Annotated in this window: 34 protein-coding genes; 15 read left to right on the top strand and 19 right to left on the bottom strand. The window is 72.1% G+C overall.

The features are described 5' to 3' along the window. Window positions 1–121: 121 nt before the first annotated feature. Window positions 122–3,928: a GH92 family glycosyl hydrolase gene (locus tag ACP4J0_RS33650; protein WP_426602502.1), complete on the bottom strand. Its 3,807-nt coding sequence runs from the start codon at window positions 3,926–3,928 to the stop codon at window positions 122–124. 553 nt (window positions 3,929–4,481) lie between these two features. Between ACP4J0_RS33650 and ngcE the strand changes: the two genes are divergently transcribed. From ngcE to ACP4J0_RS33695, 9 genes are all read left to right on the top strand, one after another. Next, complete coding sequence (gene ngcE / locus ACP4J0_RS33655; protein ID WP_426602504.1) at window positions 4,482–5,930, top strand: N-acetylglucosamine/diacetylchitobiose ABC transporter substrate-binding protein; 1,449 nt, start codon at window positions 4,482–4,484, stop codon at window positions 5,928–5,930. Window positions 5,931–6,015: 85 nt separating this feature from the next. Further along, window positions 6,016–6,942 carry a carbohydrate ABC transporter permease gene (locus tag ACP4J0_RS33660; RefSeq protein ID WP_426602506.1) on the top strand — a complete coding sequence of 309 codons (927 nt, stop codon included), beginning with the start codon at window positions 6,016–6,018 and terminating at the stop codon, window positions 6,940–6,942. 4 nt (window positions 6,943–6,946) lie between these two features. Next, window positions 6,947–7,870 carry a carbohydrate ABC transporter permease gene (locus ACP4J0_RS33665; RefSeq protein WP_426602508.1) on the top strand — a complete coding sequence of 308 codons (924 nt, stop codon included), beginning with the start codon at window positions 6,947–6,949 and terminating at the stop codon, window positions 7,868–7,870. 194 nt (window positions 7,871–8,064) lie between these two features. Further along, entirely contained in the window at window positions 8,065–9,276 is a 1,212-nt protein-coding gene (locus ACP4J0_RS33670; RefSeq protein ID WP_426602510.1) for an ROK family transcriptional regulator, read from the top strand. A 133-nt stretch (window positions 9,277–9,409) separates the two neighbouring features. Beyond that, the gene (locus ACP4J0_RS33675; RefSeq protein WP_426602564.1) at window positions 9,410–10,513 is read left to right on the top strand and encodes a sugar ABC transporter substrate-binding protein; all 1,104 of its coding nucleotides are present in this window, start codon (window positions 9,410–9,412) and stop codon (window positions 10,511–10,513) included. Window positions 10,514–10,673: 160 nt separating this feature from the next. Further along, entirely contained in the window at window positions 10,674–11,465 is a 792-nt protein-coding gene (locus ACP4J0_RS33680; protein ID WP_164412101.1) for an ATP-binding cassette domain-containing protein, read from the top strand. After that, window positions 11,462–12,754: a sugar ABC transporter permease gene (locus tag ACP4J0_RS33685; protein ID WP_426602513.1), complete on the top strand. Its 1,293-nt coding sequence runs from the start codon at window positions 11,462–11,464 to the stop codon at window positions 12,752–12,754. Before ACP4J0_RS33680 ends, ACP4J0_RS33685 begins: the two co-directional genes overlap by 4 nt. 600 nt (window positions 12,755–13,354) lie before the next feature. Continuing rightward, entirely contained in the window at window positions 13,355–15,277 is a 1,923-nt protein-coding gene (gene dxs, locus ACP4J0_RS33690; RefSeq protein ID WP_426602515.1) for a 1-deoxy-D-xylulose-5-phosphate synthase, read from the top strand. Between the two features lie 150 nt (window positions 15,278–15,427). After that, window positions 15,428–16,951, top strand: a complete 1,524-nt coding sequence (locus ACP4J0_RS33695) for an amino acid permease (protein ID WP_426602517.1) — start codon at window positions 15,428–15,430, stop codon at window positions 16,949–16,951. 81 nt (window positions 16,952–17,032) lie between these two features. Here ACP4J0_RS33695 and ACP4J0_RS33700 read toward each other — a convergent pair whose 3' ends face one another. Beyond that, complete coding sequence (locus ACP4J0_RS33700; RefSeq protein WP_426602519.1) at window positions 17,033–17,410, bottom strand: NTP pyrophosphohydrolase; 378 nt, start codon at window positions 17,408–17,410, stop codon at window positions 17,033–17,035. Window positions 17,411–17,477: 67 nt separating this feature from the next. On the opposite strand from ACP4J0_RS33700, the gene ACP4J0_RS33705 reads away from it, so the two are divergent. Further along, the gene (locus ACP4J0_RS33705) at window positions 17,478–18,494 is read left to right on the top strand and encodes a hypothetical protein (protein ID WP_426602521.1); all 1,017 of its coding nucleotides are present in this window, start codon (window positions 17,478–17,480) and stop codon (window positions 18,492–18,494) included. Window positions 18,495–18,923: 429 nt separating this feature from the next. On the opposite strand, the gene ACP4J0_RS33710 is transcribed toward ACP4J0_RS33705, so the two are convergent. The 5 genes from ACP4J0_RS33710 to ACP4J0_RS33730 all read right to left on the bottom strand — a co-directional run bounded on the left by ACP4J0_RS33710 (window position 18,924) and on the right by ACP4J0_RS33730 (window position 25,696). Next, window positions 18,924–21,056 carry a 3-hydroxyacyl-CoA dehydrogenase NAD-binding domain-containing protein gene (locus tag ACP4J0_RS33710; protein WP_426602523.1) on the bottom strand — a complete coding sequence of 711 codons (2,133 nt, stop codon included), beginning with the start codon at window positions 21,054–21,056 and terminating at the stop codon, window positions 18,924–18,926. Beyond that, window positions 21,053–22,270, bottom strand: a complete 1,218-nt coding sequence (locus ACP4J0_RS33715; RefSeq protein WP_426602525.1) for a thiolase family protein — start codon at window positions 22,268–22,270, stop codon at window positions 21,053–21,055. The genes ACP4J0_RS33710 and ACP4J0_RS33715 overlap by 4 nt, the downstream gene beginning before the upstream one ends. A 183-nt stretch (window positions 22,271–22,453) precedes the next feature. After that, a complete protein-coding gene (locus ACP4J0_RS33720) occupies window positions 22,454–23,740 on the bottom strand; it encodes an HRDC domain-containing protein (RefSeq protein ID WP_426602527.1) in 1,287 nt (428 codons plus the stop codon). A 201-nt stretch (window positions 23,741–23,941) separates the two neighbouring features. Next, window positions 23,942–24,604, bottom strand: a complete 663-nt coding sequence (locus tag ACP4J0_RS33725) for a response regulator transcription factor (protein ID WP_003972894.1) — start codon at window positions 24,602–24,604, stop codon at window positions 23,942–23,944. Between the two features lie 414 nt (window positions 24,605–25,018). Next, window positions 25,019–25,696, bottom strand: a complete 678-nt coding sequence (locus tag ACP4J0_RS33730) for a DUF3000 domain-containing protein (RefSeq protein WP_426602529.1) — start codon at window positions 25,694–25,696, stop codon at window positions 25,019–25,021. A gap of 173 nt (window positions 25,697–25,869) precedes the next feature. Between ACP4J0_RS33730 and hemE the strand changes: the two genes are divergently transcribed. Continuing rightward, window positions 25,870–26,937 carry a uroporphyrinogen decarboxylase gene (gene hemE / locus ACP4J0_RS33735; RefSeq protein WP_426602531.1) on the top strand — a complete coding sequence of 356 codons (1,068 nt, stop codon included), beginning with the start codon at window positions 25,870–25,872 and terminating at the stop codon, window positions 26,935–26,937. Between the two features lie 105 nt (window positions 26,938–27,042). Here hemE and ACP4J0_RS33740 read toward each other — a convergent pair whose 3' ends face one another. Together ACP4J0_RS33740 and ACP4J0_RS33745 are read right to left on the bottom strand one after the other, a co-directional pair. Continuing rightward, window positions 27,043–28,458: an FAD-dependent oxidoreductase gene (locus ACP4J0_RS33740; RefSeq protein ID WP_426602533.1), complete on the bottom strand. Its 1,416-nt coding sequence runs from the start codon at window positions 28,456–28,458 to the stop codon at window positions 27,043–27,045. Window positions 28,459–28,485: 27 nt separating this feature from the next. Then, window positions 28,486–29,520, bottom strand: a complete 1,035-nt coding sequence (locus tag ACP4J0_RS33745; RefSeq protein WP_426602535.1) for a DUF4349 domain-containing protein — start codon at window positions 29,518–29,520, stop codon at window positions 28,486–28,488. Between the two features lie 216 nt (window positions 29,521–29,736). Between ACP4J0_RS33745 and hemG the strand changes: the two genes are divergently transcribed. Together hemG and hemQ are read left to right on the top strand one after the other, a co-directional pair. Beyond that, window positions 29,737–31,215, top strand: a complete 1,479-nt coding sequence (gene hemG, locus ACP4J0_RS33750) for a protoporphyrinogen oxidase (RefSeq protein WP_426602537.1) — start codon at window positions 29,737–29,739, stop codon at window positions 31,213–31,215. Window positions 31,216–31,219: 4 nt separating this feature from the next. After that, the gene (hemQ, locus tag ACP4J0_RS33755; RefSeq protein WP_426602539.1) at window positions 31,220–31,951 is read left to right on the top strand and encodes a hydrogen peroxide-dependent heme synthase; all 732 of its coding nucleotides are present in this window, start codon (window positions 31,220–31,222) and stop codon (window positions 31,949–31,951) included. On the opposite strand, the gene ACP4J0_RS33760 is transcribed toward hemQ, so the two are convergent. From ACP4J0_RS33760 to ACP4J0_RS33780, 5 genes are all read right to left on the bottom strand, one after another. After that, entirely contained in the window at window positions 31,952–33,583 is a 1,632-nt protein-coding gene (locus ACP4J0_RS33760; protein ID WP_426602541.1) for an alpha/beta hydrolase, read from the bottom strand. Window positions 33,584–33,703: 120 nt separating this feature from the next. Further along, window positions 33,704–34,498 (bottom strand): TIGR04222 domain-containing membrane protein, encoded by a 795-nt coding sequence (locus ACP4J0_RS33765; protein WP_426602543.1) that lies wholly within the window; start codon window positions 34,496–34,498, stop codon window positions 33,704–33,706. A 117-nt stretch (window positions 34,499–34,615) separates the two neighbouring features. Next, window positions 34,616–35,938 (bottom strand): DUF692 domain-containing protein, encoded by a 1,323-nt coding sequence (locus ACP4J0_RS33770; protein ID WP_426602545.1) that lies wholly within the window; start codon window positions 35,936–35,938, stop codon window positions 34,616–34,618. A 327-nt stretch (window positions 35,939–36,265) separates the two neighbouring features. Continuing rightward, complete coding sequence (locus ACP4J0_RS33775) at window positions 36,266–36,430, bottom strand: hypothetical protein (RefSeq protein ID WP_426602546.1); 165 nt, start codon at window positions 36,428–36,430, stop codon at window positions 36,266–36,268. A 171-nt stretch (window positions 36,431–36,601) separates the two neighbouring features. Further along, a complete protein-coding gene (locus ACP4J0_RS33780) occupies window positions 36,602–37,321 on the bottom strand; it encodes a peptidyl-tRNA hydrolase (protein ID WP_426602548.1) in 720 nt (239 codons plus the stop codon). Window positions 37,322–37,365: 44 nt separating this feature from the next. Between ACP4J0_RS33780 and ACP4J0_RS33785 the strand changes: the two genes are divergently transcribed. Together ACP4J0_RS33785 and ACP4J0_RS33790 are read left to right on the top strand one after the other, a co-directional pair. Next, on the top strand, window positions 37,366–38,217 hold the full coding sequence (locus ACP4J0_RS33785; protein WP_426602550.1) for an ABC transporter ATP-binding protein: 852 nt from the start codon (window positions 37,366–37,368) through the stop codon (window positions 38,215–38,217). After that, complete coding sequence (locus tag ACP4J0_RS33790) at window positions 38,214–38,885, top strand: ABC transporter (protein ID WP_426602552.1); 672 nt, start codon at window positions 38,214–38,216, stop codon at window positions 38,883–38,885. The genes ACP4J0_RS33785 and ACP4J0_RS33790 overlap by 4 nt, the downstream gene beginning before the upstream one ends. Window positions 38,886–38,912: 27 nt before the next feature. Here ACP4J0_RS33790 and ACP4J0_RS33795 read toward each other — a convergent pair whose 3' ends face one another. The 5 genes from ACP4J0_RS33795 to ACP4J0_RS33815 form a co-directional block, all read right to left on the bottom strand. Beyond that, on the bottom strand, window positions 38,913–39,110 hold the full coding sequence (locus tag ACP4J0_RS33795) for a hypothetical protein (protein ID WP_426602554.1): 198 nt from the start codon (window positions 39,108–39,110) through the stop codon (window positions 38,913–38,915). 18 nt (window positions 39,111–39,128) lie between these two features. Beyond that, window positions 39,129–40,007, bottom strand: coding sequence for a polysaccharide deacetylase family protein (locus ACP4J0_RS33800; RefSeq protein ID WP_426602556.1), 879 nt, complete (start codon window positions 40,005–40,007; stop codon window positions 39,129–39,131). 96 nt (window positions 40,008–40,103) lie between these two features. Next, window positions 40,104–41,639: an FAD-dependent oxidoreductase gene (locus ACP4J0_RS33805; protein ID WP_426602558.1), complete on the bottom strand. Its 1,536-nt coding sequence runs from the start codon at window positions 41,637–41,639 to the stop codon at window positions 40,104–40,106. Window positions 41,640–41,713: 74 nt separating this feature from the next. Next, entirely contained in the window at window positions 41,714–43,105 is a 1,392-nt protein-coding gene (locus ACP4J0_RS33810; protein ID WP_426602560.1) for a PhoX family protein, read from the bottom strand. Window positions 43,106–43,265: 160 nt separating this feature from the next. After that, window positions 43,266–44,042 carry a slipin family protein gene (locus ACP4J0_RS33815; protein ID WP_426602562.1) on the bottom strand — a complete coding sequence of 259 codons (777 nt, stop codon included), beginning with the start codon at window positions 44,040–44,042 and terminating at the stop codon, window positions 43,266–43,268. Window positions 44,043–44,267: the final 225 nt, after the last annotated feature.

Raw genomic sequence — 44,267 nt, forward strand, 5'->3', positions numbered from 1 at the left:
GGGGGGGGGGGGGGGGGGGGGGGGGGGGGGGGGGGGGGGGGGGGGGGGGGGGGGGGGGGGGGGGGGGGGGGGGGGCGCCCCCCCCCCCCCCCCCCCCCCCCCACTCCCGTGTCTCATCCGCTCACGCCAGCAGTTCCACCTCCGCCAGCGTGTGCTCGCCGTCCAGGACCAGCCGGTACTTCGCGTACGTGCCCGGTGACGTCACCGAGAACGCCCGGGTCTGCCGGTCCCAGGCGAAGGACTCGCCGGAGCGCTGGTCCAGCGTCTTCCAGGTCGTGCCGTCGGCCGATCCCTGGAGCTTCCAGCCGGTCGGGGCCTTCGCCCGGTCCGCCGACGACGTCAGCGTGTACTGGAGGGCCTCGGCGCCCTTCTCCGGCACCGGCAGGTCCACCGACGTCACGGCCGTGTCCGTCGCCGACGTGTCGTCGAACAGGGCGCCCTCGGCCTCGATCGCGTCCGCACGCGGGGCCGGCACCTTGTCGTCCTTCGTGATCGACACCGGCGCCGCGTTCTTGCCGGTGCCCCACTTCGACGGCCGCGGGCCCATGTCGAACTCCAGGACACCGCCCTTCGCGATCAGCGAGTGGGGGAGCGAAGTCGAGTTCCAGCGCTTGCCGTTGACCTTCAGGCCCTGCACGTAGACGTTCTCCGTGCTGTTCTTCGGCGCCTTGACGACCAGCTTGCGGCCGTTCTCCAGCTCGACGGTCGCCTTGGTGAACAACGGGGACCCGATGGCGTACTCGCCGCTGCCCATCACCAGCGGGTAGAAGCCGAGCGCGGAGAAGAGGAACCAGGCCGACTGCTCGCCGTTGTCCTCGTCACCGTGGTAGCCCTGGCCGATGTCGCTGCCGGTGTACAGGCGGGAGAGCACCTCCCGGACGTTCTTCTGCGTCTTGTGGGGCTGCCCGGCCGCGTCGTACATGTACAGGGCGTGGTGGGCGACCTGGTTGGAGTGCCCGTACATGCCCATGCGGACGTCGCGCGCCTCGGTCATCTCGTGGATGACACCGCCGTAGGAGCCCTTGAACTCCGGGGAGGCCGTCTCGGGGGTGGACAGGTACTCGTCGAGCTTGTCGCCGAGGCCGTCCCGGCCGCCGTACAGGTTGGCGAGGCCCCGGCTGTCCTGCGGGGCGGTGAAGGCGTAGCCCCAGCCGTTGGTCTCGGTGTAGTCGTGGCCCCACACGCGCGGGTCGTACTTCTCGGAGTCCACGCGCCAGTCGCCCGCGAGGTCCTTGCCCTGGAAGAAGCCGGCCTTCGCGTCGAACATGTTGACGTAGTCCTGGGCGCGGTCGAGGAAGTACGCCGACTCCTCCTCGTACCGCTTCTCGCCGGTCTCCTCGTAGAGCTTCTCGCCCATCTTCGCGATGCCGTAGTCGTTGAGGTAGCCCTCCAGCGCCCACGACATGCCCTCGTGCGTCGCGGTGCTGGTGTAGCCGAGGAACGGCGAGGTGTCCATGCCCTTGCGGCCCACGCCCGAGGACGGGGGCACGACGGTGGCGTTCTTCACGGCCGCGTCGTACGCCGCCTTCGCGTCGAAGTCGACGCCCTTGACGTACGCGTCGGCGAACGCCACGTCCGAGGAGGTGCCGGTCATCAGGTCCGCGTAGCCGGGGGAGGACCAGCGGGAGGTCCAGCCGCCGTCCTTGTAGTGCTGCACGAAGCCGTCGACCAGCTCACCGGCCTTGGACGGGGTCAGGAAGGAGTACGCGGGCCAGGTGGTCCGGTAGGTGTCCCAGAAGCCGTTGTTGACGTACACCTTGCCGTCGACGATCTTGGCGCCGGTATGCGTCGGGGTGTCCTCCTGGACCGCCTTCGAGAACGGGGAGGCGTACTTGTACTCTCCGTCGACCTTCTCGTGGCCCGCGTTCGGGTACAGGTACAGCCGGTAGAGGCTGGAGTACAGCGTGGTCAGCTGGTCCTGCGTGGCGCCCTCGACCTTCACCTTGCCGAGGATGCGGTCCCACTGCCTCTGGGCGTCGCGCTTGACCTTGTCGAAGGAGGTGCGCTCCGGGATCTCCTGGCGCAGGTTGTCCTTCGCCTGGTCGACGCTGATCAGCGAGGTCGCGATGCGCAGCGTCACGGTGCGGTCCCGGCCCGCGTCGAAGCGCAGGTGGCCCTTGACGCCGCTGGAGTCGCCGCCGGTGACCTCGCTGTCGAACTCGCCGTGGACGAAGAGCCGGGTGGCGCCCGCGGACCCGCCGGACTTGACGTCCGAGTAGCCGGAGAAGGTGCCGTTCTCCTTGTCCAGGGTCAGGCCGCCCTTGTCCTCGACGTTGTCGAAGATCACGCTCGCGTCGTCACCGGGGTAGGTGAAGCGCATCATCGCCGCGTGGTCGGTCGGCGCCATCTCGGCCTTCAGGCCGTTCTCGAACCGCACCCCGTAGTAGTACGGCCGGGCCGTCTCGTTCTCGTGACGGAAGGCCAGCTCGCGCTCCTCCCGGCCGGTGTCCGGGGTGCCGGAGGCGGCGGACGGCATCACCTGGAAGGTCTGCCGGTCGCCCATCCACGGGCTCGGCTCGTGGCTCGCGCCGAACGCCTGAAGGGTGGGCAGGTTGTCCTCGTTGTTTCCGCGCGCGTAGTCGTACAGCCAGTTCAGCACGCCCGCGTTGGTCACCGGCGTCCAGAAGTTGAAGCCGTGCGGCACGGCGGTCGCGGGGAAGTTGTTGCCGCGGGAGAAGCTGCCGCTGGAGTTGGTGCCGCGGGTGGTCAGCGCGTAGTCGGAGAGGTGCGCCTTGGGCCGCTCGGGCTTGACGCGCTCGATGACCACGTCGTCCAGCCAGCCGCGGAACTTCGCCGGGCCCTTCGGGGAGTCGTACGCCACCAGGACGCGGTCGACGGTCTTGCCGGCCGCGACCGACCCGATCCCCGACTTCACGCTGTTCCACTGGTTGACGTACAGCACCTTGGCGTCGCCCTGGCCGCGCGGGCTGAGCGGGAAGCCGTGCTGGTCCGTCGCACCGAGGTCGCTCAGGTAGCTGCCGTCGGTGAAGGCGAGGTCGACCGCGACGTTCGTGGCGTCGTAGTCGAGGTCGCCGTCCGCCATCGACGGGAAGATCTTGTAGGAGAGCTCCGTGCGGCGTTCGACCTTCACATTGACGTCGAAGACCTTGTTGTACGAGTACGCCCGGCCGTCCGCGGTGTGCCGGCCGGCGTACTTGAGGGCCCGCTTGCCGGTGAAGCCGGCGCCCGCCTTCGCCGTCGGCGAGCCGCTCGGGCCGCGGTCGACGAGGGAGAGCATGTCCTCGGGAACGGGCGTGTCGGTGGCGGCGGTGGCCAATTGTACGTCGGCGAGCTGGAGCGCGTCGCCCGCCCCGTTGTTCCTGGTGATCTCCAGCCGGAAGTGCTGGAACTCGGCGGCCTCGGCGAGCTCGTACGTCTTCGTCTGGAAGCGCTGGCCGAAGGACTCCCCGGAGCGGGTGTCCAGCGTCCGCCAGGTCTCGCCGTCCGCCGATCCCTTCAGCGTCCAGTCCACGGGGTCGCGTTCGGCGTGGTCGTTGGCCGAGGTGAGCGCGTACTTGGCGATCCTCGCCGGTTCGTCCAGGTCGAACTCGACCCAGCCGGTCGGCGCGAAGGTCAGCCACTTGGTGCCCGGTTCACCGTCGACGAGGTTCTCCTTCACCTCGCCGCCGCCCGTGTTCTCGGCGCTGGCCCGCACACCGGTGACGTCCTCGGTGACGTTGCCCGGTATGCCGGTGCTGTAGCCGCCGTCCAGGCCCGCGGACCGCTTGTTGCCGTCCGGGTCGGTGTCCACCGTGCTGAGCCAGTCCGGAACCGGGTCGTCCGACTCGAACGAGGACGCGAACTCCCGGTCGGCCTTGGCGGGCGCGGTGGGCAGCGCGACCGCCGCCCCCTGTGAACCCACCGCCAAAGCGAAGGCGGTCGTCACCACGACCGCCGGACCCCATCTGTGCCGAACCCTGTACTGCATGCTCTGGCCACCCTCCCTGCGCTGGGGACAACGTTGTCAACTCAACTGGGCAAGGACCAGTAGGGGTCAAGTGGCATGTGATGTCAAGGGTGTTGGATGTGGCGTTCGGGGCTTATGCCGCGGATTCTTCCGGCAAGTGGCGCACAGGCCACTCATATTTCCGGGAGGTCTCAACTCGGAAAAGACGTACCGCCAACCTTGCATTCGATCTTGCTCCACCGGCGGAAAGTGGACTATACCTGTCGGCCATCGGGGGATCCGGGGGGAACAGGCGAAAGGAACCGCCAGAGCGCCCGAACAGCGGTGTTCGACAGCAGTGCCCGCATGGAGGACCCGCACGCAGGACCCGCGCGGCGGTACGCGTACGGCACGCGGCACCCGCACGGCAGTACGCGCACGCAGCACCCGCACGGCACAAGCGCACGGCAACAGGCACACGGCAGTACCCGCACGGCAGTACCCGCACTTCCTGCACGACCCAGCGTGACCCGATCGCGGTGCCGGGGAGGATCCGGTTCACCGCCTGAGTCCTGGAGAAGGCGAGGACTTGAGCATGGGATCCACTTCCGCCGAGTACGACGGCAAGGGCGTCGGCCGCCGCGATCTGATCAAGCGGTCCGCCGCGCTCGGCCTGATCTCCGTACCGACCATGAGCTTCCTCTCCGCCTGCGCGAGCGGCGGCGGGGACGACCAGGAGAAGGCGGAGGCGGGCGAGAAGTCCGCCGAGAACCCGCTCGCGGTCAACGAGAGCGCCCAGATGGAATTCGTCCTCTTCGACGGAGGCTTCGGCAAGGAGTACGCCGAGGACGCCGTGAAGCTGTACGAGAAGGCCTTCCCGAAGGCCACGGTGAAGTTCGCCGCCACCCAGAAGATCCAGTCCACCCTGCAGCCGCGCTTCAACGGCGGCAATCCGCCCGACCTCGTCGACAACTCCGGTGCCGAGCAGATGGACATGGGCGTCCTGGTCGGCAAGAAGCAGCTCGCCGACCTCACCCCGCTGCTGGACGCCCCGTCCTACGACGACCCGAACAAGAAGGTCCGCGACACGCTGCGGCCCGGCATCGTGGAGATGGGCCAGTTCGACGGGGACCCGATCTGGATCCTGTACTACGCCTACACGGTGTACGGCAACTGGTACTCGCAGAAGGCCCTGGACTCCCTCGACGCGGAGTACCCCAAGACCTGGGACGAGATGCTCGCGGTCTGCGAGAAGGCCAAGCAGAAGGGCATGGCCGGCTGGACGTACGCGGGCAAGCACCCGTACTACATCCCCTTCGCGATGTCCCCGATGATCGCCAAGGTCGGCGGCGTCGAGGTGCTGAACGCCATCGACAACCTGGAGCCGAACGCCTGGAAGCACCCGGCGGTCAAGACGGTCTTCGAGGCATGGTACGAGCTCTACAGGAAGGGCTACATCCTCAAGGGGACCCCGGGCCTGGACCACATCCAGTCGCAGACCGCCTGGGCCAAGGGCGACGCCCTGTTCCTCCCGAACGGCTCCTGGGTGGAGAACGAGTCGGCCAACGTCATCCCCGCCGACTTCCAGCTCAGCGTCTCCGCCCCGCCCGGCATCGACGGCTCCGACAAGATGCCGTTCGGCACCATCTGGGCCTCCGGCGGCGAGCCCTTCATCGTCCCGGCCAAGGCGGCCAACGGCGCCGGCGGCATGGAGCAGCTGCGCATCATGCTCAGCGAGGCCTCGTCGAAGAACTTCACCAGCAAGGTGAAGTCGCTGAGCGCCTACAACGGCGGCACCGACGGCATCGAGCTCACCCCGGGCCTCAAGTCCGGTGTCGCGGCGCTGGAACTGGCCGGCGACAACGTGGTGAACCCGCGCATGCAGGACTGGTACGTGCAGCTCCAGAAGGAGAAGATCGGCGTCGGCTGCCTGGGCGAGATGATGGCCGGCCGGCTCACCCCGGCCGAGACCATCAAGAAGATCCAGGGCTACGCCGACGACGCCGCCAAGGACTCGTCGATCAAGCACTACAAGCACCAGTGAGGACGTGTCACCAGGGCCTGTCCGGCGCCGGTGTGCCGGACGGGCCCTGGCGGCGCCACCCGCGCGCAGATCGGGGTCGGTAGCAATGCAGCACGGCAAGTACCGGTTCATCGTGGGGTTCCTGGCGGTTCCCCTGGGGCTGTACGCGCTCTTCGTCATCTGGCCGTTCGTCCAGTCCATCTACTACTCGTTCACGAACTGGACCGGCCTCAGTCCCGAGTTCTCGATGGTCGGCTTCGACAACTACTCGCGGATGCTCGACGACGACATCTTCTGGAAGTCGCTGCGGCACAGCGTGATGTTCGCGCTGCTGGTGCCGCTGGTGACACTCGGACTGGCGCTCTTCTTCGCCTTCATGATCAACGTGGGCGGGCGCCGCCGCCGCGGCGGGCCCGCGATCACCGGTGTCCGCGGCTCCGGCTTCTACAAGATCGTCTACTTCTTCCCGCAGGTGCTCTCCATCGCGATCGTCGCCCTGCTGTTCGCGTTCGCGTACAACCCGGACAGTGGAGCGATCAACTCCCTGCTGCGGGGCATCGGCCTGGACTCCGTCCAGCCGCTGTGGCTCGGCGACCCGAACCTCGCGCTGTGGTGCGTGATGGCGGTGCTCGTCTGGTCGACGGTCGGCTTCTTCGTGGTCCTCTTCTCCGCGGGCATGGCCTCCATCCCGGCGGAGTTGTACGAGGCCGCGCTGCTGGACGGGGCGAACCGCGCCGCCACCTTCTTCAAGGTCACCCTGCCGCTGCTGTGGGACACCGTGCAGTCCGGCTGGGTCTACATGGGCATCCTCGCGCTGGGCGCCGAGTCGTTCGCGGTCGTACAGATCATGACGACCGGTCCCGGCGGTCCCGACTACTCGACCACCGTCATGGTCCTGTACGTGTACCAGAAGGCGTTCCGTGACGGTCAGGCCGCCTACGCCACCACCATCGGCGTCGCCCTGCTCCTCGTCACGCTGGCCTTCGCCGCCGTCGTGATGCGGCTGGGCCGGCGCGAGCGGCTGGAGTACTGATCACATGAAGACGACCGAGACCCCCGCCCCCGTACCGGCCGAGTCCGGCGCGCCCGTCCGCAAGACCGACGCACCGCCCGGCGGGCCCCGGAAGGGGAAGAAGGAGGGCACCACCCTCAACGTCTTCTCCCACGGCGTCCTCGTCATCTGGGCGATCATGGTCGGTATGCCGCTGGTGTGGGCGGTGATGACCTCCTTCAAGGACGACGCCTCGATCTTCGGCTCGCCCTGGTCGCTCCCGGACAAGCTGAACTTCGACAACTGGTCGCGGGCCTGGTCCCAGGCGCACATGAGCGACTACTTCCTCAACACCGTCCTGGTGGTGGGCGGTTCGCTCGTCGGCACCCTGGTGCTGGGGTCCATGGCGGCCTACGTGCTGGCCCGGTTCGACTTCCCGGGCAACCGGTTCATCTACTACTTGTTCATCGCCGGCATGAGCTTTCCGATCATGCTCGCGCTGGTCCCGTTGTTCTACGTGGTGGACAACATGGGGATGCTGAACACCCTCCACGGGCTGATCCTGGTCTACATCGCCTATTCGCTGCCGTTCACGGTGTTCTTCCTGACCGGGTTCTTCCGCACCCTGCCCACCTCGGTGGCGGAGGCGGCGTTCGTGGACGGGGCCTCGCACACCCGGACGTTCTTCCAGGTCATGCTGCCGATGGCCAAGCCCGGCCTGATCAGTGTGGGGATCTTCAACTTCCTGGGGCAGTGGAACCAGTACATGCTGCCGACCGTGCTGAACACGGACCCGGACAAGCACGTACTCACCCAGGGCCTGGTGCAGCTGGCGGTCAGCCAGGGCTACAAGGGCGACTGGTCGGGCCTGTTCGCGGGCCTGGTGATGGCGATGCTGCCGGTGCTGGCGGCGTACATCATCTTCCAGCGACAGGTGGTCCAGGGGCTCACCGCGGGCGCCCTGAAGTAACGCCCCCGTCACCGTGCGCGTGCCGCTCAGGGAATCCCGGGGCGGCACGCGCACGTGTGTGCGGATATGCGTGCCGGGCACCCGGATGCGGTTCAACCTCTTGACGGGAGGTGACCCGAACGGCTCAGCTTAGGGTTCACTAGTTGGACATGGACGGGGCCTCATTGAAGCGGCCCCGCGCGCAGGAGGTCGTCGTGGAGACTCCGGGGTCGCAGTCGTCGCTGCACCGAGCCAACCTTGAACGGGTCGTACGAGCGGTACGGCTCGCCGGGTCGCTCACGCAGGCGGAGATCGCGAGGACGACAGGCCTGTCCGCGGCGACGGTCTCGAACATCGTCCGGGAACTGAAGGACAGCGGAACCGTCGAGGTCACCCCCACGTCGGCGGGCGGCCGACGAGCCCGCAGCGTCTCGCTGAGCGGGGACGCAGGCATCGTCATCGGCGTGGACTTCGGGCACACGCACCTGCGCGTCGCGGTCGGCAACCTCGCCCACCAGGTACTCGCCGAGGAGTCCGAGCCGCTGGACGTCGACGCCTCCGCCGCGCAGGGCTTCGACCGGGCGGAGCAGCTGGTCAGCCGGCTGATCGACGCGACCGGCGTCGACCGCTCCAAGATCGCCGGAGTGGGCCTCGGCGTGCCCGGCCCGATCGACGTCGAGTCCGGGACGCTGGGCTCGACCGCCATCCTGCCCGGGTGGGGCGGCACCAAGCCCGCCGAGGAGCTGCGGGGGCGGCTCGGCGTGCCGGTGCACGTGGACAACGACGCCAACCTCGGCGCCCTCGGCGAGCTGGTCTGGGGCAGCGGCCGGGGGGTGCGGGACCTGGCGTACATCAAGGTGGCCAGCGGCGTCGGCGCGGGCCTGGTGATCAACGGCAAGATCTATCGCGGACCCGGCGGCACGGCCGGCGAGATCGGGCACATCACGCTCGACGAGGCCGGTCCCGTCTGCCGCTGCGGAAACCGGGGCTGCCTGGAGACCTTCGCGGCCGCACGCTACGTGCTCCCGCTCCTCCAGCCCGGCCACGGCGCCGATCTGACGATGGAGGGCGTCGTGCGGCTGGCGAGGGACGGTGACCCGGGCTGCCGTCGGGTGATCGCCGACGTCGGGCGCCACATCGGCAGCGGCGTCGCCAACCTCTGCAACCTGCTCAACCCGAGCCGCGTCGTCCTCGGCGGCGATCTGGCGGAGGCCGGTGAGCTGGTGCTCGGCCCGATCCGGGAGTCCGTCGGCCGTTACGCGATCCCCAGTGCGGCGCGTCAACTCTCCGTGCTGCCCGGGGCACTTGGGGGACGCGCGGAGGTGCTCGGGGCACTCGCCCTCGCCCTCAGCGAGATGGGTGATTCGACGCTTTTGGACGGAAGCGCGACCGGGGCCCTGTCGGCGGTCAGCCCTGCCTTCACTTAGAGCACGGATGGCACCGTTGTCATCTCGTTAAGGATTTACTTCTTGACGTCGCACGTGCGGCCGAGTTGACTTCCAGCCACCTCGGCCGCAACGACGCGGCCTCGTCAGGGAGGTTTCTGAAGTGAACACGCGTATGCGTCGTGCCGCCGTCGCCGTTGCCGCCACCGCCATGGCCTTCTCGCTCGCCGCCTGCGGCAGTGCCGCGGAGTCCGACGAGAACAAGGACTCGTCCGACTCGTCCGCCAAGAAGGGCGACGACATCAAGGTCGGTCTGCTCCTGCCGGAGAACCAGAACGCGCGGTACGAGAAGTTCGACAAGCCCTTGATCGAGAAGAAGGTCAAGGAGCTCACGAACAACAAGGGCGAGGTCGTCTACGCCAACGCCAAGCAGGACGCCACGGTGCAGTCCCAGCAGGTCGACACGATGATCACCAACAAGGTCGACGTGCTCATCGTGGACGCCGTGGACTCCAAGGCCATCGCCGGCTCGATCAAGAAGGCCAAGGACCAGGGCATCCCGGTCGTCGCCTACGACCGCCTGGCCGAGGGCCCGATCGACGCCTACACCTCGTTCGACAACCACACCGTCGGCAAGGCGCAGGGCGAGGCCCTGCTGGAGGCGCTGGGCGACAAGGCCAAGGACGGCCAGATCGTCATGATGAACGGGGCCTCCACCGACCCGAACGCCGCCCAGTTCAAGGAGGGCGCCCACTCCGTCCTCGACGGCAAGGTGAACATCGGCCGCGAGTACGACACCAAGGAGTGGAAGCCGGAGAACGCCAACTCCAACATGCAGGCGGCCATCTCGGCCCTCGGCAAGGACAAGATCATCGGTGTCTACTCCGCCAACGACGGCATGGCGAGCGGTGTCATCACGGCGCTGAAGCGTGCCGGCATCGCGAACATCCCGGTCACCGGCCAGGACGCCGAACTCGCGGGTGTGCAGCGCATCATCACCGGTGAGCAGTACATGAGCGTCTACAAGTCCTACCCGCAGGAGGCCACGGTCGCGGGCGAGATGGCCGTCGCCCTCGCCAAGGGCGAGTCGCTCGACTCCATCGCCAAGGAGAAGGTCGACAGCGCCACGACCAAGGGCATCCCCACGGTCCTCATCCCGGTCGTCTCGCTGACCAAGGACAACATCAAGGACACCGTCGTCAAGGAGGGTTTCTACACCCTCGACGAGATCTGCGCCGGCAGCTACAAGGCCGCCTGCGACAAGATCGGTCTCAAGTAAGCAGCCCCGCCTCCCGTACCGCGTGAGCGCGTACGGGACCGGCTGCACGCAGCTTCCTCCGGCGCCCCGCACTCATCAGCCCCGCAAGCTAGGCGGGGCGCCGGACGGAACACCCCCCAAACTTCTGCACAACCTCCCGCCGGGTCAGGCGGCGAAGGAGATGGTTCACGTGTCCGCTACGCCCGTGCTGGCGTTGCGCGGGGTCTCCAAGCGATTCGGTGCCGTCCAGGCGCTCACCGACGTAGAGCTTGAGGTCCACGCCGGTGAAGTGGTCGCCCTGGTGGGCGACAACGGCGCCGGAAAGTCCACGCTGGTCAAGACGATCGCCGGCGTGCACCCCATCGATGAAGGCGCCATCGAGTGGGACGGCAAGGCCGTCTCGATCAACAAGCCGCACGACGCCCAGAACCTGGGCATCGCGACCGTCTACCAGGACCTCGCGCTGTGCGACAACATCGACGTGGTCGGCAACCTCTACCTGGGCCGGGAGATCCGCAGGCGCGGCGTCCTGGACGAGGTGGAGATGGAGCGCCGCTCACGCGAGCTGCTGGACACCCTGTCCATCCGCATCCCCAGCGTCCGCATCCCGATCGCCTCGCTCTCCGGCGGTCAGCGCCAGGTCGTGGCGATCGCCCGGTCCATGCTCGGCGAGCCCAAGCTGGTCATCCTCGACGAGCCCACCGCCGCCCTCGGTGTCGAGCAGACCGCCCAGGTCCTCGACCTCGTGGAGCGGCTGCGCGAGCGCGGCCACGCGGTCATCCTCATCAGCCACAACATGGCCGATGTGAAGGCGGTCGCCGACAAGGTCGCCGTCCTGCGCCTCGGGCGCAACAACGGCGTCTTCGAGGTCAAGTCGACCTCGCAGGAAGAGATCATCTCCGCCATCACGGGCGCCACGGAGAACGCCGTGACCCGTCGTGCGGCGCGCACCAATGGGGAGATCAAGAAGTGAGCATCGACAAGACCTCCACCGCCGCCGCGGACAGCGCGGCGGAGAACTCCGACGCGGCCCCCGCCGCCGTCGCCGCGGTCGACCCGCGACTGCTGGTGCGCGAGCAGGGCCTCGCGGGCTACCTCGGCGAGTTCAAGCGGAAGATGAAGGCCGGTGACCTCGGGTCCATACCGGTCGTCGTCGGTCTGCTGCTCATCTGGGCCATCTTCACCAGCCTGAACTCCAACTTCCTCACCGCCGGCAACTTCTCCGACATGTCCGTCGCCATGGTCGGCACGGGCATGATCGCCGTCGGTATCGTCTTCGTCCTGCTGCTCGGCGAGATCGACCTGTCGGTCGGCTCGGTCAGCGGTGTCGCGGGTGCCACCTTCGCGGTGCTGAACATCACGCACGGGATGAACGAGGTGCTGGCCCTGGTGCTGGCCATCCTCACCGGTACCGTGGCCGGCACCATCCACGGCTTCGTCTTCGCCCGCATCGGCGTCCCCGCCTTCGCCGTGACGCTGGCCGGCCTGCTGTTCTGGCAGGGCTTCATGCTGCAGATCCTCGGCAGCAACGGCACCATCAACCTGAACAGCGACGGCATCGTCGTCAAGCTGACCAGCTACTACTTCAGCGACGTGGCCGCCGCCTACGGTCTGGCGATCGTCGTGACCGCGGGGTACTTCCTCTCCGCCTTCTTCGACAGCCGCCGCCGCGAGGCCGCGGGCGTGCCGTCCCGGCCGCTGAACGAGATCATCGTGCGCACGGTGCTGCTGGCCGTCCTGGTCTTCGCCGCGGCGATCGTCTTCAACCAGTACAAGGGCCTGCCGCTGGCCGTGGTGATCTTCCTCGCGTTCCTACTGCTCACGGACTTCGTGCTGCGCCGTACGTCCTACGGCCGCATGGTCTTCGCCCTGGGCGGCAGCGTCGAGGCGTCCCGCCGCGCCGGTATCAACGTGGAACTGGTCCGGATCTCGGTCTTCGCGATCGCCGGCACCTTCGCCGCGATGGGCGGCCTGTTCGTCGCGTCGCGGATCGCCTCCGCCAACCAGGGTGCCGGAGCCGGCGACTTCCTGATGAACGTCATCGCCGCGGCCGTGATCGGCGGCACGTCCCTCTTCGGCGGCCGCGGCCGCACCTGGGACGCGCTGCTGGGCGTGATGGTCATCGTCTCGATCCAGTACGGCCTCGCCCTGCAGGGCGTCGCCTCGCCGGTCCAGTACATGATCACCGGTGGCGTACTGCTGGCGACGGTCGTCATCGACGCGGTCACCCGCAAGACGCAGAAGACGGCCGGCCGCGCGTAAGGCTGCCGGGCGGCTCAGGGGCGCGGGAACGCGCCGACCCCGCCGGGAAGCACCACCCGCGTCCTCCGGTAAGTGCGGGGGAGGGCGTGCCGGGCCCCTCGTCCGCGGCTCGACCCGCCAAGGCCGGCCCTGACGGACACCGCGCACGTCGCGGCCGCACCGCCGCCCGCCCGAGCTGAGCCCTCGGGCGGGCGCTGTGCTGTCCGCACGCGGCCGGCCGGCGGCCCGGTCCCGCCGTCCACCCGCACGGGACGGACGGTGCCGGCGGCCGCGGACGTCGTCCTCCGTGCGGGGCCGGTGGCCCGCCGTCGCGGGGGCGGGCGTACCGTCCGGTCCGCGGGGGACGCCGACCGTCTGGGCGGGCGTGTTCGTACGGGGGCTCCTCGCGGACGGGACGACGCCCGTGCGGCAGAATCCCGGGAATCCCGGGAACGGCGGCCGGCGGGGCCGGTTTCCGCACGCGGGCGGGAAGCCGTAGAACGGACCGCCGGTGGGTAAGGCCGAACGCGTGACGTACGACGCACCGCCCGGACACGTTCCGCCACAGCGGAACATTAGACTCGACAAGCCCGGCAACAGCTCTACTGCAAGGAGGCACGGGTGCCGCTGCTGACCCGCATCACGGGACCGCGCGATCTGGACCGGCTCAGCCTGGACGAGCTGGGCCGGCTGGCAGAGGAGATCCGCACCTTCCTCGTCGACGCCGTCTCCAAGACCGGCGGCCACCTCGGCCCCAACCTCGGCGTGGTGGAACTGACCCTCGCCCTGCACCGCGTCTTCGACTCGCCGAAGGACAAGGTGCTTTGGGACACCGGCCACCAGTCCTACGTGCACAAGCTGCTCACCGGCCGTCAGGACTTCTCGAAGCTGAAGATGAAGGGCGGCCTGTCCGGCTACCCCTCGCAGGCGGAGTCCGAGCACGACGTCATCGAGAACAGCCACGCCTCCACCGTCCTCGGCTGGGCCGACGGCATCGCCAAGGCCAACCAGGTCCTCGACCGCGACGACCACGTCGTCGCCGTCATCGGCGACGGCGCCCTCACCGGCGGCATGGCCTGGGAGGCGCTGAACAACATCGCCGCCGCCAAGGACCGCCCCCTCGTCATCGTCGTCAACGACAACGAGCGCTCCTACGCCCCCACCATCGGCGGCCTCGCCAACCACCTGGCCACCCTGCGCACCACCGACGGCTACGAGCGCTTCCTGGCCCGCACCAAGGACCTCCTGGAGCGCACCCCGGTCGTCGGCCGCCCGCTCTACGACACCCTGCACGGCGCCAAGAAGGGCCTCAAGGACTTCATCGCCCCGCAGGGCATGTTCGAGGACCTCGGCCTGAAGTACGTCGGCCCGATCGACGGCCACGACCTCGAGGCCCTGGAGTCCGCCCTCACCCGCGCCAAGCGCTTCGGCGGCCCGGTCATCGTGCACTGCCTCACCGAGAAGGGCCGCGGCTACCAGCCCGCCCTGGCGGACGAGGCGGACCGCTTCCACGCCGTCGGCAAGATCCACCCCGACACCGGCCTGCCCATCTCCACCTCCGGCGCCGACTGGACCTCCGTCTTCGGCGACGAGATGCTCGAGCTCGGCAAGGAGCGCGAGGACGTCGTCGCCATCACCGCCGCGATGCTCCAGCCGGTCGGCCTCGACAAGTTCGCCAAGGCCTTCCCGGACCGCGTCTACGACGTCGGCATCGCCGAGCAGCACGGCGCGGTCTCCGCGGCCGGCCTCGCCCACGGCGGCGTCCACCCGGTCTTCGCCGTGTACGCCACCTTCCTCAACCGCGCCTTCGACCAGGTCCTCATGGACGTGGCCCTGCACAAGTGCGGCGTGACGTTCGTGCTGGACCGCGCCGGTGTCACCGGCACCGACGGCGCCTCCCACAACGGCATGTGGGACATGTCGATCCTCCAGGTCGTCCCCGGCCTGCGCCTGGCCGCCCCGCGCGACGCCGACCAGGTCCGCGCCCAGCTGCGCGAGGCCGTCGCGGTGGACGACGCGCCGACCGTGGTCCGCTTCTCCAAGGGCGCCGTCGGGCCCGCCGTACCGGCCGTCGGCCGCGTCGGCGGCATGGACGTGCTGCGCGCCCCCGGCACCGACGACCCGGACGTCCTGCTGGTCTCCGTGGGCGCCCTCGCGCCGATGTGCCTGGAGGTGGCGGACCTGCTGAACAAGCAGGGCATCTCCACCACCGTGGTCGACCCGCGCTGGGTCAAGCCCGTCGACGAGGCCATGGCCCCGCTCGCCGAGCGGCACCGCGTCGTCGTCACCGTCGAGGACAACTCGCGGGTCGGCGGTGTCGGCTCCGCCGTCGCCCAGGCGCTGCGCGACGCGGGCGTCGACGTACCGCTGCGCGACTTCGGCATCCCGCCGCGCTTCCTCGACCACGCCTCCCGCGCCGAGGTCCTGGCCGAGATCGGGCTCACCGCACCGGACATCGCCCGCCAGGTCACCGGCCTGGTCGCCAAGCTCGACGGACGGTACGAGCGCTCCGAGGCGGACTCGGTGGAGGCCGCGCGCGACTGACGCCGCGCGACCGTTGTTGCGCCGATGGGCCGGTCTCTCCACTCGTTGCAGTGGCGGAACCGGCCCATCCGCGTGAATCCGCTCACGCTGGGGCATACGCACTACGCCCCCTCTCGATCATGTCGAGGACGACAAGCGTCGGAGGTACCCGTGAGCAGAAGTCTCTTCAGGACCAAGAAGATCGAGCAGTCCATCCGGGACACCGAGGAACCGGAGCACGCGCTCAAGAAGTCCCTGTCCGCGCTGGACCTGACCGTCTTCGGCGTCGGTGTCATCATCGGCACCGGCATCTTCGTGCTGACCGGCACGGTCGCCAAGAACAACGCCGGCCCCTCCGTGGCCCTCGCCTTCGTCGTCGCCGGCGTCGTCTGCGCGCTCGCCGCGCTCTGCTACGCGGAGTTCGCCTCCACGGTCCCGGTGGCCGGTTCCGCGTACACCTTCTCCTACGCCTCGCTCGGCGAGCTGCCCGCCTGGATCATCGGCTGGGACCTGGTCCTGGAGTTCGCGCTCGGCACGGCGGTGGTGGCCGTCGGCTGGTCGGGCTACATCCGTTCACTGCTGGACAACGCGGGCTGGCAGATGCCCGCGGCGCTCGGCGGCCGGGACGGCGCCGAGGGGTTCGGCTTCGACATCCTCGCCGCCGTCCTGGTGCTGGTGCTCACCGGTATCCTCGTCCTCGGCATGAAGCTGTCGGCGCGCGTCACCTCGATCGTCGTCGCCATCAAGGTGACCGTCGTCCTCATCGTGATCATCGCGGGTGCCTTCTTCGTCAAGGGTTCCAACTACGAGCCCTTCATCCCGAAGTCGCAGCCGGTCGAGGCGGGCGGGGGCCTGCACTCACCACTGATCCAGCTGATGTTCGGGTGGGCGCCGGCCAACTTCGGCGTGATGGGCATCTTCACCGCGGCCTCGGTCGTCTTCTTCGCCTTCATCGGCTTCGACATCGTCGCCACGGCCGCCGAGGAGACCAAGAACCCGCAGCGCGACATGCCCCGCGGCATCCTCGGCTCCCTCTTCATCTGCACCGCGCTCTACGTCGCCGTCTCGATCGTCGTCACCGGCATGCAGCACTACAGCGAGCTGTCCATCGACGCCCCGCTCGCCGACGCCTTCAAGTCCACCGGGCACCCCTTCTTCGCCGGCGTGATCAGCTTCGGCGCCGCCGTCGGCCTGACCACGGTGTGCATGATCCTGCTGCTCGGCCAGACCCGGGTGTTCTTCGCGATGAGCCGCGACGGACTGCTGCCGCGCTTCTTCTCCCGCGTCCACCCGAAGTTCCGCACGCCGTACCGGCCGACGATCCTGCTCGGCGTCCTCATCGCGATCGTCGCCGGCTTCACCAGCCTGAGCGAACTCGCCGAGCTGGTGAACATCGGCACGCTGTTCGCCTTCGTCATCGTCGCGCTCAGCGTGATCATCCTGCGCCGCACCCGCCCCGACCTGCCCCGTGCCTTCCGCACTCCGCTGGTGCCGCTGCTGCCGATCGTGTCGGTGGCCGCCTCGCTGTGGCTGATGCTGAACCTGCCCGCCGAGACATGGGTGCGGTTCGGCGTGTGGATGGCGATCGGCGTCGTCGTGTACTTCCTCTACGGCCGCAGCCACAGCCGCCTGGGCCTCGGCGAGGAGGCGCCGGCCGGAAGGCCGGCGAAGCCGTCCGGAGGAGACACCCCCTGATCGTCGTCGCTCCGGCCCCGCGTGCCCCGTTCTCGCGGGGAGTCGCGGTGCCGGGCGGCGTGCGCAGGGGCGGGGTCGCCGTCACCCGGGCCGGACGGTCCGCGGCCCCGCCACCTCGGCGCCCAGCTCCGTCACACGGCGGCGGAGCTCGCGGTCGGCCGTGACGACCAGGACAGGACGGCCACCGGCGGCCCGGGCGGTCAGCTCGACCATGTGATCGTCCCCACTGCCGGGCGCCGACTCCACCCGTACGCCGGGAACCGAGTCCACCCCCCGGGCCGCGCCCTCGACGACCAGGACGATCTCCACCCGGCCGGTCCGCCCCGGTACCCCGTCCGCCGCCAGCCGGTCCCGCAACCGCTCCGCGGCCCCGCGCCGGTCCCGCCACCATCCGTCGGGCACGGACCCGACGACGTTCGCGGCGTCGACGATCACGAGCAGGGGTGCGTTGTCGTCCATGGAGGCAGGGTCGCATTGACCCGACCCGCCTCGGGTGAGGCCACGAGCCGCAGATTAAGGTGATCCGGTGAACGGCGAGTGGCTCATACGCGGCCGGGATGGTCGGCTCAGCGTCTATCAGGTGTCCCACGACGCGGTCCTGTGCCGCGCGGAGCGCGTACCGGGCGGCCCTTGGGACGCCCCGCGCAGGGTGGGCGGCGACCAGCGGCTGCACCCCGTCCTGGGCGTCGGACAAGGCACCGACGGGTACGTGCATCTGGTCTCCTGGCGGCCCACGGCGACCGGCGAGGCGGATGTGGTGCACTCCACCCACTTCCGGCCCCTGCTGGCCCCCCTGGACTGGGACTCCGTCGGCCGCCCGGGTGGCAAGGGCGACCGCACCGGAACCCCCGTCGTCTCGGTCGACGACCAGGGACGCGCGCACATCTTCGTCCGCAACGGCGACGGAGGGCTCGGCCTGCGCCCGCAGAAGCAGAAGGGCGGCTGGGGCCCGTGGCGTGACCTCAGGGGTGAGGACCTCCACGACGGCCTCGCGACCGCGGTGGACGGGGCCGGCCGCGTCGCCGCGTACGCGACCGCCCCCGGCCGGCTCGTGCACTGGCGTCAGGAGGCAGCCGGCGCCCGGTTCCAGGACCTGGAGTCGGTGGCGGCCGAGGCCCGCCCGGGCACCCTGCGTGCCCTGGCCACCTCCGCCGAGAACACCACCCTGTTCTTCACCGACGCGTCCGGCCACCTGTCCGCCTGGCGCCCCGGCGCCGAGCCGGTCCCCCTGCTCCCCGCGGCGGGGCCCGGACCGGTCGCGGCCGTCCGCTGCGAACTCGGCGGCCACGACCGCACGCTGCTGGCCCAGTGCTCCTCCTCCGGCCGGGTCGCCTTCGCGGCCTACCCCAGCGAGCAGGAGTCGGCGGGCGTCCGGTGGACCGAGTCCGGGCCGCAACTGCCCGCGGACGCCGAGGTCTCCCTCGCCCTGGACGCCGACGACCGGGTGGTCGCGGCGGTCCTGTCGCCCTCGACGGGACAGCTGCTGCTGGCCCGCCACGAGGACGAGCCGGAGCCGGCGTTCACGGCGTGGCAGGAGGTCTGACGGGAGGCACCCGGAACGCCCGGGGGTGCCTCAGCCCGCGGCGACGGACCGTGGCGGGCCGATGGACGGGTGCGGACGACGGACCGGTGCGGGCGGTGGACCGGTGCGGGCGGTGGACGGAGCCCGTCCTGCTGACGCTGCGCGTGAGCGGTGTCCCCGAGGACGCCTGGCCGCGCACGCCTGGCCGCACACGTCTGGCCGCACACGCCGATGTCGACCCGTGAACCCTGTTCCCGCGCCGCGACCACCACCCGGCGTTGCCTGCCCGGTGACCCTGCCCGGTGGCCCGGACCGGTGGCCCGGACCGGTGGCCCGGACCGGTGGCCCGGACCGGTGACCCGGACCGGTGGTACGCCTCCGCCCCCGCCGCTCCGGAGAGCGACGGGGGCGGACAGGTGCGGGGGACCGGGACGACGGCCCCCGGGGCGGTTACGCCGGGACCGAAGCCACTCCGGGCTCCAGGAACCGCTTCCCGTTCACCCGCTCGGCGACGCCCTCACGGTCCAGGTACGGCGTGATGCCGCCCAGGTGGAAAGGCCAGCCGGCGCCGGTGATCAGGCAGAGGTCGATGTCCTGGGCCTCGGCGACGACGCCCTCGTCGAGCATCAGGCCGATCTCCTGGGCCACCGCGTCCAGGACGCGGTCGCGGACCTGCTCCTCGGTCAGGACGGTGTCGCCCTGCTTCAGCAGCGCGGCGACCTCCGGGTCCAGCTCGGGCCTGCCGCTGTCGTAGACGTAGAAGCCGCGCTTGCCCGCCTCGACGACCGCCTTGAGGTTCGGGGAGACGGTGAAGCGCTCGGGGAAGGCCCGGTTGAGGGTCTCCGAGACGTGCAGGCCGATCGCCGGACCGACCAGCTCCAGCAGGACCAGCGGGGACATCGGCAGGCCGAGCGGCTCCACCGCCTTCTCCGCGACCTCGACCGGGGTGCCCTCGTCGATGACGTTCTGGATCTCGCCCATGAAGCGGGTCAGGATGCGGTTCACGACGAACGCCGGGGCGTCCTTCACGAGGACCGCGGTCTTCTTCAGCTTCTTGGCGACGCCGAACGCCGTGGCCAGCGAGGCCTCGTCGGTCTGCTCGCCGCGGACGATCTCCAGGAGCGGGAGGATCGCGACCGGGTTGAAGAAGTGGAAGCCGACGACCCGCTCGGGGTGCTTCAGCTTCGACGCCATCTCCGACACGGAGAGCGAGGAGGTGTTGGTGGCGAGGATCGCGTGCGCGGGCGCCACCGCCTCGACCTCCGCGAACACCTTCTGCTTGACGCCCATCTCCTCGAACACCGCTTCGATGATGAAGTCGGCGTCCGCGAAGCCCTCGGCCTTGTCCAGGACGCCGGAGACCAGGCCCTTCAGCCGGTTCGCCTTGTCCTGGTTGATCCGGCCCTTGCCCAGCAGCTTGTCGATCTCGGCGTGGACGTAGCCCACACCCTTGTCGACGCGTTCCTGGTCGATGTCGGTCAGCACGACCGGCACCTCCAGGCGGCGCAGGAAGAGCAGGGCCAGCTGCGAGGCCATCAGGCCGGCGCCGACGACGCCCACCTTGGTGACCGGGCGGGCCAGCGCCTTGTCGGGCGCACCGGCCGGACGCTTGCCGCGCTTCTGCACCAGGTTGAAGGCGTAGATGCCGGAACGCAGTTCGCCGCCCATGATCAGGTCGGCGAGGGCCTGGTCCTCGGCGTCGTAGCCCTGCTGGAGGTCGCCGTTCTTGGCGGCGGCGATGATGTCCAGGGCGCGGTAGGCGGCCGGGGCGGCGCCGTGCACCTTGCCGTCGGCGATGAAGCGGCCCTTGGCGACGGCCTGGTCCCAGGCCTCGCCGCGGTCGATGGCCGGACGCTCGACGACGATCTCGCCCTTGAGGACGGACGCGGTCCAGGTCAGCGACTGCTCCAGGAAGTCCGCGCCCTCGAAGATCGCGTCCGCGATGCCGAGCTCGTGGACCTGCGCGCCCTTGAGCTGCTTGTTCTGGTTCAGGCTGTTCTCGATGATCACCGAGACGGCCTTGTCGGCGCCGATCAGGTTCGGCAGCAGCGTGCAGCCGCCCCAGCCGGGGACCAGGCCGAGGAAGACCTCGGGGAGCGAGAACGCCGGGAGGGCGGCCGAGACCGTCCGGTAGGAGCAGTGCAGGCCGATCTCGACGCCGCCGCCCATGGCCGCGCCGTTGTAGTAGGCGAAGGTCGGCACGGCCAGCTTCGACAGCCGCTTGAAGACGTCGTGGCCGCCCTTGCCGATGGCCAGCGCGTCCTCGTGCCGCTTCAGCAGCTCGACGCCCTTGAGGTCGGCGCCGACCGCGAAGATGAACGGCTTGCCGGTGACGCCGACGCCGACGATGTCGCCGTCCGCGGCCTCCTTCTCGACCTGGTCGATCGCGGCGTCGATGTTCGCCAGCGACTGCGGGCCGAGTGTGGTCGGCTTGGTGTGGTCGTGGCCGTTGTCCAGGGTGATGAGCGCGAAGCGCCCGGCGCCCAGGGGGAGGTCGAAGTGGCGCACGTGGGCGCTCGTGACGACCTCGCCGGGGAACAGCTCGGCCGCACCCTTCAGAAGCTCTGCGGTGGTGGTGCTCACTTGTCCCCCTCGAAGTGCGGGTTCTCCCAGACGACCGTCGCGCCCATGCCGAAGCCGACGCACATGGTGGTCAGGCCGTAGCGGACGTGCGGCTGCTCCTCGAACTGGCGGGCCAGCTGCGTCATCAGGCGGACGCCGGACGAGGCGAGCGGGTGGCCGAAGGCGATGGCGCCGCCGTACTGGTTGACGCGCGCGTCGTCGTCGGCGATGCCGTAGTGCTCCAGGAAGGCGAGGACCTGGACGGCGAAGGCCTCGTTGATCTCGAACAGGCCGATGTCGTCGATGGACAGGCCGGCCTGGGCCAGGGCCTTCTCAGTCGCCGGGATCGGGCCGTAGCCCATGACCTCCGGCTCGACACCCGCGAAGGAGTACGAGACGAGGCGCATCTTGACCGGCAGGCCGTTCTCGCGGGCGAAGTCCTCGCTCGCGATGAGGGAGGCGGTCGCGCCGTCGTTCAGACCGGCCGCGTTGCCCGCGGTGACCCGGCCGTGCACGCGGAACGGCGTCTTCAGGCCCGCCAAGTTCTCCAGCGTGGTGCCCGGACGCATCGGCTCGTCGGCGGTGACCAGGCCCCAGCCCGTCTCACCGGCCTCCTCGTTCGTGCGGCGCACGGAGACCGGCACCAGGTCGGCCTGGATCTTGCCGTCGGCGTACGCCTTGGCGGCCTTCTCCTGCGAGCGCACGGCGTACTCGTCGGCGCGCTGCTTGGTGATGCTCGGGTAGCGGTCGTGCAGGTTCTCCGCGGTCATGCCCATGAACAGGGCGGACTCGTCGACCAGCTTCTCGCTGACGAACCGCGGGTTCGGGTCCACGCCCTCGCCCATCGGGTGGCGGCCCATGTGCTCGACACCGCCCGCGATGGCGACGTCGTACGCGCCGAAGGCGACGGAGCCGGCCACCGAGGTGACGGCGGTCAGGGCGCCCGCGCACATGCGGTCGATCGAGTAGCCCGGGACCGAGGTGGGCAGGCCCGCGAGGATGCCGGCGGTGCGGCCGATGGTCAGGCCCTGGTCACCGATCTGCGTGGTCGCGGCGACGGCGACCTCGTCGATCTTCTTGGGGTCGAGGCCGGGGTTGCGGCGCAGCAGCTCCCGGATCGCCTTCACGACCAGGTCGTCGGCGCGGGTCTCGTGGTAGATGCCCTTCGGGCCCGCCTTGCCGAACGGGGTGCGGACGCCGTCTACGAAGACGACGTCCCTGACGGTACGAGGCACGATGGCTCTCCTCCAGGGTGCGGGGTGGCACTGCTGCGGCGCGCATGCACTGAGCGCGCGCTCAGCCCCATGCTACTTGTGGGTAACGTAGCTGCCCAGTCCCCCCGCCTGGAGCGGCGAACGTCACACCGCCGGGTCGCCGCCCCATCTCCGGATCTTGGCCGGAACTCGCCGCTCCGCCTCCTACGACACGCCCTTCGCCAGCGCCGTGACCAGCGCCGGTGTCACCTGTTCCACCTGCCAGGGCCGGGCCCCGTGCCCGGCGAGGGCCGCGCCCACCGACTCCGCGTCGACGGCAGCGGGCGGCTCCCAGCAGACCCTGCGCACCGTGTCCGGACTGATCAGATTCTCCTGCGGCATGTTCAGCCGCTCGGCCAGCGCCGTCACCGCCGCCCGCGCGGCGGACAGCCGGGCCGCGGCGGCCGGGTCCTTGTCGGCCCAGGCCCGCGGGGGCGGGGGACCGGTCACCGGCTGACCGGGCTGCGGCAACTGCGACTCGGACAGACTCCTGGCCCGGTCCACCGCCACCTGCCACTGCTCCACCTGCCGGCGGTTGACCCGCCCGAACCCGTTCAGCGCGGCCAGCGCGTGCGCGTTGACCGGCAGTGCGAGCGCCGCCTCGACGATGGCCGCGTCCCCGAGCACCTTGCCCGGGGAGACGTCCCGGCGCTGCGCGATGCGGTCCCGGGTCTGCCACAGCTCCCGCACGACGGCGAGCTGACGGCGCCGGCGCACCTTGTGCATGCCGGACGTACGGCGCCACGGGTCCTTGCGGGGCTCGGGCGGCGGGGCCGACGCGATCGCGTCGAACTCCTGCCGGGCCCACTCCAGCTTGCCCTGCCGGTCGAGCTCCTTCTCCAGCGCGTCGCGCAGGTCGACGAGGAGCTCGACGTCGAGCGCGGCGTAGCGCAGCCACGGTTCGGGCAGCGGGCGCGTCGACCAGTCGACGGCCGAGTGGCCCTTCTCCAGGACGAAGCCCAGGACGTTCTCCACCATCGCGCCGAGGCCGACCCTCGGGAACCCGGCGAGCCGCCCGGCCAGCTCGGTGTCGAAGAGGCGGGTGGGCACCATCCCTATTTCCCGCAGGCAGGGCAGGTCCTGGGTGGCCGCGTGCAGCACCCACTCCACACCTGAGATCGCCGCGCCCAGACCGGACAGGTCGGGACAGGCCACCGGGTCGATCAGCGCGCTCCCGGCGCCCTCGCGGCGCAGCTGCACCAGGTACGCGCGCTGGCCGTAGCGGTAGCCGGAGGCGCGCTCGGCGTCGACGGCGACGGGGCCGCGGCCGGCGGCGAAGGCGGCGGTCACCTCGGCGAGGGCGTCCGCGTCGGCGATCACCTGCGGAATGCCCTCGCGTGGTTCGAGCAAGGGGGTCGGCGCCTGACTCGCAGAAGATCCGGCGTCGTCCGGAGGAGCGCCTCCGGTGGTTCGCAGGGAACGGTCTGCTGCGGTTTCGTGGGCGTCGGTCACCTGTCAAGGGTATCGGTGGATCGACGGCGCCCGCCGACGGAACGTTCCGTCGGCGGGCGCCGGGGGGTCGTAAACCAGTCAGGTCGGTGAAAGACCCGCTGCGAGGGGAGTACGGGGGAGGGCTTCGGAGGGCGTGGGAGAGGAGTGGGGGGAGGCCGGAGTCGAGCGGTCGGGTTCGGGAGGCGGCGGGTTCGGGAGCGGTCAGTGGATGATGCCCGTGCGCAGGGCCACGGCGACCATTCCGGCGCGGTCGCCCGTACCGAGCTTGCGGGCGATGCGGGCCAGGTGGCTCTTGACGGTCAGGGCGGACAGGCCCATCGAGACGCCGATCGCCTTGTTCGACTGGCCCTCCGCGACCAGTCGCAGTACCTCCACCTCGCGGCCGGAGAGCTCGCGGTAGCCGCCCGGGTGGCTCGGGGCACCCGGGGGGCGGCGGTGCAGGCGTGCGGCGGCGGCGCCGATGGGGGCGGCGCCCGGCCGGGTGGGGAGCCCGACGTTGGTGCGGGTGCCGGTGACGACGTAGCCTTTCACGCCGCCGGCGAGGGCGTTGCGTACGGCGCCGATGTCGTCGGCGGCGGACAGGGCGAGGCCGTTGGGCCAGCCCGCGGCGCGGGTCTCGGACAGCAGGGTCAGGCCGGAGCCGTCGGGGAGATGGACGTCTGCGACACAGATGTCGCGGGGGTTGCCGATGCGGGGACGAGCCTCCGCGACGGACGAGGCCTCGATGACATCGCGTACACCGAGCGCCCACAGGTGGCGGGTGACGGTGGAACGGACGCGCGGGTCGGCCACGACCACCATGGCGGTCGGCTTGTTCGGGCGGTAGGCGACCAGGCTTGCAGGCTGCTCGAGGAGAACGGACACCAGGCCTCCTGGGGGGCGGGACGGGGCCGGCTCGTGGGGGTGAAGCCGGGACGAACCGTGCTTTCAAGGTCACAGTCGTCTTCGGCACCGAACCCGTTCGCCTTTAGAGAATGATCACGATCTGGTGAGTAACAATCCGAGCAATTCGGACACGCGGTCGATCATTCGAAGATCGAACGGTTCCGCACTTTGTCGATACGGGTCCGAAAGTGGCCGTGTCGACAAAGTGACGGAACGTTTCCCGGGCCGGACGAGGACCCGGAGGGCGGAGAGCGGAGAGCGGAGGGCGGAGAAGGGAGAGAGGAGAGCGGAGAGCGGAGAAGGGAGAGAGCGAGGGAGAAAGGTGGGGCGCGGGGGAACGGAGAACGGTGGAGAACGGCCGAACGGAGAAAGCAGGCGGGGACCGGGAATCGCTCAGCGTGACTGCGGGCCGCGTCGCTGCGGCAGCGTCACGATCGACGCGTCGCCCGGCGCGGCCGGCGGAAGACCCGCGACCTGGGCCAGCAGATCGCACCACGAGGCGAGGTGCGTCGCGGTATCCGGGACACCGCCCAGCCCCTCGCGCGGAGTCCAGGACGCCCGGATCTCGATCTGCGAGGCGGACGGGCGCGCCGAGAGCCCCCCGAAGTAGTGGGAGCTCGCGCGCGTGACCGTGCCGCTGGGCTCCCCGTACGCCAGCCCGCGCGCCTGCAGGGCGCCGGTGAGCCAGGACCAGCACACGTCCGGCAGCAGCGGATCGGCGGCCATCTCCGGCTCCAGTTCGGCGCGGACCAGCGTCACCAGCCGGAAGGTGCCCCGCCAGGCGTCGTGCCCGGCCGGGTCGTGCAGCAGCACGAGGCGCCCGTCCGCCAGGTCGTCGTCGCCGTCGACGACCGCGGCCTCCAGCGCGTACGCGTACGGGGCGAGCCGCTGCGGTGCGCGGGTCGCCTCCACCTCGATCTGCGGCCGCAGCCGCGCGGCCCTGAGTGCCTCGACGGCGGCCGTGAAGGCCGGCGGTGCCGTGTTCCCCGTATGCCGGCCCTCCTCCTCGGTGCCCTTCGGTTCGTCCATTCCGCCAGCGCCGTCCGACAGTCGTCCCTGAGCCGCAGCCATGCGGGGAAGATTAAGGGGAACCGCGCCCCGGCGCAGGGAGGGACACCCGCGTGCGGGCGCGATGTCCGGATCACGTGGTGTCGGGCGGCCGCGCGCGGGCGCCCCCACGCCGTCCGCGCGCGGCCACACCCCGTGGTCGGGCGCTGTCGGGGCGACATGCGAGACTTGCCGGTGTGAGTGCCAACCAGAGCCCCGCGGGCAAGCAGCCGACCGCCACGTACGACTCCGCGTTCCTCAAGGCGTGCAGGCGCGAGCCGGTGCCGCACACCCCCGTGTGGTTCATGCGGCAGGCCGGGCGCTCACTGCCGGAGTACCTCAAGGTGCGCGAGGGCATCCCGATGCTCGAGTCCTGCATGCGGCCGGAACTGGTCGCCGAGATCACCCTTCAGCCGGTGCGCCGGCACGGCGTGGACGCGGCGATCTACTTCAGCGACATCGTGGTCCCGCTCAAGGCCATCGGCATCGACCTCGACATCAAGCCGGGCGTCGGCCCGGTGATCGAGAACCCCATCCGCACCCGCGCGGACCTGGCACGCCTGCGCGACCTGACCCCCGAGGACGTCTCCTACGTCACCGAGGCGTACGGCCTGCTCACCCGCGAGCTCGGCGCCACCCCGCTGATCGGCTTCGCGGGCGCGCCGTTCACCCTCGCGAGCTACCTCGTGGAGGGCGGCCCGTCCCGCAACCACGAGCACACCAAGGCCCTCATGTACGGCGACCCGCAGCTGTGGGCCGACCTCCTGGACCGGCTCGCCGACATCACGGCCGCCTTCCTCAAGGTGCAGATCGAGGCGGGCGCGAGCGCGGTCCAGCTCTTCGACTCCTGGGTGGGCGCCCTCTCGCCCGCGGACTACCGCCGCTCGGTGATGCCCGCCTCGAGCAAGGTCTTCGAGGCCGTCGCCGGGTACGGCGTGCCGCGCATCCACTTCGGCGTCGGCACCGGTGAGCTCCTCGGCCTCCTGGGCGAGGCCGGCGCGGACGTCGTCGGCGTCGACTGGCGCGTCCCGATGGACGAGGCCGCCCGCCGTGTCGGCCCCGGCAAGGCGCTCCAGGGCAACCTGGACCCCGCCGTCCTCTTCGCCACCCCGCAGGCGGTCGAGGCCAAGACCCGCGAGGTCCTCGACGCGGCGGCGGGCCTGGAGGGCCACGTCTTCAACCTCGGCCACGGCGTCCTGCCCGCCACCGACCCGGACGCGCTGACCCGCCTCGTGGAGTACGTGCACACGCAGACCGCACGCTGAGGCGTCTTCGACCGGACCGACGGGACGGCGTGGCCTGCCTCCTCATGCCTGCCGCTTCAGGCCTGAAGCCCCTCAGGCCCGAAGCCCCTCAGGCCTGAAGCCCCCTCAGGCCTGCCGCCCCACCGCCTTCGCCGCCTTGCGGGCGGCCACCAGCACGGGGTCCCACACCGGTGAGAAGGGCGGCGCGTACCCCAGGTCGAGGGCCGTCATCTGCTCCACCGTCATCCCGGCCGTGAGGGCCACCGCGGCGATGTCGACCCGCTTGCCCGCGCCCTCGCGGCCGACGATCTGGACGCCGAGCAGCCGGCCGGTGCGCTGCTCGGCGAGCATCTTCACCGTCATGGGGGAGGCGCCCGGGTAGTAGCCGGCACGGCTGGTGGACTCGATGGTGGCCGTCACGAACCGCAGCCCGGCCCGCAGCGCGTCCTTCTCGCGCAGTCCGGTCCGCGCGATCTCCAGGTCGCAGACCTTGCTGACCGCCGTGCCGACCACGCCCGGGAACGTGGCGTAGCCGCCGCCCGCGTTGGTACCGATGACCTGGCCGTGCTTGTTGGCGTGCGTGCCGAGCGGGATGTGCCGCTCCTGCCCGGAGACCAGGTCGAGCACCTCCACGCAGTCGCCGCCCGCCCAGATGTTCTCGTGCCCGCGCACCCGCATGCCCAGGTCGGTCAGGAGTCCGCCGTGGACGCCGAGCGGTAGACCGGCGGCCCCGGCGAGCGCGGTCTCGGGGCGTACGCCGATGCCGAGCACCACCACGTCCGCGGGAAACTCGGCGTCCTCGGTGGCCACCGCCCGGACCCGGCCGTCGTCCCCGGTGAGCACCTTGGTGACCTCGGCGCCGTTCACCATGGTGATGCCGAGACCCTCCATGGCCTCGTGCACCATGCGGCCCATGTCCGGGTCGAGCGTGGACATCGGCTCCCGGCCGCGGTTGACGACCGTCACCTCGTAGCCGCGGTTGATGAGCGCCTCGGCCATCTCCACGCCGATGTATCCGGCGCCGACGACCACCGCGCGCCGGCCACGCGTGCGTGCCAGCGTGTCGAGCAGCGCCTGCCCGTCGTCCAGCGTCTGCACCCCGTGCACGCCCGGCGCGTCGATGCCCGGCAGGTCGGGGCGGATCGGGCGGGCGCCGGTCCCGATCACGAGCTTGTCGTACGACGTCCAGGACTCGGCCCCGGAATCGACGTCACGCGCGCGTACCCGCCCGCCGGCGACGTCGATCTCCGTGACCTCGGTCCGCATCCGCAGGTCGATGTCACGGGCGCGGTGCTCCTCGGGCGTCCTGGCGATCAGCCGGTCCCGGTCGGCCACGTCGCCGCCGACCCAGTACGGGATGCCGCACGCCGAGAACGAACTGAAGTGGCCGCGCTCGAACGCCACGATCTCCAGCTCGTCCGGGCCCTTCAGCCGGCGTGCCTGGGACGCCGCGGACATCCCCGCGGCGTCACCGCCGATCACGACCAGTCGTTCCTTCGGAGCCTTCGTGTCCCTCGTGCCGCCCGCAGTGCTCATGTCCATGCGAACACGCTACGGGGGCGGGGCATTTCAGTCCCGCCCGCCGGGCTCGTCGCCGTGCGCGGCGTCCCGGCGCGTGGCCTCGGGCGCCGGACGGGCCGTCGGCAGCGGGACGGACGCGGCGGAGGGGGCCGTCCCGGGCACCGGTGCCGGGCGGCGCGGCAGCCGGGGCCGTACCACCCGCAGCCACAGCAGCACGAGCAGCGCCGCCACCGCGGCGAACGGCAGCACCGCGCCGAGGGCCACCGCCACCCAGCGCAGCATCGTCACGAAGGCGTCCCAGCCGCCGGCCAGCGCGTCCGTGAACCCGGGGTCGTCGTCCTTCGCCGCCCGCTCCACCGGCGTCTCGGACAGGGAGAGGGTGATGGTGGCCAGGCTCGTGCGGTCCTCGAGGGCCGCCTGCCGGGCGAGCAGCGCCTCCAGCTCCGCCTGACGGCTGCTCAGTTCGCCCTCCAGGGTCACCACGTCGCTCAGTTTCGTCGCCCGGTCCATCAGCTCGCGGATCCGGGCCACACTGGCGCGCTGCGAGGTGACGCGGCTCTCCACGTCCACGACCTGCTCGGTGACGTCCTCGGCCTTCGACCTGCGCTCGAGGAGTTTCCCGGCGCCCTCCAGCTCGTCGAGCACCTCCTCGTAGTGCTCCACGGGGACGCGCAGTACGACCTCGGTCCGCTCGTGGCCCTCGTCGTCCCTGGTGGTGGTCTCGTCGCCGACGTAACCGCCCGCGTTCGCGGTCGCGGTGCGGGCCGCTTCGAGGGCCTTCGGGGCGTCCTTGACCCGCACGGTCAGGGAGGCGGTGCGGATGATGTGGGCCGGGGCGAGCTCCGGCGGCGCGGTCGCTTTCGCGCCGTCGGCCTCGCCGCCCGCGGCACCGGCCCGGCCGTTCGCGGCCGAGTCCTCCCGGGGCGCGGTGGCCTCCTCGGCGGCGCTGCCGGAGTCGGAGCCGCCGCCCGCCTCGGAGCAGCCGGTGAGGGCGAGGGCCGCGGCCAGCAGCAGGCCGGCCAGGGCGCGGGCGGGCGGTGCGGTACGGCGTACCGGTCGTGGTGCTGTGCGGCGTACGTGCATGGCGGGTACCCCCGAGGGTCGTGACGGCTGACGCTCCTCCGACGCGGGTGAAGGGGCGGACGTTGACGCGGAACGGTTCCGAAGAGGTCACGGTCCGGACTCGCGGGACCTGCGCCGGCCTGCGCGGGCCTCGCGGCGCGCCTTCGGGACCTGTGGCACACGAGCGGGGCCACCCGGCCCCCTGGCGGTGTCCGTGCGTTCTGAGACGCTGGGGGCATGTGCGCAAGTGAGAGCCCCGCGGGTGGGATCCCCCCGGAGACGGGGCATGTCGTCGTCGTAGGAGCCGGAATCGCCGGACTGGCCGCCGCCCACCGGCTGCTGGAGCGCGGCACCCGGGTGACCGTACTGGAGGCCTCCGACCGCGTCGGCGGCAAGCTGCTGCCCGGCGAGATCGCCGGAGTCCGCGTCGATCTCGGCGCCGAGTCGATGCTGGCCCGCCGCCCCGAGGCCGTCGGCCTCGCCCGCGAGGCCGGCCTCGCCGACCGCCTCCAGCCTCCCTCCACCGCGACGGCCTCCCTGTGGACCCGCGGCGCCCTGCGCCCCATGCCCAAGGGCCACGTCATGGGCGTCCCCGGCACCGCCGCCGCCCTGACCGGCGTCCTCTCCGACGAGGGCCTCGCCCGCATCGAGCGCGACGCCGAACTGCCCCGCACCGAGGTCGGCGACGACGTGGCGGTGGGGGAGTACGTGGCGGCGCGCCTCGGCCGCGAGGTCGTCGACCGCCTCGTCGAACCGCTGCTGGGCGGCGTCTACGCCGGCGACGCGTACCGCATCTCGCTGCGCTCGGCCGTGCCCCAGCTCTTCGAGGCCGCCCGCACCCACACCTCGCTCACCGAGGCGGTGCGCGCCCTCCAGGGCCGGACGGCCACCTCCCCGCCGAGCGGCCCGGTCTTCATGGGCATCGAGGGCGGCATCGGCACCCTCCCCCTCGCGGTCGCGGAGTCGGTGCGCGCGCGGGGCGGCGAGATCGTCACCCACGCGCCCGTGACGGAGCTGCGCCGCACCGCCCCGGACGGCTGGCGGATCACCGCGGGCGACCGGGTGCTGCACGCCGACGCGGTCGTCGTCGCGGTCCCCGCCCGCCCCGCCGCCGAGCTGCTGCGCGCCGAAGTCCCCGCCGCCGCGGCCGAGCTGTCCGCCGTGGAGTACGCCTCCATGGCCCTGATCTCCCTCGCCTACCGCCGCGCCGACGCCGCCGCGCTCCCCGAGGGCAGCGGCTTCCTCGTGCCGCCGGTCGACGGGCGCACCATCAAGGCGGCCACCTTCGCCTCCCGCAAGTGGGGCTGGATCGCCGAAGAGGACCCGGACCTGGTCGTCCTGCGCACCTCCGTCGGCCGGTACGGCGAGACGGAGATCCTCGGCCGCGACGACGACGGCCTCGTGGCGGTCTCCCGGCGCGACCTCGCGGAGGCCACCGGCCTCACCGCCGAACCCGTCGCCACCCGCGTCACCCGCTGGCAGGACGGCCTGCCCCAGTACCCCGTCGGCCACCACGCGCGCGTGGCCCGCGTCCGCGGACACGTCGCGAAGCTCCCGGGCCTCGCGGTGTGCGGCGCGGCCTACGACGGCGTCGGCATCCCGGCGAGCATCGCGAGCGCGTACGCGGCCGTGGACCGGCTACGGGGTGACCCGCGCGGTGTGGAGCGGCTCACCGCCCACCCGGTGCAGAGCCTGCACGGCGGAGCGGGAGAATAGGGCCATGAGTGACGACGCCTCCACCCCCGCTGCCGACCGGATCCCCAACAAGGGCAAGCTGGCCAAGGACCTCAACGAGGTCATCCGCTACACCCTCTGGTCCGTCTTCAAGCTCAAGGACGTGCTGCCCGAGGACCGTGCGGGCTACGCCGACGAGGTCCAGGAGCTGTTCGACCAGCTCGCCGCCAAGGACGTGACGATCCGCGGCACGTACGACGTGTCCGGTCTGCGCGCCGACGCCGACCTCATGATCTGGTGGCACGCCGAGACCGCCGACCAGCTCCAGGAGGCGTACAACCTCTTCCGCCGCACCAGGCTCGGCCGTGCGCTGGAGCCGGTCTGGTCGAACATGGCGCTGCACCGCCCCGCCGAGTTCAACCGTGCGCACATCCCGGCGTTCCTCGCGGACGAGACGCCGCGCGACTACATCAGCGTCTACCCGTTCGTGCGGTCCTACGACTGGTACCTGCTGCCCGACGAGGACCGCCGCCGGATGCTCGCCGACCACGGCAAGATGGCCCGCGGCTACCCGGACGTGCGCGCCAACACGGTCGCTTCCTTCTCCCTCGGCGACTACGAGTGGATCCTCGCCTTCGAGGCCGACGAACTGCACCGCATCGTCGACCTCATGCGCCACCTGCGCGGCTCCGAGGCCCGGATGCACGTCCGCGAGGAGATCCCGTTCTACACGGGGCGCCGCAAGGACATCGGCGAGCTGGTGGCAGGGCTCGCCTGATCAAACCGTCGGTGCCGCCGCCTGCGTCGGCTGCGGCACCGGCCCGGTCGCGGGCCTCGGCTCCGGTTCCGGGCGCGGGGCGCACGACGTGTCCCGCGCCGGGAGGCCGCCGTCCAGCAGGTACGCCTCCAGGTGGCCGTTGACGCAGGCGTTCGGGCCGCCCGCGACGCCGTGCGTCCCGGCGCCCCGCTCGGTCACCAGCACCGAGCCCGACAGCCGCCCGCGCAGCTCCAGCGCGCCGCCGTACGGAGTGGCCGCGTCCCGCTCGGCGGCCAGGATCAGCGTCGGCGGCAGCTCGCCCGGCCCGGTGCGCACGTCGAGGGGGCGCTGCCGGGGCGCCTGCCAGTAGGCGCACGGCAGGTTCGTCCACACGTTGTCCCACGTCTCGAACGGCGCCCGGCGTGCCAGCCGCGTGTTGTCCCGGTCCCAGACCGCGAAGTCGGTCGGCCAGGGCGCGTCGTTGCACTCGACGGCCGTGTACACGGAGCTGGAGTTCTCCGCCCCGGCCGTCTCCTCCTCGGTCCGCGTACCGGCCTGGTCGATCAGCGGCCGCGGATCCCCCTTCAGATACGCCGACAGCGCCTCGGCGCGGTGCGGCCAGTAGTCGTCGTAGTACCCGGCCCGCAGGAACGCGCTCTGCAACTGCGCGGGGCCCACCGTCCCGCCCGCGGGCTCCGCCGCCAGCCGCGTGCTCGCCTCCTCATAGCGGTGCTGCACCTCCTGCGGCGTGTCCCCGAGCCCGTACACGGCGTCGTGCGCGGCGATCCACGCCTTGAAGTCCGACCAGCGGACCTCGAAGGCCGCCGACTGGTCGAGGTTGTTGCGGTACCAGATCTGTCCGGGGTCCGGGTTCACCACCGAGTCGAACACCATCCGCCGCACGTGCGCCGGGAACAGCTCGGCGTACAGCGCCCCGAGATAGGTGCCGTACGACGCGCCCATGAACGTGAGCCTCTCCTCGCCCAGCGCGGCCCGTACGACCTCCAGGTCACGGGCGTTGTTGAGCGAGTGGTAGTGCCGCAGCGCCTCCCCGGCCCGTTCGGCGCAGCCGCGCGCGTACGCCTCGGCCTCGGCGGCGCGCCGCCTCTTGTACGCGGCCGAGGGCTGCGTCGGCGCCGGCCGGGGCCCCTCGACGAAGTCGCCGGGGTCCTGGCAGGACAGCGGCGCGGAGGGCGCGACCCCGCGCGGGGCGTACCCGACGAGGTCGTACGCCGCAGCGATCCGCTTCCACTCGGGCACCATGCCCACCAGCGGGAAGTGCAGCCCCGAGGCGCCCGGACCGCCCGGGTTGTAGACCAGCGCGCCCTGCGCGGGCACCTCGCGGGTGCTGTTGTCGGGGTCCTCGCGGGTGGCCCGCACGCGGCTGACGGTGAGCCGGATCCGCTTCCCGTCGGGGTGCGCGTAGTCGAGGGGCACGGTGACCGTGCCGCAGCGCATGCTGCCCGGCAGGTCCTCCGCCTCGGGGCACCTGCCGAACGAGATGCCGGCGGCCGCCGCCCGCTGGGCGGCCACGGCGGTGCCGCGCGCCTCGGCGGACCCGGACGACGTCCCCGCGGTCGCCTCCGCCGGGGCGGTGGCGAGGGTGGCCAGCAGCAAGGACCCGCTGGCCGAGTAGAGGGCGGCAGCCCGCATCGCGTATCCCTTCGGTGCACGGTGTGACACAAGGGATGTTTGGTGCGGCGACCGGGCAGGGCAAGCACCGCCCCCGGGTGTCGGCCTCGAGTGCCTCCGTACGCCCCCGCTTCCGGTGCGTCAGGCCCGGCGTTCCCAGTGGTCCCCGGGGTGCTCCTCGCGGTGGGCGAAGGCCGCGCGCAGGTCCGGTTCGCCGATCGCGTGGACGCCGCGCACGGCGACCGACGTGAGGTAGGTGCGGTCGTCCGCGGTGCCGTCGGCGTGCCGGACGAGGGCGCCGACCAGTCGCTGCCCGGCCGGGGAGGCCCAGCGCGAGTACGGGTGGACCTCCATCCGCGTGATCGCTAGGCACCCCAGGGTCAGGGTGAGCGGCAGCGCGAACCACAGGGCGATCAGCAGGCGCGGCTGGTCCGCGGGAAGCGGCATCGCCAGGGCGGCGACGCCGAGCGCGCACACGGTCACCGCGGCGACCCGCACCCCCCGGACCCCGGCCGCGACGCCCCGGTGGCCGTCCGGCACGGCGAGGCCCGCGCCGACCAGCCGCTCGGCCAGGCCGCGCACCGCGTCCGCGGACGCCGCGGTGGCCCGTACCGGTGCTATGCGGGACTGCCCCTCGGGTCCTATCGCCCCTATGACCGACCGTTCCATGTCGTCCCGCCCGCACGGGTCGACGACGGTCGCCCAGCCGGTGTGCGCGAGCAGCAGCCGGCGCTGGCGTGCCATGGAGACCAGTGTCAGGTCGGCGACCCTGCGAGGACCACCGGCCAGGAACGCCGCCTCGTACAGCGTCAGCGCGTGCTCACGGTCGACGGCGCCCGGATCGGCGGCCGCGGCGCGCACCGCCGCCAGACACAGCCGCAGACAAGCGATACCGGCGACGGCCCAGGCCGGCAGGAGGAGAAGGACCCAGAACATGCCGTACTTCTATGCCAAAGGCTTTCGCGGGCGCCATGCCCTGTTCACATTCCGGGACGCAGTGTTGTGGGTATGTGACGTTCCGTTTGGCGTCGTCCCGGCGATGCCGTGCCCGGGTCAACGGCGCAGCAGAACACGCCTGGTCGCACGGGCCCACCGGGCCCCCGGGCGCTCCGACCGCGGCACCGGCCCCGAGCGCTCCAGCCACCACTCCCGCAACTCCAGCCGCACATCGGCATCCTGCGGACGGCCGGTGCCCATCAGGTGCTCGACGAAGCCGAGGGCGTCGCGCCGGTAGCCGCCGGTCATCGGGCGCCCTTCGGCGTAGGCGAGGAAGGCGGGCCGGTACTCCGCACCGAGGATCACCGGCAGTTCGGGCGCGACCTTGGCGACCACGTCCGCCCGTTTCCCGGCGAGCGCCCGGGCCTGCACCCCCAGTCGTACCCGGTCGAACCCCTCGGGCACGGGCGTCCCGGCGACCAGCGCGGACAGCAGCGCGGCCTGCGCGAGGCCGAGCCGCTGACGTACGGCGTCACCGGCGCGGGGCACGTCCCGCGTGGCGCGCGGCGCCGGCGCCCCGCCCCCGGCGAGCGCCGTACCCGACGCCCGCCCCTTCTCCACGGCGGCGCGGATCGCCGCCACCTCGCCCTCCAGCTCCTGCGCCTCGGGGAAGTTCTCGTCGCGCTCCAGCAGTATCCCCGGCGGCGCCACGCGCGAGGCGAGGTCGGCCAGGATGTCGAGCACGGGCTGCGGAACGGGGTGGGCGTGACTGTCGTGCCAGACGCCGTCCCGCTCGAAGCCGCCCGCGACATGGACGTAGGCGATGGCCTCCAGCGGCAGTCCGGCGAGCGCCTCGGCCGGGTCCTCACCGCGGTTGACATGGTTGGTGTGCAGGTTCGCCACGTCGATCAGCAGCCGCACCCCCGTCCGGTCGGCCAGCTCGTACAGGAACTGTCCCTCCGTCATCTCCTCGCCGGGCCAGGCGACGAGAGCGGCGATGTTCTCCACGGCGAGCGGCACGGGCAGCGCGTCCTGTGCGATGCGCACGTTCTCGCACAGCACGTCGAGGGCGTCTCGGGTGCGCGGCACGGGCAGCAGGTGTCCCGCCTCCAGGAGCGGCGAGGCGGTCAGCGGCCCGCCCGCCCGGACGAACGCGATGTGCTCGGTGACCAGCGGCGACCCCAGCGCCTGAGCCCGTTCGGCCAGCGCCGTCAGCCGTCCCGCGTCCGGCCGTTCGGCACCGCCGAGCCCGAGCGAGACGCCGTGCGGCACGACGGTCACCCCGCGCTCGCGCAGCCGCAGCAGCGAGTCGGGCAGATGCCCGGGGCAGAGGTTCTCGGACACGGCCTCGACCCAGTCGATGCCGGGCATCCGCTCGACGACGTCCGCGATCTCCGGACGCCATCCGATACCGGTTCCCAGTCGCGGCGTTCGCTGCATGGTTCCCTCCCCTCCTGCGCACATGCCGGGGGTATCGCCCGCCGGGCCCGGCCCGAACCCCGGGGAGGGCATGTTCAGAGCAACATTTGAGGTTCCTGGCGGAGCCGGGCCGTCGGCGAGGACCGCGCCTGATCAGCACCCACGGGTGACCGGCCGGCACCGAGGTGGTGTCGGCCGCGTGGACGGGCCCGGCACGTCCCACGTTGCGGCGCGAGGCGCCACCGCGGCCCGGCCGGCCGGCTCGGCACCCGCTCGGCAACGGGGATGCCGGGGCCGGTCCGACCACGGCGTACGCCGGGCTTCGGAACTCCCGGGCCCCGGTCGCCGTCAGCCGGGGATGACGACGTTGTGGATCTCGGACAGCCGCGGCGAGGCGTCCGGGAACCCGGCCGCCTTCGTGGCGGGGACGATGACCGGCAGGTAGGCCTCGAGGGCCTCCCTGGACTCCCACACGTCCACCACACGCAGGCCGTCGGCCGTGACGACGGCCACATGGCCGAGCAGGCCGGGGGCGGGGCGTCCGGAGCGAGTGCCGGCGGTGTCCTGGACCTCGTCTTACTGCTCGGCGGTGACACCGGGATATTCGATCTCCATCAGAAGTGCCATCACCACATTACGGCCGGGTCGCGCGCCGTGCCCCGCCCGGCGGACCGGTGCCCTCGCCTACCGCAGCGCCGGGTGATCCGCCACCACCGTGCACGACCCCGGCGCGATCTCCGTGTACCCGGCGTCGCGGACCACCGGCAGGCCGCTGGTGGTGAGGCCGCCCCAGCGGGCCGGGTCGGCGGTGCGCACCGCCAGCGGGAAGCCCGCCTCGCGCCACGCCGCCCGCTCACCGTCCGACAGCTCCCACCAGGCGAGCTGGGCACCGTGCCCGGCCTGCGCCATCGCCTTGCCGGCCGACATGTCCAGGTCGGGGCTCATCCAGAGCACCGGCGCGGAGAGGTCGGCGTCGACCGGCGGCTCCGGGTCGTCGAGGTCGGTTCCGGAGACCTGGAGCCGGGCCAGGTCCTTGGGCCAGCCGTCCAGGGGGACCGGCGGGAAGACCCGTACCTCGGCCGTCTTCCCGGTGACCGTGATGCCGGGCAGCGCCTCGGCGCGCCGCCACTCGGCGCCGCGCGCCCGGCGCACCACCTTGCGGATGCGCGCGTCCTGCCAGTCCCGCATCGCCCGCGCCCACGCGCCGTCCCCGGTGGACCGCTCGTCGCCGAGCATCACCAGCACCGCCCGCGCCGCGGTCTCCAGCGCGTCGGTACGGGGCGGCGGCGCCGCCCGCTCGATGCGCACGACCAGCGGAAGGACGAACTGCGGCGCGAGATCGCGGTCGCCGGGCTCGGCGCGGAAGGGACTGTCGGGGACGGGAGTCGTCGGATCGTTGCTCACGCCCACCAGTCTGCCAAGTCCCGGGCGCGCGAGAGGATGACCCCATGCGACGTGAGTTACGGCTGGACGGCGTGGGCCGTCGGTACGGTCTGCGCGGCCCCTGGGTACTGCGCGGCGTCGACCTGGGCGTGGCGCCCGGCACCCTCGTCCGCGTCGAGGGCGCCAACGGCACCGGCAAGTCGACCCTGCTGCGTCTGCTCGCCGGGATCGACGCCCCCACCGAGGGCCGGGTCACCGGCCGGCCACGCACGGCCTACGTCCCCGAACGCTTCCCGCCCGCCCTGCCCTTCACCGCCGTCGCCTACCTCACCCACCTCGGCACCGTGCACGGGCTGTCCCGCCGGGCGGCGGCCCGCGCGGCCGGGCAGTGGCTGGAGCGGCTGGGAGCCGCCGGGTACGCCTCCACCGAGCTGGCCCGGCTGTCCAAGGGCAGCAGCCAGAAGGTGGCCGTGGCGCAGGCCCTGCTCGCCGAACCGGAGCTGCTCGTGCTCGACGAGGCCTGGACCGGGCTCGACGCCGACGCCCGGGGCGAGTTGGAACGGGCGGTCGCCGAGCGCACGACGTCCGGCGGTGCCGTCGTCTTCGTCGACCACGACCCGCGCCGCCTGGCCGGCGCGCCCGACGCCACGTACACCGTGCGCGACGGCACCCTGCGACGCCGTACCGGACACCCCGGCGCCCCGGCCGGTCCGCTGGTCGCCGTCCGGGCGCAGGGGCCGCCCGGCGGCCTGCCCGCCGACGCGCTGCGGATCGCCGCCTTGGCCGAGGAGACCCGCCCCGGTTCCTACGCGCTCACCGTCCCCGCCTCACACTCCGACGTCCTGCTGCGTGCGCTCCTGAGCGCCAGGCCGCCGTGGCACGTGGTGAGCGTGCATGCCCAGGAAGGTCCGCGATGACCGCTCTGCTCCGCTACCAGGCCGCCCTGCTGCTGCGCTCCCGGCGCTGGCTCCCGCCCGTCGTCCTGTACGCCGCCGCCCTCGGCATCGGGGTGCAGGGCGGGCAGCCGGTGCTCGACTCGCTGGGCTGGGCGGCGGCCATGCTGCTGCCGGTCGCGGCCTGGCTGGTGCGGATCTGCGTCACCGGCGAGCCGCCTGCCGCCCGGGCGTGCGTGTCGGCGGCGCGGGGTCCCGCGCGGGCCCACCTGGCGTGTGTGCTGGTGGCGCTCGCCGCCGCGGTCGTGCTGGGTACGGCCGCGACCGTGGTGGTCACGCTGATCAGCGACCCGGTGAGCACCGGCCACGGCAGACGCGTACCCCTGCTGCCGGCCGGCGGCGCCGGACTGCTCGCCGCGCTGGTGTGCGCCCTCCTCGGCATCGCCGTGGGCGCGCTCACCACCTGGCCGCTGCTGCGCTCGCCCGGCCGCGCGGTCCTCGCGCTGCTGCTCGCGGCCCTGCCGGCGCTGGTGGCGTCGGGGTCCCCGGCGCGGGCGGCGGTCGGCGGTCTGGTCACCGGCTCGCGGTCGGGGACCGTGCCGCTGCCCCTGTTCCCCCTGGCCGCGGCGGCCGCCGTCGCCGCGGCCGCGACCGCCGTGGCCTGTGCGCTCAGCTCCCGCAGACCGGCCTGAGCGGGCGGCACGGCCCGAGCCCGCGGATCAGCCCGAGCAGGCCGTGCGCTGGGCCTCCTGCCATTCGCAGACCGGGCAGAAGGTGATGCCCTTGTACAACTCGGGGTACTCCGTGGGCTCCCGGCACAGCACGCACTCCGCGTACGGCGGGCCGTCGGCCTTGGGCGGGCGGGTCGCGTCGATCAGACAGTAGTCGTTCGGACCGGGGTCGTCGTCGCTGCTCATCCCTCCAGGGTAGGCCCGTCAGCGGCGGCTGTTCGCGGCGTCGATCAGCTCCGAGACCTTCACGAAGCGGTAGCCCCGGCGGCGCAGCTCGGGCACGATCGTGCGTACCGCCTCCGCGGTGACCGGGGCGGCGCTGCGGGTGCAGTGCATGACGACGACGGACCCCGGCCGCACCCCCTCCAGTACCTGCCGGGCCACCGCGTCCGCGTCCGTCGCGAACGCGTCCCCGCTCACCACGTCCCACTGCACGGCGGTGACACCGGTGGCGGCCAGCTCCTCGAGGGCGGCCTCGTCGTAACAGCCGCCGGGGAAACGGAAGTACGGCATCGCGTTCCTCACCCCGGCCTTCTCGAACGCCGCGTAGGCGCGCTCCACGTCCGACCGCATCCGCCGCTCGGACACGGTCGGCAGGCCGTAGCAGTCGTCGGTGTAGGCGTAGTGGCTGTAGGAGTGGTTCGCGATCTCGAACCGCGGGTCCCGGCCGATGAACGCGGCCTCGTCCGGGTACTCCTCGGCCCACCGCCCGGTCATGAACACCGTGGCCGGCACGTTCAGCTTCCGCAGGGTGGCGATCAGCCGCGGGTTGTCGAACCGTTCGCCCGCCTCCGCCCGCGCCCCCTGGTCGGCGGTCATGTCGGCGTCGAAGGTGAGGGCGACCGTCTTGCCGCCCGCGCGCGGACCGTGCTCGAAGACGGGGGTCAGGCCCGCCGGGCCGGGGGCGAGCGTCGGAGGCCGGGCCGGGGCCGGCTCGGCCGGGGCCGCGGAGGGCGCGGCGGGGGCGGCGGAGGGCGCGGTGGGGGCGGGGCGCCGGGCCGGCGGGGCCTCGGCGGTTCCGCAGGCGGTGAGGGTGGTGCCCAGGGCGCACAGCACGGCCGCACGTCGTACGAAAGTGATCACCGTACGAACGTATGAGTGTGCCGTTGTGAATGTACGACTATGAGGTGTGGCGTGTCTGAAGGGTCACCCTCACGGCTCAGGGCGGTGCGGCCCGGGTCAGATGTCCCGGCGCTCCAGCGGTTTCGTCGCCGGGCCCTCGATCACCTTTCCGTCCGTGTCGAAGCGGGAGCCGTGACAGGGGCACTCCCAGGCGCGTTCCGCCGCGTTGAAGTCGACCAGGCAGCCCAGGTGGGTGCAGCGCGGCGATACGGCGTGCAGCGCGCCCGCCTCGTCCCGGTAGACCGCGAGCCGGTCACCGCCCGCCCGGACGACGGCTCCCTCACCCGGCGGCAGGGCGTCCACCGGCGGCGCGGGACGCAGCCGGTCGCCGACGAAGTGGCGCGCGACCTCGGCCTGCGTCTTGAGGAACGCCGGCGCCTCACGCACCGCCGTGCGCAGCCGGCGCGGGTCGTACAGTCCGCTCCACGCGCACTCCTCGCCGTCGATCTGCGCGGCGAGCAGCCGGCCCGCCATCATGCCGCCGCTCAGTCCCCAGCCGCCGAAGCCGGTGGCGACGTAGGTGTGGTGCGCGCCGGGGTGCAGCGGTCCCACCATCGGCACGGTGTCCGTGGGATCGATGTCCTGCGTGGCCCAGGCGTGGGTGAGGCCGACGCCGGGGAAGTGCTCGCGGGCCCAGGCGGACAGGCGGTCGAAGCGCTCCCGGGTGTCGCCCGTGCCGGGTGTGAAGTGCTCCCCGGTGACGACGAGCAGCCGGCGGCCCGAGCCGTCGCCCGCGTCGGTCAGGGGCGCCGTTCGGACCGAGCGGGTGTTCTCGTCCGGCGTGATGTACATGCCGTCGACATCGCGGTCCGCCTCGATGCTCCCGGCGACGACCAGTTCCCGGCGCGGGGAGAGGCGGGCGAACAGCAGCGCCCGGTCGAAGATCGGGTAGTGCGTGGCGACCACGACGTCCCGGGCCGTCACCGTCGCCCCCGCCCCGGTCGACACGCGGCACGGCTCGCCCTCGTGCAGGTCGTGGACGGTGGTGTTCTCGAAGATCCGCCCGCCGTGCGCCTCCAGGTCGTCGGCGAGGGCCAGCAGGTACTTGCGCGGATGGAACTGGGCCTGCCCGGTGACCTCGACCGCGCCCGCGACCGGGAACGGCAGTCCCGTCTCCGTCACGAACGACGCCGGCAGCCCCGCCTCCTTCGCGGCGGCCGCCTCGGCCCGCAGCTCGTCCACGCGGCCCGCGTCGCGGACGTACGTGTAGGCGCTGCGGGTCTCCCAGTCGCAGTCGATGCCCAGCTCGGCCACGACCCGGGCGGCGTGCTCGATCGCCTCGGACTGCGAGCGGGCGTACAGGCGGGCGCCCTCGGGGCCGCGGGTGCGGCGCAGCTTGTCGTAGATCAGCGTGTGCTGGGCGGTCAGCTTGGCGCTGGTGTGACCCGTCACGCCGGCGGCGACCCGCCCGGCCTCCAGCACCGCCACACTGCGCCCGGCCCGCGCCAGTTCCCAGGCGGTGCTCAGCCCGGCGACGCCGGCGCCGATCACGGCGACGTCGACGCCGATGTCCTCCGCGAGGGCGGGGCGCGGCGTACCGCCCGGTGCCGTCTGAAGCCAGTACGAGCCGTTGACCTGGGGGTTCTCCGTCATGCGGCCCCGAGTACCCCGTAGTCGCGGCTTCAGTGACCGGGCGGTGCGCCCGCCGCTGCCGGGCGCGTCGTCCGTTACCCGCGCCAGGGGCCCGTCACCGCGAACGTCGTCCCGGGCGTGTAGCAGTTGACGTACATCGTGTCGCCGTCGGGGGAGAAGGTGACCCCGGCGAACTCGCCCCACTCCGGTTCGTCCGGCGTCCCGATGTTCTGGGCGCCGCGGGCCATCGCGTACACCTCGCCGCGCCTGGTCACGCCGTAGACGTGCTGGGCGCCGTTGCCGTCCTCGCAGACCATGAGCCCGCCGCTGGGGGCCAGGCAGATGTTGTCGGGGGACTCGCCGGGGAGCCGCACGTCGGTGTCCGGGCCGAACACGATCACCAGCGTCAGCCGGCGCCGCTCGGGGTCGTAGCGCCAGATCTGCCCGTAGTGGTCGCCCGCCGACCCGTCGTCGCTGCGGGCGAAGGACGACACGAAGTAGACGCTGCGCCCGCCCCAGTAGCAGCCCTCCAGCTTCTGCGCGTGCGTGATGCCGCCCCGGCCGAAGTCCTGGTGCCGGATGGGCGTCCCGGCGGCCAGCGGGTCGGGCACGTCCACCCATTCGACGCCGTCGAAGCAGGCGCCCGTGTCCTGGATCGAGGACAGGTCGGGTACGCCCGGTACGCGCATCGCCTGGAGCCGTCCGCCGGCCCGCAGCGAGCCCGTGCCGCCCAGCGGCTTCTCGGGCAGGAACCGGTAGAAGAGGCCGAACGGCCGCTCGAACGCGTCCTCCGTCTCGTACACGACACCCCGCCGCGGGTCCACGGCGACCGCCTCGTGCTGGAAGCGGCCCATCGCGGTCAGCGGCACCGCGCCGGTGCGGTGCGGGTCGGCCGGGTCGACCTCGAAGATGAAGCCGTGGTCCTTGGTGTAGCCGTTGGTGCCGGCCTTGTCCTCGGTCTCCTCGCAGGTCAGCCAGGTGTGCCACGGGGTGGGCCCGCCCGCGCAGTTCACCGCCGTACCGGCGATCGCGACCCGCTCGTCACGGACGTGGTTGCGGGAGTCCAGGGTCAGGGCGGTGCAGCCGCCCTTGCCCTCCGGGTCGTACGTCAGCCCCTCGACCGTGGGGACGGGAATCCTGCCGTCGGCGCGGTTCTCGTGGTTGCGGACGAGGTGGACGCCTCCGGGGCCGCCCCCGTGGCGGCCCCGGGAACGCGCGGCGAAGGCGGCCATGCCGTCGTGGTTGGACGGGACCGGTCCCTCGCCGGAGCGCAGCTCGTCGCCCTCGCGGGACAGGACCCGGTAGCGGAATCCTCTGGGCAGGTCGAGCAGGCCGTCGGGGTCGGGGACCAGCGGGCCGTAGCCGGTGTGGCCCGGGGACTGCGCGGCGGCGGTGCCGGCGAAGAGCTCGGAGAGGGCGCCGGTGAAGGCGATGCCTGCGCCCAGGGCCCCCGTGCGGGCGAGCACCTGGCGTCGTGTTGCGGACATGGGGTGACCTTCCTGCTGGCGGACAGGATTGCGACCCGCTGTGTCTATCATCTGACCGGAGTCCCGGGAACCACGCGCGTAGAACGCGTCGGTCGACGCGTCGGTCGCCATGCCGGCCGCTGTGCCGGTCGACGCGTCGGTCGACGTGTCGCTCGGCGCGTCACTTCTCGACGGACCGCTCCTGGGCCTTCTCCAGGAATCGCAGGAGCTCCACGGGGAACGGCAGTACCAGGGTCGAGTTCTTCTCGGCGGCCACCGCTACGACCGTCTGCAGCAGGCGCAGTTGCAGGGCGGCGGGCGTCTCGGACATCTCCCGCGCCGCCTGGGCGAGCACCTTCGACGCCTGGAGTTCGGCGTCGGCGTTGATGACCCGGGCCCGCCGTTCCCGGTCGGCCTCGGCCTGCCGGGCCATCGAGCGCTTCATCGTGTCCGGCAGGGAGACGTCCTTGATCTCGACGCGGTCGATCTGGACGCCCCAGCCGACGGCCGGGCTGTCGATCATCAGCTCCAGGCCCTGGTTGAGTTTCTCCCGATCGGACAGCAGATCGTCCAGGTCGCTCTTGCCGATGATCGAGCGCAGCGAGGTCTGGGCCATCTGCGAGACGGCGAACCGGTAGTCCTCGACCCGGACGAGCGCGTTGGCCGCGTCGACCACCTTGAAGTACACGACCGCGTCCACGCGCACGGTGACGTTGTCCCTGGTGATGCCCTCCTGGGCGGGCACCGGCAGGGTGACGATCTGCATGTTCACCTTGTGCAGCCGGTCCACGAACGGCACCACCATCGTGAACCCGGGTTCGCGCACCCGGCCCGCGAGCCGCCCGAGCCGGAAGACCACCCCGCGCTCGTACTGCTTGACGACCCGCGCCGCCGCGGCGACATAGAGCAGCCCGGCGCTTCCGGTGGCGGCTGCCGCGGTCAGCAGCTCATCGAGCATGACGACCTCCTCGCCATGAGGACCGTTTCGTCTGCTGATGTCACGATATGCCGGATGCCCGGTCCGGGGCCATGCCCCGGACCGGGCGCCGTCACCGGCGCGGGGGGGGGGGCGCGGGGGGGGCCCCCCCCCCGGGGGGGGGGGGGGGGGGCGCCCCGGCCCGGGGGGGGGGGGGCGCCCCGGGCGGGGCGGGGGGGGGGGGGGCCGGCGGCCCCCACGACAACA

This window comes from Streptomyces sp. WG7, assembly GCF_049975785.1.
GTDB lineage: Bacteria > Actinomycetota > Actinomycetes > Streptomycetales > Streptomycetaceae > Streptomyces.

Coding starts and splice junctions, on each gene's coding strand:
- ACP4J0_RS33760 (WP_426602541.1), bottom strand. CDS start 33,583: ATGCGGGCTGCCGCCCTCTACTCGGCCAGCGGGTCCTTGCTGCTGGCC.
- ACP4J0_RS33785 (WP_426602550.1), top strand. CDS start 37,366: ATGCGACGTGAGTTACGGCTGGACGGCGTGGGCCGTCGGTACGGTCTG.
- hemQ (WP_426602539.1), top strand. CDS start 31,220: ATGAGTGACGACGCCTCCACCCCCGCTGCCGACCGGATCCCCAACAAG.
- ACP4J0_RS33745 (WP_426602535.1), bottom strand. CDS start 29,520: ATGCACGTACGCCGCACAGCACCACGACCGGTACGCCGTACCGCACCG.
- ACP4J0_RS33660 (WP_426602506.1), top strand. CDS start 6,016: ATGCAGCACGGCAAGTACCGGTTCATCGTGGGGTTCCTGGCGGTTCCC.
- ACP4J0_RS33790 (WP_426602552.1), top strand. CDS start 38,214: ATGACCGCTCTGCTCCGCTACCAGGCCGCCCTGCTGCTGCGCTCCCGG.
- ACP4J0_RS33680 (WP_164412101.1), top strand. CDS start 10,674: ATGGTTCACGTGTCCGCTACGCCCGTGCTGGCGTTGCGCGGGGTCTCC.
- ACP4J0_RS33730 (WP_426602529.1), bottom strand. CDS start 25,696: ATGGCTGCGGCTCAGGGACGACTGTCGGACGGCGCTGGCGGAATGGAC.
- ACP4J0_RS33805 (WP_426602558.1), bottom strand. CDS start 41,639: ATGACGGAGAACCCCCAGGTCAACGGCTCGTACTGGCTTCAGACGGCA.
- ACP4J0_RS33665 (WP_426602508.1), top strand. CDS start 6,947: ATGAAGACGACCGAGACCCCCGCCCCCGTACCGGCCGAGTCCGGCGCG.
- ACP4J0_RS33795 (WP_426602554.1), bottom strand. CDS start 39,110: ATGAGCAGCGACGACGACCCCGGTCCGAACGACTACTGTCTGATCGAC.
- ACP4J0_RS33815 (WP_426602562.1), bottom strand. CDS start 44,042: ATGCTCGATGAGCTGCTGACCGCGGCAGCCGCCACCGGAAGCGCCGGG.
- ACP4J0_RS33740 (WP_426602533.1), bottom strand. CDS start 28,458: ATGGACATGAGCACTGCGGGCGGCACGAGGGACACGAAGGCTCCGAAG.
- ACP4J0_RS33700 (WP_426602519.1), bottom strand. CDS start 17,410: ATGGACGACAACGCACCCCTGCTCGTGATCGTCGACGCCGCGAACGTC.
- ngcE (WP_426602504.1), top strand. CDS start 4,482: ATGGGATCCACTTCCGCCGAGTACGACGGCAAGGGCGTCGGCCGCCGC.
- ACP4J0_RS33765 (WP_426602543.1), bottom strand. CDS start 34,498: ATGTTCTGGGTCCTTCTCCTCCTGCCGGCCTGGGCCGTCGCCGGTATC.
- ACP4J0_RS33650 (WP_426602502.1), bottom strand. CDS start 3,928: ATGCAGTACAGGGTTCGGCACAGATGGGGTCCGGCGGTCGTGGTGACG.
- ACP4J0_RS33810 (WP_426602560.1), bottom strand. CDS start 43,105: ATGTCCGCAACACGACGCCAGGTGCTCGCCCGCACGGGGGCCCTGGGC.
- ACP4J0_RS33770 (WP_426602545.1), bottom strand. CDS start 35,938: ATGCAGCGAACGCCGCGACTGGGAACCGGTATCGGATGGCGTCCGGAG.
- hemG (WP_426602537.1), top strand. CDS start 29,737: ATGTGCGCAAGTGAGAGCCCCGCGGGTGGGATCCCCCCGGAGACGGGG.
- ACP4J0_RS33675 (WP_426602564.1), top strand. CDS start 9,410: ATGCGTCGTGCCGCCGTCGCCGTTGCCGCCACCGCCATGGCCTTCTCG.